Source organism: Pelagimonas sp. (assembly GCF_058892305.1).
In genome coordinates this window covers 1-56899 of the sequence record NZ_JBZXVN010000004.1, presented here as the reverse complement: position 1 = coordinate 56899, position 56899 = coordinate 1, and the positions used below count along the sequence as shown (strand labels likewise).

The following is a 56899-nucleotide window of genomic DNA, read 5'->3' as shown; positions in this document are numbered from 1 at the left end:
TCGACTGCAACAACAGGCGATAGTTGACCACGGGCCTTTTTGGCCACTGCAGCTTTGGCGGCGTCAAAATCAATTGCAGCGGGTACCGGCAGTTGGCTAACAGGGCGAGTTCCGGCCCCGGAGGCCATCAATTCGCGGGCATAGGCCAGTCCGAGCTCACATGGATCACCGTCTTGGATGCGATCAATCAAACCCATATCCAAGGCTTTGGAGGCTTCAATTGGGCGACCCGACGTGATCATCTCGATCGCGGCCTCATACCCGGTGACACGGGGCAAGCGTTGCGTCCCTCCCGCGCCGGGCAACAGACCCAAATGCACCTCCGGCAGGCCCATTTGGGCCGACGGTACCGCCACGCGGTAGTGACAGCCAAGCGCAATTTCCAAACCACCCCCAAGGGCCGTGCCATGCATCGCCGCAATCACCGGAATGGCGCAAGCTTCAATAGTGTTAATCACCCCTGGAAGACTCGGTTCGCGAAAAGGTTTGCCAAATTCCCGGATGTCAGCACCGGCAAACCACGTTCGACCGGTACCATAAATAACAACGGCCTTGGCTCCGTCGGATTGGGCTCGGGCGATACCGTCCTGCAAACCCTGGCGCACCGCTTGGCCAAGCGCATTTACCGGGGGGGCATCCGCCGCCAAAACAGCAATATCGTCATGCAATTCGTAGTTAATGGTCATATCGTTCTTTTCTATCGTCCAATTTGATCCAACGCCCTGCGGCCGCCGGTTTTCATTTCAAGATCGCGCATGCTGTCACGCAAGGCCGGACCGACTTCGCTTTGGATTCGTTCATCTGTAAGCTCTTCTGGCGTGGCCCCACAGCCAAACACCACCGGCTCACCTAGGTCCGACGCGAAGAAGGGACGCGACACGGCGTTTACGATTTTGGAAAACCGCGCCTCGCCTTGAACAAACACAAACCCCTGAGCCGCCAATTGCGTATGAGCATCGCGGCGTTGTTCGGCCAGATATTCGTCACATTCCATCGCAGCAAAACGTTCATCGCTTAGCCCAGCAAGGAAGGCCCGCCCGGTTGAGGACCCGGACATAGGCACCCGGTTGCCGGTTTCGAGCCAGATTGATCCGGCATTGCGCGGCCGCCAGGTGCGCACCAAAGTCATCGACCCACCGTCACGCACCGCCATCAACACCAAGGTTTGGGTTTGATTGGCCAGTTCCTGCATCGGGGCCGCCGCCAAATCCAGAAAGGAGGCCGAGGTTTGTGCGATGCTCGCCAAGGCCAAAGCGGACGGTCCAAGCCGTAGCAAATTCCCGTTTTGGCTCAGATATCCCAACTCTTTAAGAGTATAAGTCAGCCGCGTGATTGTCGCCGGCGACAATCCTGTCCGCTCAACAATCTGGCTATGACTTAGCCCGTCATCGCTCACCCGGAAGGCCCGCAACACAGAGAGGCCCCGCGCCAAGGTGTTGGCAAATTTTCGATCGGTCATAGCGGCCCCTTCACATGCTCGTTGGTATGAGAAGAGAGATAACCGGGAAGGCCATGATGAGCAAAAGCACGATCAGATCTACCGACAGAAACCGAGCAATCCCTGCAAAAATCCGATCAATCGGTGCGTCTTTGCCCACGACCCCGGCGATCACAAAGACATTGAGCCCCACCGGTGGCGTTATCAACCCGATTTCGAGCAGTTTGATAATCACGACTCCGAACCAGATGAGATCAAGCCCATAGCCTTCGACCAATGGAATGATCAACGGCAGGGTCAGCACCATGATACCAATCGGATCAAGGAACATCCCTAAAAGCAGGTAGATCACTGCAATCGCGGCCATCAAGGCAAAGACCGACAGCTCCGCCTCGGACACCAGGCCTACCAATTTCGGGGCCACACCCGTTAGGGCGATAAAGGCGACAAAAATCTTGGCGCTGGCGGCGATGATGAAAATCCCGGCGGTTTGAATGCAGGTTTCTTTCAACGACTCCCAGAGCGCCTGCCAGTTCAAGGTTTTTTGGGCAAATCCAATGGCAATTGCAAAGCTGACAGACACAGCGGCCGCTTCGGTTGCGGTGAACACTCCGCCATAGATGCCGCCAACAATGACAACGAACAACAGCAAGGCGGGCCATGCTTTGAGCGCGGCTTGAAACCTTTCCGCTTGCGAAAAGGTCAGCCCGGAGTCCGGTGCAATGCTTGGATCACGTCGTACCCAGACCGCAACAACCAACACAAACCCGGCCAAGGTGAGCAGCCCAGGCAAAACCCCCGCCAAGAAGAGCTTGGACACAGAGGTTTCGGTAAAAATGCCGTAGATGATGAACAAAACCGACGGCGGGATCAGCGAACCAAGTGTTCCCCCCGCCGCGACCGACGCCGTTGCAAGCCGATTGTCATAGCCCATACGAAGCATCTCGGGGGTGCAAATCCGCCCCATCGTTGACGCACAGGCAATTGAGCTTCCGGTGATGGCAGAGAAACCACCGCAGCCGACGATCGACGCCATGGCGACTCCGCCGCGCAGATTGGTCAGCCAAACCTTGGCCGCTTCGTAAATATTGGTCGTGATGCCGGCCCGATAGGCGATGTGGCCCAGTGCCACAAACAGGGGGATCATCGACAGATTATAGTTGTGGACCAGATCAAAGGCATTGGAAAACACCATTGAGGTGGTCGGGCGAACAGCGCGTTCGGGGGCAAAGACCCCGGTTCGGGTGGCAAAAATGACAAAGGTGCCGATGGTCGAGGCGCTTGCCAGTGCAAAGGCAATGGGCACGCGGATCGCCAACATCCCTAGAACTGCTGCAAAGGCGATCAGACCGATTGTTGCTCCGTCCATGATTTACGCCTTTTTGCCGCGCAGAAACATCCGCGCATCTTCGATAAAGACCAGCAACAAACGCAGCCAGCAAGCCGCCATGGCCAGGAAAAACACCAGCCGACCCGGCCATTTTGGCAAAGACAAATCGCCAAAAAAGAAACTGCCTTTGGCCCAGGTCGCGGCCAGTTCACGCCATCCGGCATAGACCATGGGGGCCAATGCGATCAGGCCTACCCCCCAACCGACAAGGATCAAACCTTGGGTCACGCGGTCGGGCAAACGATTGGTCAACACTTCGACACAGACATGCGCGCGTGCTGCGGTGACCGCCGCCAGCGGAAGCAAAATGCCCGCCACCATCAATTCCCGAACGATGACGACACTATCGGGGAGCGAGGTTCCAAAGAGGCGGAGGACCACGTTCAACGTGATCATCGCGCCCATTGTCAGAACCGCTAGGGCCGCAAGCCCCAGCAGGATGTTTTCAAAGTGTTTCAGCATTTAGCGGGCCCAAGGATAGCCTTTGGCATCACGTTCACTGGCATATTTTGCCAGCAACCCGCGATAGTCATCAAGAAGCGCCTTGCCATCCAAACCGGCTTTGCCAGCGGTTTCGATCCATGCATCCACATGTGCACCACCTTTTTCCAACAGCTTGGCGCGTTCGGCGTCGGGAAGTTCGATCACCTCAAGCCCCGCGGCTTTCATGTCTTCGATGGCCTTGGCGTTAGCTCCGGTTAGGATTTGACCGAAATAGTCCACCATGTCCGAACCCGCCGCCAATAGAAGCTCTTGCTGCTCGCTATTAAGCGCGTCAAAGGCATCCTTGTTCATGAAGGTGCCGACACCACCAACCTGGCCCCAGTTCAGCAAAGTGTAGCTATCCATCACTTCGGCCTGCTTCAACGCCGAGACCGCATAGGAATACCCTTGCGAACAATCAATCAACCCGCTGTCGAGCCCTTGATAGGCATCGTAAATGGACATGCGCACCATGTTCGCACCCATTTCACCAAAGACCTTGCCATAGGCCCCGACACCACGCACCTTGAGACCATCAATGTCCTCAGCTGTGCGAATGGCCGCGCCCTTGCAACCAATGTTGACCTGACTGGTGGTAAAGGTTCCGATGTACACAAGGTTCTTGTCATCCAAGACCTGTTTGATGGCGGCATTGTTGCGAAACAGCTCATCAGTTGCGCGCATCCCAACCCATGCATCCGGGTTGTCGAGCGGCAAATCAGCAATGCCATAGCTGGCGAATTCTTGGGGGTAATAGACTGAGATGATCGTCCCCATATCGGCCACACCATCATGGATCGACTGGAGAGCGGCGTTGGCTTTGAACAAGGCACCTCCCCATTGCACGTCGATCCGAATGTCCCCACCAGACCGCTCTGCAACTTGGTCTGCAAACCACTGAATCGCCTTTGCGCGGGCACCGCGATTAGGGCCAGCTTCGCCGTGGATAAGCACGGTTTCCGCGCTTACAGAGCCGGCACAGAGCGCCGCAATTGCGGCCACAGCCGCGGTTTTCCATCGTTTCATGAAATCCTCCCAGTTTCACTATGCGAAATTATATTTCACTTTTAGATCGTAATGAAAATCTGAGATGGAATACAAGCAAAACTTCGATGCCTTGGCATGCGGGAGAAGGCGGAGCGAGTTCAAAACCACATATAATTGTTTTATTTCTAGCGCTTACTTCGCATAGTTAAGAATCATATTTTAACAATCAATCCCGATCACAAGCCATGACCGGTATTGAGTTTTCAGAAATGTCAAACACCCCTCGCTGCCATCTGACTCTAGAAATGAACTTTACGCGATAACAGTATGAAAAAACGTCGAAAACCGTGGAGGCACTTAGCATGAATTGTCTGGTGGCCCGAGAAGACCCCACACTTGAACAAATCCAACCAAACTTGATAGAGAAACTTAGGGGTGTTCATGTGATAAGCGCTAAAAGTGAAATTATTACCCCAACTTATCAATACAAACGAAAGAATAAGTTGATTTTATGAAAGAGCATTTGCGCGACCTGTGACGTGTTGGAAAGTTTTCCCGACTTAATCCACAGCAATAGACACCCGCAGCGCCTTGCAAATATGCTCTTTTTGGTCGCGCTCACAAACCATCCACAATCCAAGCGCTGTGATCCATGTTTGTGGCAGACATTGCTCGGGCTTACTTCGATATCTAAAACTCGGCTCTTGTCATTTCTGCTCTACAGGGCCTAATCCCACTCATCTAATACAAACAGGATTACAGCTTGCTGCTTTATCGTTTTCTCCTCAGCCTGTTTGCCATCGCCGTCTTGACCAAAGGCAATGTCTCTGCGCGGTTGGGAAATGGCGCCACTGCGCCGGGACCGCATGTGTGGGTCCATGGGGCCTCAAATGGGGAGTTGAATTCGGCGCGTCCAGTTTTGGAAAAACTCATCGACGCGCGTGCCGATCTCAATTGGTTGATCACCTGTAATACTGACACCGCGCGCACCATGGTCGCGTCCTGGAACCTTCCTAGAACGTCAGTTCGTCTCGCGCCTGTTGATCTTGCGCGGGTGGCCAGGCGCATGTTGCGCGGCTGGGACGTGCGCGCTCACATCGCCTTGGAATCCGAAATCTGGCCACATCGCACGCTTGCCTGCAAAGGTCCGACCCTTCTTTTGGGGGCGCGAATGAGTGGCAGCACCGCCAGAAGCTGGGCCAAGCTTGGCGATCTCCCCCGTCGTGTTCTTGAGAAAGTCAGCTTTGCCTCCGCACAAGATGTCGACACGCGGGACAGACTGGTCAATCTGGGGCTACCGATCGCCTCGGTCGGCCCCGTCGCCGATCTCAAAGCGCTCTATGCCCCGCCGGGCTTGGCCCCGGACCCACCCCTAAGAAACGCCTTTCGACGCAATCAAACATGGCTTGCCGCGTCGACCCATGACGGCGAGGACGACGTTGTACTCGACGCCCATATTGCGGCATTGAAGCAAGAACCCGAATTGCGTCTGATCCTTGCGCCCCGCCACCCCAAACGCGCAGCAGACATCCTTCGGCTGGTTCGGGACCGAGGGTTGAGTGTGTCGCAACGAAGCGCTGACCAAGCGCCAGAGGCGCAGGTCTATTTGGCCGATACCATGGGCGAAATGCCAATGTGGTATCAGCTGGCTGGTCGGGTTTTTATTGGCGGAAGCCTAAGCGATCACGGTGGACATACCCCCTATGAGCCCGCGGCCTTTGGCGCGGCTTTGCTACATGGGGCCGATATGGCAAATTTCAGCGCTGCTCGTGATCGTTTGAAAACTGCCAAGGCTGCGCAGGAGATTTCGACGGCACAAGACCTGGCTCAAGCCCTTATCACCCTTCGTGACAGTCAAGCCGAAATGGGGCAAATAGCCCAGCGCGCTCTAAAGGTTGAAACCGACCTAGACGGTCTGTGCGAAACATTGCTGGAAATCTTGCCAAATGCTTAGCGTTGCTTGCACACGTAAACGTTTTGTTTATCTTTAACCGGCCCAATAGAGCAGACAATCAGACAGTGACATGATCCAGTATAGTCTCAAATGTGCCGATGGACATCAATTCGACAGTTGGTTCCAGTCGGCAAGTGCCTTTGACAAGCTACAGGCCGCCGGCCATGTGGCGTGTTTGGTATGTGGATCAGAAAAGGTTGAAAAGGCGTTAATGGCCCCACGGGTCAAAACCTCGGAGATTGCCACCGCACCTGAAACCGATGTAAGTGCCCCGCCAATCCAAGCCCCGGCCTTGTCAGCCCCCAGTTCCGAGGCCGAAACCGCCATTGCCAAACTTAAAGAGCATGTTGAAAAGAATTCCGATTATGTGGGAAAGGATTTCGCCAGCGAGGCGCGGGCCATGCATGACGGTGACGCACCTGAACGCGCGATTTGGGGTGAGGCCAAGCTGGAAGACGCCAAGGCGCTAGTGGATGATGGCATTCCCGTTGCCCCCCTCCCCTTTGTCCCAACGCGCAAAAGCAACTGATGTCGGTTTTCTTGATCACAGGGGCCAATCGCGGCATTGGTGCGGAACTTGATCGGCAACTGACGCAGCGGGGCGATACGGTTCTTGGCACGGCCCGAAACCACCCCGAGTATTTACAACTTGATGTTGCGGCCCCTTCGTCTCATCGCGATTTGGCGCTTGAACTCGAAGGCAAGCAAATCGACTGTTTGGTTTGCAATGCCGGTGTGTTTTTGGACAAAAACGAAAACCTAGCCGATGGCTTCCCCGCCCAAATGTGGGCCGAAAGCTTTGCCGTCAATGTCACCGGTGTCTTTCTGTCGGTGCAAGCCCTCCTTCCCAATCTTCAAATGTCGGCCCACCCAAAGATCGCAATTGTTTCGAGCCAGATGGGCTCTGACACCCGTGCGCCCGGTGGCAAATACATTTACCGTGCCTCCAAGGCTGCGGCCCTCAATCTCGGGCTCAATCTCGCATCCGATCTCAAGGCCCTTGGTGTCGCGGTTGGCGTGTACCATCCGGGCTGGGTCAAAACCGACATGGGCGGCCCCGATGGCGAAATCACCGTCGAACAAGCCGCAGATGGGCTTATTTCTCGTTTCGATGAGTTAGCCTTGCGCAATACCGGGTGCTTCCAAACCTGGGACGGGCGGGACCATCCGTATTGACCTTATCCCGGTCAAGCGACCATTGAGCGCTGGCGCAAGAAACTTGCGTCGGCTGGACCCGCCCTTGGCAAATTGCAAAATCTAAACCCAGAACACGCAATCGCGCGTTTTGCGCCCTTGCACAAACACCATTCAACGCGTACACCCCCGCCCGATCTGACAGGAAAGGCGCATCATGCCCGTTCTCGTAATGAAATTTGGCGGCACCTCTGTCGCCACGCTTGACCGTATCCGCCGCGCTGCAAAACGTGTCGGTGTTGAGGTTGCCAAGGGCTATGACGTGATCGTCATCGTCTCGGCCATGTCTGGCGAAACGAATAAACTTGTTGGCTATGTCAACGAAACATCCGAACTGTTTGACGCCCGCGAATACGACGCGATCGTCAGCTCGGGTGAAAATGTGACGGCTGGGCTGATGGCGTTGACGCTTCAGGAAATGGACGTGCCGGCGCGCAGCTGGCAGGGTTGGCAAGTTCCGGTGAAAACCACCGACGCCCATTCGGCCGCCCGGATCGAAGAGATTCCGCCCGCCAACATCATGCAGAAATTTGACGAAGGCATGAAAGTCGCCGTCGTCGCCGGTTTCCAAGGCATCAGCCCAGAGGGACGCATCACGACCCTCGGCCGGGGTGGTTCGGACACCACCGCCGTGGCCTTTGCCGCCGCCTTTGAGGCCGAGCGTTGCGACATTTATACGGATGTGGATGGGGTTTATACAACCGACCCGCGCATCTGTGACAAGGCACGCAAACTTGATAAGATTGCGTTTGAAGAAATGCTGGAACTGGCATCGCTTGGTGCCAAAGTATTGCAGACCCGCTCGGTCGAGCTGGCGATGCGCTACAAGGTTAAGCTGCGCGTATTGAGCAGTTTTGAGGAACAGTCGGACGAAGCCGGAACGCTCGTTTGCGACGAGGAGGACATCATGGAAAGCAATGTCGTGGCCGGTGTGGCCTATTCGCGGGACGAAGCCAAAATGACTCTGGTCTCGGTTGCTGATCGTCCGGGGATTGCCGCCGCCATCTTTGGCCCACTGGCCGAAGCGGGCATCAATGTCGATATGATCATCCAAAACATCTCTGAGGATGGTCGCACCGATATGACCTTCTCTTGCCCGACCGATCAAGTGGCGCGGGCGCAAAAGGCCATCGACGGGATCAAAGCCTCGGGCGAGCTGAACTTTTCAGGCGTTGACATCGACGAGAGCGTCGCCAAGATTTCCATCGTCGGGATCGGCATGCGCAGCCACGCGGGAGTTGCGTCGAAAATGTTCAAGGTCCTGTCGGACGAAGGCATCAACATCAAAGTAATCACAACCTCCGAGATCAAAGTCTCGGTTTTGATTGAACGCAAATACATGGAGTTGGCGGTTCAGGCGCTTCATGATGCGTTTGAGCTCGAAAAAGCTTAACATCTACGCATAATTTATGACACGCCGCGTTCTGAAATGAGCGCGGCGTTCTCATTTCCGGCCCCAGCAATTGATCTATCTGCCCAAGGCTTCAGCATCCTTGAAAACCTTGCATTTTTGCTGCGTTGCGGCGGGGCATTGTGCTTTCCCTTGCCCCGCGAACTCGCCTATAGCTGGTATTCGAAAAGGTGAGGAGCGAGGCCAAATGGCTGACAATCTTGAAAGCGAAAGCCGCAAGCTGCTTGGACGGCTGCGTGACACGATGGCCGAAGAGGCCGCCGGTCAGGAACGGCTGGACAAGATTACACACCTAACAGCGGATAGTATGCGCACCGAGGTGTGTTCGATCTATTTATTCAGGGATGCGGAAACCCTTGAACTTTGTGCGACGCAAGGCTTGAAGCAAGAGTCCGTGCACGAAACCCGTATGAAGATGGGTGAAGGTCTGGTGGGACGCGTGGCCAAATCCGGCGATGTGGTCAATACCGAAGACGCGCCGTCCGAACCCGGTTTCCGCTACATGCCGGAAACCGGAGAGGAAATATATTCCAGTTTCTTGGGTGTCCCTATCCAGCGCCTGGGCGAAAAGCTTGGCGTTTTGGTGGTGCAAAGCAAAGAGAAACGCGTTTTCACCGCCGATGATGTCTATGCCATAGAAGTCGTTGCTATGGTTCTGGCCGAAATGGCCGAGCTTGGGGCCTTTGTGGGGGAAGGGGCTGCGCTAAAAGCGCGTCACACACAAGCGGTATTGCTCCGCGGCGGGACGGGTCAAGAAGGCACCGCAATGGGGCATGTCTGGCTGCACGAACCCCGTGTTGTTGTGACAAATCTGGTAGCTGATGACCCTGCCTCGGAACGAGAGCGTCTTCACGAAGCCGTCGACACCTTGCGTGTCTCAGTAGACCAAATGCTTGCGGGGGCTTCGGCGGATACCGAGCAAATGCAAGTGCTGGAGGCCTATCGCATGTTCGCCAACTCCAAGGGATGGATGCGGCGAATGGAGGAGGATATTTCGCGCGGTTTATCGGCCGAAGCGGCAGTCGAAAAAGAGCAATCGCAGGCCCGTGCACGTATGCGTCAAATCACCGACGGTTACTTGCGCGAACGGCTCCACGACCTTGATGACCTGTCCAACCGCCTCTTACGTATTTTGACGGGTCAAGGGCGGGAAACCGGGTCTGAAATGCCGTCAGATCCCGTGCTGATTGCCCGCAATATCGGCCCTGCCGAATTGTTGGAGTATGGGCGTGGTCTCAAAGGTGTCGTGCTCGAAGAAGGGTCGGTTGGCTCACACGCAGCCATTGTTGCGCGTGCTTTGGCAATTCCTTTGATCATTCACGCCGACCGTATCACCAATGAAGCACTTAACGGTGACCAGATTTTGGTTGATGGCGACCAAGGCATTGTTCATCTACGCCCCGACGAACAAGTTGTCGGCGCGTTTCGCGATAAAATGGCTATGCAAGCCAAGGCCCAGGAACGCTACGCTTCGATCCGTGACACGCCCTGTATCACGGCCGATAACAAGCGCATTCACTTGCATATGAATGCTGGTTTGATGGCTGACCTGCCTTCTCTGAGCAGTTCTGGGGCCGAAGGCGTCGGCCTGTTCCGCACCGAATTACAGTTTCTTATTCGCAATCAAATGCCACGGCGGACTGAACTCGCCGCGCTTTATAAACGCGTTCTGGACGCCGCGCATGGCAAGCGCGTTGTCTTTCGCACGCTTGATATCGGGTCTGACAAAGTGCTGCCCTATATGAAACCTCAGGACGAGCCGAACCCGGCTTTGGGCTGGCGTGCTATTCGTGTCGCCTTGGACAAACCCGGTGTGATGCGCATGCAGCTACAAGCGCTGATCCGAGCCGCCGAGGGGCGGCCCTTGACGATCATGTTTCCGTTTATAGCCCAGTATAGCGAATATGAAATGGCGCGAAATGAAGTCGACACGGTTTTGGCGCGGGAAAAACGCCTTGGTCATGACGTTCCCGAAAGCCTCGAAATCGGGGCCATGTTGGAAACACCGTCGTTGGCCTATGCACCGCAGAAGTTCTTTGAAGAAGTCGAATTCCTCTCCATCGGGGGTAACGATCTCAAGCAATTTTTCTTTGCGGCTGATCGGGAAAACGAACGGGTACGGCGACGCTATGATACTCTGAGCGTTTCATTTTTGAGCTTTTTGGAGCGAGTCGTTGAGCGCTGTGAAGGATCGGGTACGCACCTTAGCTTTTGTGGAGAAGACGCTGGCCGACCGGTCGAGGCGCTCTGCCTCGCGGCGATGGGAATTCGAAATCTGTCAATGCGCCCCGCCTCGATTGGACCGGTCAAAAGCCTTTTGATGAGATATAGCTTAACGGAAATCCGCAATGTGATTGAAGAGGCTGGCGCGCGTGGCGAACAATCGGTACGCGCAGCGGTGATGGATTATCTACGCGAAAACGGCTGACCTCCACTTGAGGGTCGCGCCCAATTTCCGTGCACGGAAATTGCAAAACTCTTGCAAGAGTTTTGGTTGCGCGCGTGACATTTGTTGCTGAGAGTTTCTATGCCCCACAATGAAAACACCCGGCTGTGGAGTGCTTCCAACAGCCGGGTGTGAAGTCGATGACTTTCGTCTGCACCCTCTACCATTCTGGCCAAAGGCACTAAGTCGCGCTTTTCTACGCGGTTCAGGTCCGTTTTCACCTTGGGCGGTGCGCTTTTCCGTTCTGCCCCGGAGGCGCGATTTGGCCCAAGATCAGACCCCTTCAAAACAGAGGACTTGATTTCCTCTTTGCAAATACAAAGCTAGGTCAATTCCCCTAAAATTTGTTTAAGCGTCTTCGGTCTTTTTAGCCTTTTTTGTCTTACCTTCGAGTTCATCGCGCAGTTGACCGATAAGCGTGATCATCGGAACACCGGTATCGCGCGACAGGGCCAACAGGCCAAAATGCACATGCGCCATTTGTTGATAATAGCTGGTATAGGCAAAATTCACCGCAGCCCCGGCAGCGGCACCGATAACGGGAACGGCCTGTGTTGCCAATTTTTGCCCTAGAACAATGGACATACGTGGTGCGATAGCTGCGATCACGCGCTGTGCCGTAGACCCCGTTAGGGCCAAACGCGCTGACAGAAAGGCGATATCGGCTCCATCATCCATTTCTAAAGGGCCCGCCGAGGCAAAGACCGTCAAGCACTCGCTCGCAATCTCCGGGTCGTCCGGGTCAAAGCCGTGTTCAACCGCAATCCCTTGAATGGCCCGCATCAAAACCGTCGTAGTGACCGGTAATTCGCCCAATGATGTGACAACGCCACCTGCACCGCCCACGGCCCCCATGGCTGTTGCAAAGGCCGTGTTCAACCAACCCCGCTTGTCTCCCACCTTACTGCGCGAATAGCGCGCGGTGTGAAAGGCAACGTTCAGCGCCCCTCGGGTTGCTTCTTCCAAACCTGACTTTACTCCGTCGGGAAGACGATCAAGCAAGCTATCCGCTTGGCTGCCCAGAAGGTTCAAGACTTGGATGCCAGCGGAGTTCGCGGCCCTTTGGCGCTCTGCCAAAACGGCAATCTCAGCAGGCAACGAATGTGTCGGCAAGGTCGGGTCACTCATGAAAATCTCCTTTCGCGCTCTCACAAAGATGTGAGCACCAAAGGTCTATTTCAACCCTTGGGCGTCTCGGCCTTGGAAACAGCGCCTTTTGTCTTGTGCCAGGCAGCGGGAACCAATGCGACCCCAAGCACCCTATCCGGGTTGGTCGGCGGAGGCATCACAACCCCCTGCAACGGCTCAAACCCAAAGCGCGCATAATAGGGTGCGTCACCGACCAAAATCACCCGCTTGTGCCCGGCTTCCGCCGCACGGGCCAAAGTATCGCGGATCAAAGATGAGCCAAGTCCTTCGCCCTGCGCTGTTGGGTGGACCGCAATTGGCCCAAGCAACAAGGCCTCATCTGAGCCGACCAAAACCGGCCAATAGCGAATCGCCGCCCCTAAAATTCCGTCACTGTCTCGTGCAACCACACAGAGGCCATCAACCGGGGCCACATCGTCACGCAACCGGTACGACGACAAAGCCGACCGCCCCGGCGCAAAGCAGGTATCGTAGAGGTTCTCGACCTCCCACCAATCATCTGGTGTTTCGGGGCGCAGCGTAAACAAAGTCGTCTCTCAGGTATTCTGAAGTGCATTCCGGCGCAAAGCGGCGTATCACGGGAGAAATCCTCGCGCAAACAGGAAGAAGCCCGGATGTTCTACCGCCCCGAAAATGGCCATGGCCTCCCCCACAACCCATTCAACGCCATTGTAACCCCCCGCCCCATCGGGTGGATATCCACACGGGGGTCTGAGGGCGACAATATCGCGCCTTACTCGTTCTTTAACGCCGTTGCATATGTTCCGCCGCAGGTGATGTTTTCTTCGACAAGCTCCAAAGACAGCCTTGCCAACATCCGTGAAACCGGCGTGTTTTGCGTCAATGTCGTGTCCGACGCATTGAAAGAGCAAATGAACCAAAGCTCGGCGGCACTGCCCCGTGGCACCGATGAGTTCGCGCATGTTGGCATTGAAAAAGCCGAATGCGACACAATCGACGCGCCGCGTGTTGCCAATGCCCCCGCGTCATTGGAATGCAAACTGACGCAAATTCTTGAATTGCCCGGTGAGGCAAATTTCGCAATTTTTGGCGAAGTCAGCGGCATCCACATGCGCGACGACTGCCTGCGCGACGGCATCTTTGATGTGCTAAGCTTCAATCCGGTGTCTCGTCTTGGCTATCGTGATTTCGCCACAGTGCGCGAGGTGTTTAGCCTAAAACGGCCGGGCGAATAAGCTCTTTCGCTGCCAAATTGGATCGCCCCCGGTCAGGAATACACCGAACTGGACGCGCGTGTTGAAGCGCGCTAGGCTTGCTATGAAACCGATGGAGGCCACGATGGATCAGACCCTTTGAAACCCTGACACCCACAGATTTCAAAGGAGGCGACATGTCTTTGCCTGATCCTACACGCACCTACCCTATCACCTTACCTGATGGGTCCGCCCACAAGGGCACAGTGTTTCTAAACCGCGTCATAAACCATCCAAGGATGCATATTGGCGATTTCACCTATGCGTCGGATTTTGAGCCGCCCGATGATTGGGCCGCACGGCTGGCCCCCTATCTTTTTCCGTTTAGCCAAGAGCTTTTGAGCATCGGCAAGTTTTGCCAGATCGCCCATGGTGTTCGCTTTATTGGCAGCTCGGCCAACCATGAAATCAAAGGGCCAAGCACCTTTCCCTTTGCGGTATTTGATCCCGAAACTATGCTTGGCTATCAACCCGACACCCGCGACATGACCATTGGAAATGATGTCTGGCTGGGTTTTGAAGCCAAGGTCCTGCCGGGGGCAAACATTGGGAATGGCGTGATTGTCGGGGCTGGTGCCGTGGTGCGCGGAACAATTCCGGACTATGCAATTGTCACCGGAAATCCCGCTCGCATCGTTCGCATGCGCTATAGCGTAGACGAGATTTCTGACCTCTTGGCCTTGTCATGGTGGGATTGGCCGGCTGAGCGTATAGCCATGGCAAAATCCGCGCTAGAAACCGGATCAGTCAATGATTTGAAGGTGTTTGCCCCGCAATAGCCGAGGTCAAGTGATCCGGCGTGGCGCGCACGCCGGATCTATTTTGCGAGGGTCTAGTGACCGCCCAGAATGCCGGTTTTTACGCTATAATCTGCGGCAATCCGATAGTCAGGATCATCGTCGCTATCGACCATGAGATGCCCAGCCTTGTTCAAAAGCTGATGACAATCGCGGCTGAGGTGGCGCAGTTGGATTTTCTTACCCGCCATTTCATATTTTCCGGCTACGGCCTCAATTGCCTGCAAGGCCGATTGGTCCGCAACACGGCTATCGGCGAAATCAATGATCACAACCTCGGGGTCGATGGCCACGTCAAACAGTTCCGTGAACCCATCCGCCGAGCCAAAGAACAGCGGCCCATGGATTTCGTAAACCTGCGCGCCCTCTTCTGTTTTAGAGTCACGTTTGGTCGCGGTGATACGTGTCGCATTCTGCCACGCATAGGCAAGTGCCGACACAATCACACCAACAACAACCGCCACGGCCAAGTCTTCCATGACAGTGACAACAGTCACGAGCAAGATCACAAAGGCATCGGTCAACGGTACTTTGCGCAAGATGGTGAGAGAGTTCCAAGCAAAGGTGCCGATCACCACCATGAACATCACCCCAACCAACGCGGCCAAAGGAATGAGCTCGATCAAAGGTGATGCAAATAGGATAAAGATCAGCAGGAAGAGCGCAGCTGCGATCCCGGAGATGCGGGTACGCGCCCCGGATTTAACGTTGATCATCGACTGACCAATCATGGCGCAACCGCCCATACCGCCAAAGAAGCCGGTGAGGATGTTGGCCCCACCTTGGGCAATACATTCTTGCGACGCGCCACCGCGTTCACCGGTCATATCACCCACAAGGTTCAGCGTCAGAAGCGATTCGATCAGGCCAATCGCTGCGAGAATGACCGCGTAGGGCAAAATGATCTGAAGGGTTTCCCACGTCAGCGGAACCTGAGGAATGTGGAACGGAGGCAAGCCACCTTGGATTGAGGCCATGTCACCGACGCGCGGTACATCAAACCCAAAGCCGATAACCAATGCCGCCACGATGCCAATCCCGGCCAGCGGCGCGGGGACAACCCGGCTGATCTTGGGCATGACCCAAATAATCGCCATCGTCAAAACGGTCAGGCCAAGCATCAGATACATCGGCATGCCCGATAACCATTCACCGCTGGTCATACCATCAGCAGTCTTTTGGATCGATCCCGGCACTTTGAATTGGGCCATTTGCGCGAGGAAGATCACAATCGCCAAACCGTTGACAAAGCCCAACATAACCGGATGCGGAACCAATCGGATAAACTTGCCCCACTGCATCACTCCGGCGAAAACCTGCAAGAAACCCATCAAAACGACCGTTGCGAAGAGATATTCAACGCCGTGCTGAGCAACCAGCGCGACCATGACCACCGCCAAAGCGCCGGTCGCACCCGAAATCATCCCCGGCCGTCCGCCAAATAGGGCTGTGACAAGACCAACCATAAAGGCCGCATAAAGGCCAACCAACGGGTGAACCCCAGCTACAAAGGCAAAGGCCACAGCCTCGGGCACAAGGGCCAACGCCACGGTCAGGCCCGCCAAAAGTTCGATCCGCATTCGCGAAACGGTCAGCCCCTCTTTGGGCATTAGGCTTAGGTCAGGCATGGCAAAACGGTCCGACAAGGCCGCCATAAAAGAGCGTTTCATAGGGTTTCCTGTTCATGGTCGCGCAGGCCGCGTTACTGCACTGACGCGCGAAAGGCCAGTGTAATGCCAGTTTGGTTTCGAATTCGTAGCGAAACGCCGCTTATTGGGGCAATGGCACCTCACCTTTCTCGTATGATGGGCCGTTGACGTAGTTTATCTTGGTACCTAGGTGTAGAGATATGACCAAAATTGAACGAATCCAAACCGGCCTACGGCTGGAAAAACGCCTTGTGAAAGTTCTCAAAGCTCTGGCCGAGCATCTCGACATCTCAACCGCCGAGTTGATCGAATCCATGGCCTTGCATGCCTTTGAGGGAAAAGCGCCTTTTTCGCCGGCAACCCGCGCCAAAATCGAGATGCTGCGCGAGGTTTATGACCTCGACCTAACCGCAGGCGATAGTCATACAACGCAGGAAGTGGACTAGGCCTTGCCCCTACTAGACGCATTTCTCGATGATACGATCCTACCCGAAGAGTTTGATCATCGCGCCCATGTCATCGTTGGTTTTGAGATCCTCAAACGCCATCCGCTGACCGAGGCAAAAGCCATCTATACACGCCATCTCAAAGCACTGACATTGCGCGCCGGAGTCCCCGAAAAATTCAGCGCCCCGATAACAGTTCATGCCATGTCGCTGATCGCAAGTCGGATGTTTGGTGACGAAGATGCGGCTCAGTTTCTGGAACGAAATCCAGATTTGCTCGATAAGCGCAGCTTCAAACCGGTTGAAACTCAAGAAATTTCCTAATCCTATCCACGACTAAGACGGACAGAAAAAGCCCAGCGCCGAAACTGGCATGCGCGATGACACTGCGCCAACGTGCCAATGCAGGGTTTGGAGCTTTTCGGGCGCAAAACCCAAATCCAAAACACGGTAGCATCACCAGAAAAGGCATCAAAACCGTCGTCAGACCATATCCAAGTTGTATTGGCACAGAGGGGAGCAGAGCGAGCTTGGGGCCAACCAGCAGCCCAAGCCCAACTGCCAGCCCACCGCCAATCGCATAGTGGGCAAACCATCCAAGCGCGCGTTCGCCTATAACCGATGGCGAGGTGACTATCGTGCGATGACATACCTGCCCAGCCACCAGATGCCTTAGCCAACGTCCGACCAAGGCATAGTCGAGCGCGCCAATGCCCCAAATTCGCAAGCGCATCCACGCAACCACATCCATAATCATCGTCGCCATCACGCCGACGCCTGCCAACACAATCCAATCCATTTCGATACCCCTTGTCCTTTCGCGAAGAACAGGCAAACTGCCACTTGAACCATGATTGAGGTCAACGTGGAATTTCTCGATATTGCCGAAGTGGCCACGCATTCGGGCCTGACGCCGTCCGCTCTGCGCTACTACGAAAAACGTGGGTTGATTGAGGCCTTGGGGCGCAAAGGGTTACGTCGCCAATATGAGGCATCGGTGTTACCGCGGCTTGCTCTGATCCGACTGTGTCAAACGGCGGGATTCACGTTGGAACAAACCGCCGCTCTTTTGCCGTCAGAAGCCAATTTCACCTTGGATCGTCAAACGATTACGGACCGCGCAGACGACATTGATGCCCAAATCGCCGATCTGCAAAAGCTTAGCCAGATGCTCAAACACATTGCCAATTGCAGTGCACCTAGCCATGCCGAATGCCCGTCTTTTCGCGCCACTTTGGACACCTTATCAGCCAGCAATCGCTAAGGGGGCCTCCAATTCGCCCATCGCTTTGGCGAAAAACACAAAAGTGAACAGTGAAATCGCAGCCAAAACCATCAAAGCGCTCAGCGTACACTTTTCTTCCCCCCTCCCCTTATGCCACTTTAGCGTCAAATGCAGCCCGCTCAGACAAAGGCACAAACAGACATGACACAAACAATGATTGGCGTGATCGGCGGTTCCGGAATCTATGATATCGACGGTCTCGAAAATGCGCGCTGGGTGGATGTGCAAAGCCCATGGGGCACGCCGTCGGATCAAATTTTGACCGGATCATTGAACGGTGTCCAAATGGCGTTTCTGCCCCGTCATGGGCGCGGCCATGTCCATAGTCCGACCACCGTGCCCTATCGCGCCAATATTGATGCGCTCAAGCGCCTTGGCGTTACGGATGTGATATCAGTTTCCGCCTGTGGTTCTTTTCGCGAAGAATATGCGCCCGGGCATTTTGTCGTTGTTGATCAATTCATTGACCGGACATTCGCGCGCGAAAAGAGCTTCTTTGGGACGGGCTGTGTGGCACATGTCAGCGTCGCGCACCCGACCTGCCCACGATTGGGTGACGCCTGTTTCCAAGCCGGATTGGACGCGGGAATAACCATCCACAAGGGCGGCACATATCTTGCCATGGAAGGTCCGCAATTCTCAACTTTGGCTGAATCCAAGATGTATCGCGAACACTGGGGCGCGGATGTAATTGGCATGACCAATATGCCCGAAGCAAAACTGGCCCGGGAGGCTGAGCTTTGCTACGCCTCGATCGCTATGGTCACAGACTATGACAGCTGGCACCCGGATCACGGCGAAGTTGACGTCAACGACATCATCAAAACCCTTATGGGTAATTCCGAAAAGGGCCGCGATATGGTGCGTCGTCTCCCCTCCCTTTTGGGGGTGGAACGCGCGCCTTGCGACCATGGCTGTGACCGAGCTTTGGAATGCGCGGTGATGACAGCCCCCGAAAAACGTGACCCGGCTCTTGTGGCCAAATTGGATGCTGTGGCTGGCCGTGTGCTCGGAGTGGCGGGTTAAGCCCGCGTCGATCTATGTGGCGTTGGTTGTGCACGTTCCTATGTCTGCCGGTCTTAGCGGCCGCTCAGGAGTTTGTCGAAACCAGCGGCACCTTGAGCGACACAGAGTTCTACCGCCTGGTTTCCTGCGCCGCACCGCCCAATGGCATTTGCCAGAAAAAACAGTTGTACTGGCCCCAAGGCGCAACCCTGAGGGTTAGCCTTGAACCGCTTGCCCCTGTGTTTTTAGGCGGGAAACAAAAGCGAGCCCGAGCCGCCTTGGTCCGGGCGCTCCAACATTTGAACCGTGTCGACATGAACCTGTCGCTCGTTCAAGTCGCCCCGGAGCTAGACGCGGATATTCGCATCTATTTCATCAATACCGATGGCAGCACACCAATCACCGGCACAAACATCAATGGAGTGGATGGCCAAACCGTTCACGGTGCCCGCGTTTCCGTGTGGGCCCGAAACGGTGTCATCAACCGCAGCACGATCATCTTTGGCACCCGCTTGCATATTCGCAGCTACGAAAGCGCCATGCTCGAAGAACTGACCCAAGCGCTTGGCCTATTGACCGATATTCGCAACCCGGCCTACGATGCGATTTCTATTTTTTCACAAGATAGCAATGCCTCAAAAACCCTTGGCCCACAGGATATTATCGCCCTGCAACGCCACTATCCAACGGAGTAAGTCATGAGTTTAGACCTTTGGCTCGCCTTTTGTGCAGCAACCATTTTTCTCCTGATGATCCCCGGCCCTACGATCCTTTTGGTACTAAGCTATGCCTTAAGCAAAGGCCGCTCTGTTGCTGTGGCGTCGGCTGCCGGGGTTGCCGTTGGGGATTTCATCGCCATGAGCCTGTCATTGGCGGGTTTGGGGGCTTTGGTCGCGACATCAGCAACGCTTTTCACCGTGTTGAAATGGGTCGGAGCCCTCTACTTGGTCTATCTCGGTATCAAACTGATCCGCTCCGCCCCGACCCAAGGGCTTGAACTCCCCGAAGCCAACGTCTCGGCCAAAGGCATCTTTGCCCACAACGCCGCGGTCACGGCGCTTAACCCCAAAAGCATCGCGTTCTTCATCGCCTTTGTTCCACAATTTGTTGACGATGCCGCGCCGTTGCTGCCGCAATTCGCCATTCTGATCACGACCTTTGTCACATTGGCGACCGTCAACGCGCTGGTTTATGCACTGGCCGCAGACCGCTTGCGCAGCGTGATAAAACGCCCCTCTGTCATCACCTGGATCACCCGCGCCGGTGGATCTGTCTTGATCGCCATGGGCGTTCTCACCGCAACTTTGCGCCGTGCGACCTGACACTCCATAGCCACAACTCAAGACCGCGACCCCGCGCCCCCTTGAAATGCCACCCTCCCTAAGACATTGCAGAGCGGCCCAATTTACCGCGAGGAGGCTGCAATGCCCAAAAAGCCCGAGGTCCAAGATTACATCCGCACCATTGTGGATTTCCCCCACGAAGGCATTCTGTTCCGGGATGTTGCCACGCTTTTTGCCGACCCACGCGGTTTCCGCATGGCCATTGACCAATTGCTACACCCTTACGCTGGTGTGCGGTTTGACAAGGTGATCGGCCTTGAGGCGCGTGGCTTTATCCTTGGTGGTGCTGTGGCGCACCAACTCTCTGCCGGGTTTGTCCCTATCCGTAAAAAGGGTAAATTGCCCGGAGCCGTCATTTCCGAAGAATACACTCTCGAATACGGTGAGGCCGTAGTTGAAATCCACGACGACGCCATTCAACCCGGTGAAAAGGTGCTTGTGGTCGACGATTTGTTGGCAACTGGTGGCACTGCCGAAGCTGGTATCAAGCTTATCGAACGTTTGGGCGGCGAAATCATCGGCTGTGCCTTTATCGTGGATCTGCCCGAACTGGGCGGCCGCAAAAAGCTCCAAGACATGGGAATGGATGTCCATGTTCTCTGCGAATTCGACGGCCTGTAAGCCGCGCTTGCCTCAGGCTAGATGACAGCCTGAGGACGATGCCGAAGGCATGGGACGAAACAAAAAGAGCGCGCCATTGGCGCGCCCCTTGTAACAGCGTTGACCTTGAAGATTAGGCCGCGTCGGTTTTTACCGCTTTGAGCTTGGCCTTCTTCTTAGGCGCTGGTTTTTTGGGTCCCGCATTGGAATCAATGAAATCCAACACCAGCGGGCGGATATTGTTGCGCCAGCTTTTGCCCGCAAAGATACCGTAGTGCCCAGCACCCGGTTCCAAATGCGACGCCTTCATCTCATCTGGTAGGCCGGTACAAAGGTCCAGCGCCGCCACACATTGGCCAGGAGCCGAGATATCGTCATTGGATCCTTCAACGGTTTTCACAGCGACATTGGTGATTGCCCCGATATCGACTTTGTGACCATCCACCACAAATTCATTTGCGGCGATTTCCCCGTTCTTAAAGATCCGCTCAACCGTCGACAGGTAGAATTCGGCTGGCATGTCCATCACAGCCAGATACTCATCATAGAATCGGTTGTGGGCGTCATGATCCGACGCTTCGCCGCGGCACACCCGCATGATTTGGTCGCGGAAAGCTTGGCTATGACGATCGCCGTTCATGCTCATGAACGATGCCAACTGAAGCAACCCCGGATAGACCATGCGTCCGACGCCTTTGAACTTGAAACCAACCCGTTGGATCATCGTTTCCTCAAGCTGCCCCATGGTGACGCGGTGACCAAAATCGGTCACCTCGGTTGGGGTTGCATTCGGGTCAATCGGGCCACCGATCAAAGTCAAAGTCCGCGGCTGGGCATCTGGGTCCAGCTCTGCCAAATAGGCCGTCGCAGCCAAGGTCAAAGGGGCGGGCTGACAGATCGCAATCACATGCGTATCCGGCCCCAGCTCCTTCATGAACTCCATCAAATATAGCGTATAATCTTCGACATCGAACTTACCCGCCGACACCGGAATATCCCGCGCGTTATGCCAATCGGTGACGTAGACTTCACAGTTTACAATCAGTGACTTAACGGTCGATCGCAACAAGGTTGCATAGTGGCCAGACATCGGCGCAACAATCAGGATTTTACGAGGTTGCTCCTTGCGGCCAGACACATCAAAATGGATCAAGTCGCCAAAGGGTTTCTCAACCACAGTCTCAACGTTGACCAAATGGTCTTTGCCGTCTTCACAGGTGAACGTCCGGATGCCCCAATCGGGTTTGACTACCATCCGCTCAAAGGTGCGCTCTGTCACCTCACCCCAGGCAGCCGCCCATTCCAAAGCCGGGTTCGGAAACACCGAAAACATCGGATAAGACGCCATGGTCTTGGCCGTGGCACCTAGCCATTGGTTGGTGTTGCGGACCGTTTCCATTAGATCATAGGTCGCCATATAGCGCATGCATGCCACTCCTTACCGTGTCAAAGGTGGCGCATTTTTGTCGCGCCATTCGCCCCGAGCCAATTCGTCGCTTTGCCGCACAAGCATCACGACGCTATTCTGCGGATGCGAAGATAGGGGGAATTTGCATCAATGACAACGAACGACGTTGACGCAGGCGAGAGCCGCGCTCGAATGGAAGCAAATTTGTCGAAAATTGAGGGGCTACAACAGCGCCTTGTCTCGGCATTAACCAAGAAACAACAAATCCCCACATCCCTGAATGGGCCGGATTCTGATCTCTACGCCAAGGCCGGTCAGGCCTATTGGCAAGAAGCGCTCCAAAATCCAGCCAAGCTCATTGAGCAGCAGGTACAGTATTGGGGCCAAACCATGCAGCATTTCGCCGAGGCGCAAAAAGCGTTTTCTGCGGGTCGTATGGAAGCGCCTGAAGATAATGGCCCAAAAGATCGGCGGTTTTCAAATCCGCTCTGGAACACCAACCCCTACTTCAACTTCATCAAGCAGCAGTACCAGATCAACGGCGATGCCATCCGCAAAGCGGTCGAAAGCATCGAGGATCTTGATGCGACTGAAAAGCGTCGCTTACGCTACTTTGCCCAGCAAATCACCGACATGATGGCCCCAACTAACTTTTTTGCCACCAATCCTGATGCGCTTGAAAAGGCCATTCAAACGGATGGCGAAAGTCTTGTGAAGGGGCTGGAAAACTTGGTCGCCGATGTTGAGGCCAATCGGGGTGAATTGATTGTCCGCCTGGTGGATGAAAGCGCGTTTGAGGTTGGCGGGAATATCGCCACCGCCAAGGGTGACGTGGTCTTTCGGAACCGGATGATGGAGCTGATCCAGTATTCGCCGACGACCGAAAAGGTACATGAGCTACCTATCGTTTTGTTTCCACCTTGGATCAATAAATTCTACATTCTTGATCTCAAAGAGAAAAACAGCCTGATCCGCTGGATCGTCGATCAGGGTTACACACTATTTGTGGTTAGCTGGATCAATCCGGACGAGGCCTATAGTCAAGTTGGTCTCGAAGATTACATCGAGGAGGGGTACCTCACAGCGATGAATGTCGCGCGCGAGATTTGTGGTACCGAACAGGTCAACGCCGTCGGGTATTGTATTGCAGGCACGACCCTGTCCCTGACTTTGTCGCTTCTCAAAAAGCGCAAGCAAAAGCTTGTCAAATCCGCCACCTTCTTTACCACCTTGACTGATTTCAGCGATCAGGGCGAATTTACCCCCTTCTTGCAGAACGATTTCATCGACGGCATCGAAGAGGAAATCAACAACAAGGGTATGTTGTCCTCCTTTATCATGGCGCGGACTTTTTCGTTCCTCCGCTCCAATGACCTGATCTATGGTCCGGCAATCAAAAGCTACATGATGGGTGAAACCCCTCCTGCCTTTGACCTGCTCTATTGGAACGGCGATGGGGCCAATTTGCCCGGCAAGATGACCATGCAATATTTGCGCGGCTTGTGTCAGCGCAATGAATTTGCAGATGGAGCTTTTGAACTCTTTGGTGAAACCCTGTCTCTCAAGGATGTCGACATTCCTTTGATGTCGATTGCGACGGAAACAGATCACATTGCCGCCGCACGCGACGTCTATCGCGGCGTGCAGCAGATGGGATCGCGGTCGAAAACCTATGTCTTGGGCGAATCTGGCCATATTGCAGGCATTGTGAACCCACCGACCAAGGTCAAATACGGCCATTTTCTTCATGATGACCTCAGCTTGAGTTTCGATGACTGGAAGGATGCTGCAACGCGGCATGACGGATCGTGGTGGCCACAATGGGAAGCCTGGCTGAAGAAGCGTTCAGGCAAGAAAACAACGGCTCGCGTTCCGGGCGATTCGTCATACAAATCGCTCGCCCCTGCACCGGGAACCTATGTTCAAATAAAAGCTGTTAAACAAAAACAGTAACTTAGCCATTTTCATGCTGCGTCGCAGAAATTTCACTTGAAATGCTGCGTCGCAGCATGCATATTGTTTGCAGCTGCAGCAGACGGGGTGGGCCCGGAGGCAGCGGAAACAAGGATTTGTAAGATGGCACAAGCACAAGATTTCACCGCTGTACTCAAAGACGTTCTGGGTGCATTCCCCGTTGACACCAAAGCCATGGAAGATGCGTTCAAATCGCAAGCGACCATGAACGAAAAGCTGGCCGGCGTTGCGCTGGAAGCTGCCGAAAAGTCGACCGAACTGTCCGCAACTTGGACCAAAGACACCCTCGCCAAGCTGGCCGAGATGTCCACCGTCAAAGCAGAGCCTGCTGACTACGCCAAAGCCGCAACCGATTTCGCTTCGGCTCAGGCTGAAGTTGCTGCTGAAAACATGGCTGCTTTCGCTGAGATCGCGAAAAAAGTTCAGATGGACACAGTTGAGCTGCTGATGGCCGCTGGCAAAGACCTGCAGGAAGATGCAACTGCCGCCGTCAAAAAAGCAACTGACGACGTGACCAAAGCTGCCAAAAAAGCGGCTGCTTAAGAATACCAACCCGGATGGGTTGATCAGGATAATTGCGCCCCTCCTCCCAATTTGGCGCAATTTCCTAGAGGCAGGTTCCTAACGGAGCCTGCCTTTTCTTTTGCGCGATGGGTTTCGCGCAAAGGTAAGGAATGGCTGACCAACAATCATGCCATTTTGCGCCAACTGATTTGGGGTGTTCTAATCACGGTGATCTCCACAACACCGGAGGCAGCACATGCTTCGCCTGATAGCCCTCATGTCGATCCTTACCCTCACCACCCTCCCCGCTTCGGCGCAAGATCGGGTGTTGCGCTGGCAAAACCTTGATCCGACCACAACCGACGCCGTCCTGCACAAGCTTCAGGCCTCTGGGTTTGAGCTACAAGGAATGCGCGCTTTGAGTTTGATCGTATCACCTCAGGCCTGCCAAGCGGGCTGTACCGTACGAGAAGCGGGGTGCGCCTGCCCCAAAGCCGCTAAAACTTGCCCGGATGGAACCGAACCAAGCCCGGGCGGAGCGCTGTGCACCGGTCCACTGTCAGGGCTGCAGGTGATGCTCGAAGACGGACGGATCGGCGGGCCAATTGACCTGCCTTAACCAATGGAAAAGGCCGCCAGGTTTCCCGGGCGGCCCAATAACAATAAGTCAGATCGGTTTTAAACCAACGTCGCCTCGGTCGCGGCGCGGAACTCGTCTTCGCTGACACCGTCGGCCAGTTCAACGATTTTCAAACCACCTTCGACAACGTCCATCACGCCAAGATTGGTGATGATCCGGTCCACAACTTTTTGCCCGGTCAAAGGCAAGGTGCATTCCTTGAGAACCTTAGACACGCCGTGCTTGTTGGTGTGATCCATCACAACAACCACACGGCCAACACCCGCGACCAGATCCATGGCACCGCCCATGCCTTTGACAAGTTTGCCCGGGATCATCCAATTCGCCAGATCGCCATTCTCGGCCACTTCCATTGCTCCCAAAATCGCCATGGCGATCTTGCCGCCGCGGATCATCGCAAAGGATTGGGCGCTATCGAAATAAGCGGTCTGCGGCAATTCGGTGATGGTCTGCTTGCCGGCGTTGATCAGGTCCGGGTCTTCTTCGCCCTCGTAAGGGAAAGGACCCATGCCAAGCATGCCGTTCTCAGATTGCAGCGTCACCTCAACCCCTTCGGGGATGTAGTTCGACACCAATGTTGGAATGCCAATGCCGAGGTTCACGTACCAACCGTCTTGCAATTCCTGTGCGGCGCGCGCCGCCATTTGATTACGATCCCAAGGCATTATGCACCCTCCTTCTGACGTACAGTGCGCTGCTCAATGCGCTTTTCGTGATCACCTTTGATGATGCGATGCACATAGATGCCAGGCAGGTGAATGTTGTCGGGGTCAAGCGACCCGGTTGGAACGATTTCTTCGACCTCAACCACGCAGAGCTTGCCACATGTGGCCGCCGGAGCGTTGAAGTTGCGGGCGGTTTTGCGGAACACAAGGTTGCCGGTCTCATCAGCTTTCCAAGCCTTTACAATGGCCAGATCGGCAAAGATGCCCTCTTCCATGATAAAGGTTTCGCCGTTGAACTCTTTATGGTCTTTGCCCTCGGCAATGACTGTGCCAACGCCAGTTTTGGTATAAAAACCGGGGATACCCGCACCACCGGCACGCATACGTTCGGCCAAGGTGCCCTGTGGGTTGAACTCAAGCTCAAGCTCTCCACTCAGATACTGGCGCATGAACTCTGCGTTTTCACCTACATAGGATGAGATCATTTTGCTGACCTGTTTGGTCTGCAACAGGATACCGATGCCGAAATCGTCGACACCCGCATTGTTGGACGCAAATGTCAGATCCTTAACGCCGCTCTCTTTGATCGCGTCAAGAAGCAACTCTGGAATGCCGCAGAGGCCAAAACCGCCCGCTGCAATCAACATCCCGTCCTGAAGCACGCCGTCTAGCGCTTCTGCGGCCGAGCCGTAAACTTTTTTCATGATGTCCTCCCTTGGAACACTTGGATGACAGGGGTTGTGACCTGAGGTTACTTAACCTGTCAACTGTTTCGCCGCATTGCAGCACACGCGCTGTAATACTTTCGCTTAGGTTGTATTTTCTTCAGGGTATTTTAGCCACCAAAATGCATAGGCGCATTTTGATTATCCAACTCTCGCATAGGTGGCATTTGGATTCTTTTGGGAACAAAATGAACCTTTTGCAGTTCCGCGCGCACTCTTTAACATCACGTTAGGAGATAAAATGAGCGACGCGAGACGCGCATATGAAGAGTTCTTGGTCGCAAGCACCCGATCAGGCGATCAAAAAGCGGCCATTGCCTTGGTCGAGTTGCGTGGGCCACGGCTATTGCTCCATGCGACCCGACTTTTGGGGAATCATGAGGAGGCGCAAGACGCCGTTCAAGACGCCTGGGTCGATATCTTCAAAGGGTTGCGGTCGCTGCGCAGCGACGCTGCTTTTCCGGTCTGGGCGCTTAGGATTGTCACGCGAAAATGTGCAGCACTCATAAAAGGCAAACAACGCGACAGGTCGATCACCGCCAGTGTCGCCGAGGACCGCTCGCAAAGCACGGTTCCATCGCCGGCCGAGACGCGCGACCTCGCCCGCGCCATTGCCGCCTTGCCCCCTGCTCAGGCCGCAACAATCGCGCTGTTTTACATCGAAGGCTTGAGCCTAACCGAGGTGTCCATCGCCTTGGATGTTCCGATTGGGACCGTCAAATCGCGGCTATCAGAGGCCCGAAAAAACTTGAAATCCGCATTGGAAGGAGAAACCGATGTCTGACTCATTCGAAAAGGATCTGGATGCCCAGATCAAAGCCGCCCTTACTGGACAAGATCGCGAAATATTGGAAGCAACCCAAGAGCTTGGGTGGTTTCAGTTGGGGCTGAAGCAATTTCGCGGCAAATTGGGCTGGGTGACTTGGGTCTTGATGGTCGTTCAGACCCTGATGTTCGTCGCCGCACTCTGGTGCGCCATCAAATTCTTTGGCACCACGGATGTCATACCCGCCCTGAAATGGGGCTTTAGCGGGTCTGTGTTGATGCTTGGCGCGTTGCAAATAAAGCTGAGCCTCATGCCCCAAATTCAAGCTGATCGTGTCATCCGAGAGGTTAAGCGACTGCAACTGATGATCGCGGCCAAAGGCGAATAAGCTAACGAAAAGGCCCGACCTTATGGCCGGGCCTTTTGGCTTACTCGTCTGTTGCAGCCTTTTTCTTAGCGGCTGGCTTTTTCGCAGCTGGCTTTTTGGCCGTGGTCTTCTTCGCCGCTGGCTTTTTAGCCGGGGCCTTTTTGGCAGCCGCTTTCTTTTTGGGTGCCTTTTTGGTCTTAGCGGCAATCAACTCGATCGCCATTTCAACTGTCACATCCTTGGGCTCTGTGCCTTTGGGAATGGTCGCATTGACCTTTTCCCACTTCACATAAGGCCCATAGGACCCGTCCATGATGTTCATCGCGCCGCCGTCCGGGTGATCACCAAGCTCGCGCAGCGGTTTCTTGGCGGCTCCACGACCACGCCCCGGATTGGCCCGTTTATGCGCCAATAGCTCGACGGCGTGGTTCATGCCGACTTCAAGCATCTCCGGGTAGGTCTTGAAATTCACATAAACCGGGCGCTCATCACCGGGCATTTTGTGCATGATATAGGGGCCAAACCGTCCCAAGTTACCGCTGATCTTGCCACCCTCAGGGTGATCGCCAACATGGCGCGGCAGGCTCAGCAATTGAACCGCTTGTTCAAGCGTGGTTTCCTCTTTTGGCCAGCCGCCATTGCGGGCAAGCGGCAGTGATGTCCGCTTGGGCTTCTTGTTTTCCGGCGTGACTTCTCCGCGCTGAACATAGGGGCCATAGCGCCCATCCTTCAGCCAGATTTCATCGCCCTGATCCTCGCCCAAAAGCTTCTCTTCGCCCTCTGCCCCTTCGCCCGCAATCGGACGTGTATAGGTGCATTCGGGGTAATTCCCACAACCAACAAACCCGCCGGTGCGCGAGGTTTTTAGGTGCAACTGGCCGGTCCCGCATTTCTGACAAATCCGCGGGTCAGAGCCATCTTCGCGTGGTGGATACAACTGAGGGGCCAAGGCGTCGTCCAGAACATCCAGAACTTCGGAGACCCGAAGCTCGGTCGTTTCTTCGATGGCAACCTTGAAATCACGCCAAAACTTGCTGAGAACCTCAACAAATTCGGTATCCCCCGAGGACACATGATCAAGCTCGTCTTCTAGGGCCGCCGTGAAATCATATTCCACATAGCGTTTGAAGAAGTTGAGCAAGAAGATCGTGACGATGCGCCCGCGCTCTTCGGGGAAAAGGCGATTTTGTTCTTTGCGAACATAGGCATGGTCTTCGAGGCGTGTCAGGATCGAGGCATAGGTTGACGGGCGGCCAATGCCCAATTCTTCCATGCGTTTGACCAAGGTCGCCTCGGTGTAACGGGGTGGCGGTTGTGTAAAGCTTTGCAACGCCAAAACCGCCGCATCTTCGGACATGACAGCGGCATCGCACCGCTGCATTCCACCATCGTCGACCAAAGCGCCGCCGGTTCCAGATGCCTTTTCGTAGGCCGCCTGAAGGGCACCTGCACCAAAGCCAGCCGCCTCACCCATCATGATTTGTGGCAAGCGCTTGTCGTCGTCTTCAACAGGTTCGTCTCGGCCTTCTTCATAGACCTTGAGAAAGCCGTCAAACAGCACAACCTGACCGCTGGCTCGCAGTCCGACTTGGCCATCCGCACTCCCAACTTCGACCGTGGTACGCTCAAGTTTGGCACTGGCCATCTGACAGGCCAATGTCCGCTTCCAAATCAGATCATAAAGCTTGCGCTGATCATCTTCAGAGAGCTTCAGGCTCGACGCGTCACGCGTCATATCGGTTGGGCGAATACACTCGTGCGCCTCTTGGGCGTTCTTGGCTTTGTTTTTGTAGACACGCGGGCTGTCGGGAACGTATTCGGCACCGTAACGATCGGCAATTGCATCGCGTGCGGCGGTCACAGCCTCTGGGGCCATGTCGATGCCATCGGTCCTCATATAGGTGATGTGACCGGCTTCGTACAAACGCTGCGCCGCGTTCATCGTTTGGCGCGCGCCCATGCCAAATTTGCGGCTCGCCTCTTGTTGTAGGGTCGAGGTCATGAACGGAGCAGACGGATTTCGGCTCGCAGGTTTGGCTTCAACCTTGGTGACCGACAGGCCCCGAGACGTGATCGCCTGAACCGCCATTTCGGCCTGTGTGGCGTTGTCTATGTCAAATTTGTCGAGCTTGTTGCCCGCCAATGTTGTCAGACGTGCTTCATAGCTTTGACCACGTGGCGTGGTCAGCTGGGCCTTGATCGTCCAGTATTCGCGCGGCTTAAAGGCTTCGATCTCCATCTCTCGCTCAACAATCAAGCGAAGTGAAACCGATTGCACCCGACCTGCGGCTTTGGCGCCGGGAAGTTTGCGCCACAACACGGGCGACAGGCCAAACCCAACCAAACGGTCGAGAGCACGACGCGCCAGATAAGCCTCAACCAGCGGCATATCAATGTCGCGCGGTTCGGCCATGGCTTTGGTCACCGCCGCTTTGGTGATCGCGTTGAACGTCACGCGGCTAACATGGGTCGATTTTTTAATTGAGCGGCGTTTTGTTAGCGCCTCTTTCAGGTGCCAACTGATCGCTTCTCCCTCGCGATCAGGGTCAGTCGCGAGGATCAGTTCATCATCGGTTTTTAGCGCATTTGCGATCGCCGCAACGTGTTTTCGCGAATCGGTAGGTATTTCCCACGTCATCTCAAAGTCTTGCTCAGTGTCGACCGCAGTCCCCTTGCGAGGGAGATCCCGCACATGCCCATAAGAGGCCAGAACCGTATAGTCGGAGCCGAGATATTTGTTGATTGTCTTGGCCTTAGCCGGGGATTCCACAACAACGACTGGCATATTACTCTGAACCTCTTCGTAAAATTCGTTGGGCCTCTTTTCGGGCCGCATATGGCGGCGCAGAGTGAGGGGCGCAAGGGGGAATTGTCAATGTGGGCAACTAAGCCGCGTGGAAAGAATTGTAACAACGCGGTAGAATTGGGCGTCTATCAAGGAGGGTTTCCTATGCGTTTTCGGTCACTTGTCGCCACTGTAGCATTGATTGCAACACTGCCATTTCAAGCGCTCGCTTGGGAGGTACCGCAACGTGGCACGCAACTTCGCGCTGACTTGATGGATGCCATGCGGCCACATGCCGAAGCGGTGTTCGGTGCTCCGGTGGTATTTGTTGTCGATGATCTGCGTGTTCACGGCAATGTTGCCTTTGCAATGCTGCGCCCGGTGCGCCCCGGTGGCGGTGAGATCGGGTTCGATGATTTGTCTCCAGCCTATCAATCGTATGAAGATCGCGACTTTTGGGGCGGGGCTGACATGCAGGCGCTCTATGAACGTCAGGGCCGCACATGGGTGGCCACTCATCAAACCTTTGGTGCGACCGACGTTTGGTGGGCCGATCCGCAATTTTGCCCCAAATGGCACAGTGTAATTCCCGAAATTTGCGCCAATTGACCTTAATGCCGGGTGCCATCCCTATCCGGCACCAGAGTTAGGAACCCACCCGGTTTGCGTTCAACTTTGCCGTCAAGTTCGAGATCCGTCAAAACGGGGGAGACACGCCCAGACGTCGCCCCAAGGTCACGGATTAACTGATCTTCTGCCACGGGTGACGGCCCTAACCGTTCAAGGATTTGCAGATGCAGAGCAGCGGTTTCGCGCAAACTGCGTTGCGGCAGTGACGGCCCTTCAGGGACTTCAGGGGTAACGACCGTATCACTGGCCGGCTCCTCAAAACCAGGAAGGTCAGGCTGCACATCAGGGTCACGTGGTGGCAAAGCCTCGAGAATATCTTCGGCATTGCGAACCAAGCGCGCGCCATCTCGGATCAAAATGTTACAACCGCTGGCCCGTGCATCCATTGGGTGACCGGGCACGGCCAACACTTCGCGGCCCTGATCCAGCGCGTATCGTGCCGTGATAAGGGACCCTGACTTGGCCGCCGCCTCGACGACGACGACGGCACGCGACAGGCCCGAGACGATACGATTGCGCATTGGGAAATGCCGCGCCATGGGCTGCAACCCGATGGGTTGTTCACTCACCAAAGCGCCGCCTTTGTGCGCTATCTCCTCGGCCAACCGAGTATTTTCAGATGGATAGAGGACATCTACGCCCCCCGCCATGACGGCCACAGTGCCTGTTTCAACTGTTTCGACATGCGCAGCGGTATCAATCCCACGCGCCAAGCCCGACACGACTTGATAGCCAGCCTGTGCCAAGCCGCCAGCCAAAGACCGCGCCATCCGAAGACCCAAAGAAGAGGCATTGCGGGCACCAACCAGCGCAACCATCGGCCGTTTCAATGCGGCGGGTTCGCCGACAACCCAAAGCATGGGCGGCGCATCGGTTAGAGCCGCCAATTCAATCGGGTAAAAAGGATCACCATGGCAAACCAACTTAGCACCACGTGCGCGGGCGGCTTTGAGCTCGGCTAAAACCACGCCTTCAGGGCAGGCCTCATAGCGCTGCACGCCAGCGGACCGCGCCACATCGGGAAGGGCATCAAGCGCCGTCTGTGCATCACCATGTTCGGAAAGCAAACGCCAAAAGGTTGAAACCCCTACGCGGCGTGACCGCAAGAGACGGAGCCACGACACCCGATCATCTTCCGTGGTGGGTGGGAGTGGGGGGTGAGTGGAAGAGTAGCTGTGGTCGCGCATCTTAGCCCCGTCGTCTTGCACCATTAGAGGTAGCGCGAAGAGGGTTAACCGCAGGTAAACCTAAGCAAGTTTCCGCAGTTTTAGTTACAAAGCTTTGAATTACCGATGTTTTTGAAGGCCCGTCAAAAACTTACCCGACGACATCTTGCCCATTACAACCCAAATCCATCGAATCGCCCCCTATCACAGCATCATGATCCGGCTCCGCCCACGGTCAAACCGCCAATACGCACTGTTGGCTGGCCCACACCAACCGGAACCCACTGCCCCGCTTTGCCGCAATTCCCCATGCCCGGATCAAGCGCCATATCGTTGCCAAGCGCCTGGATCCGCTTCAACGCATTGGCCCCGTCTCCGATCAATGTCGCCCCCTTCACCGGCGCGCCAACCTTACCGTTTTTAACCCGGTAGGCTTCGGTACAGGAAAACACGAATTTGCCGTTGGTGATATCAACCTGACCGCCACCAAAACCCACCGCCCAAATGCCATCTTCGAGATCGGCGACAATATCCGACGGATTGGCATCGCCGCCCAACATATAGGTGTTGGTCATGCGCGGCATCGGCACATGGGCATAGCTTTCGCGCCGACCATTGCCCGTTGGTGTGTCGCCCATCAAACGGGCGTTTTGGCGATCTTGCATATAGCCGACCAAAACCCCGTCTTCGATCAACACGTTTTTGCCCGATGGGGTGCCTTCGTCATCAACCGAGATCGAGCCGCGGCGATCCGGGATGGTTCCGTCATCCAGAACGGTGACGCCTTTGGCCGCCACTTGTTGGCCCATAAGGCCCGCAAAAACAGACGAACCCTTGCGGTTGGCATCGCCTTCCAACCCATGTCCAATGGCTTCGTGAAGCAAAATACCCGGCCAACCCGGGCCAAGCACGATGTCCATCACACCGGCCGGGGCCGGTTCGGCTTCGAGGTTGACCAGAGCAATGCGCAAGGCTTCGCGGGCTTTTGATTGCCAATCTTGTGGATCCAGCAACCCATCCAAAGACACACGGCCGCCGCCCCCGGCGGTTCCGGATTCGCGCCGCCCATCTTTTTCAACGATGACCGACACGTTGACCCGTGTCATCGGGCGCACATCGGTGACCAACCCGCCTTCGGGTCGCAGAATCGCCACCTCCTGCAAGGACGCAGCGATGGTGGCCGTGACTTGGACCACACGCGAATCGAGATCACGAGCAAAGGCATCAATTTCACGCAAGGTTGCGATTTTCACTGGGAAATCCGCCCCGGCGATCGGGTCATTGTCCGAATAAAGGCGCCGATTTGTGCCCGCAGGGGGCGGGGCAAGAACACCGCCGCCCTGCCCGACGGCAAGCCGCGCGGTTTCTGAGGCACGTTTCAGCGCGGATTCGCTAATCTCGGTCGCATGGGCGTAGCCCGCGACCTCGCCATTTACGGCCCGTAAACCGAACCCTTCTGAGGCGTCATAGCTGGCGGTTTTGACCCGACCGTCATCAAACACCAATGATTCCGAGCGTTTACGCTCTAGGAAGAGCTCGCCATCCTCGGCCCCAGCCAAGGCATCGCGCAACAATGCGGTGCTCTTGTCGAGGTCGAGATGGGTTTCAAATGGGCGGAAAGGTGCGTCACTCATGGGGGCCTCAATTTGATCTGGATCAAAAAAAGCGGCGCTTTGCCGCAAGGGGGGTACTTTATAGGTGCATCAGAATATGATTTTAAACAGAGCAGAACGCAATGGGAGGTGAGGGAGTCGGTTTTACCGAGGCCCTCCTTTTTCCGTAAGTAATAGAATTCGCAACCGATCAGGGTGAGATATGCAACTGAAGACGACGCTGACGGGCCTGGCGGCCACTTTCCTGGCCGCACCCGCGCTGGCACAAGAGCTCGAAGTCGTGGGGAAACCCGTTGATGGCGCAATGGGTTGGCAGCCTGCGGCAACTAGCCTAGCTGAGCAGCTGCAAGGCCTCGACAATCTGCTGTTGGTGATCATCACCATCATCACATTGTTTGTGACCGGCCTGCTGGCTTATGTGATTGTCCGTCACAACCGCCGCGCCAACCCAACCCCCGCCAACTTTACCCACAACACGCCACTCGAAATCGCATGGACCATCGTTCCAATCGCGATTCTCGTTGTGATTGGGGCCTACTCACTTCCCGTGCTGTTCGCTCAGCAGGAAATTCCCGAGGGTGACATCACTATCAAAGTTACCGGTTACCAGTGGTACTGGGGTTACGAGTATGTTGATCAAGACGAGCTGGCCTTTGAAAGCTACATGATTGGCGCAGGTGACAACCGCATGTCGCCCGAAGTCGAAGCCGAGCTTGTCGAAGCTGGTTACAGCAAGGAAGACTTCCTTTTGGCCACCGACACCGCCGTTGTTGTGCCGATCGGCAAAACAGTTGTGATGCAGGTTACAGGTGCGGACGTGATCCACTCTTGGACCATCCCGGCCTTTGGTGTGAAACAGGATGCTGTTCCTGGCCGTCTGGCCGAGCTGTGGTTCACACCTGAGCGCGAAGGCATCTACTACGGTCAGTGTTCCGAACTCTGCGGCATCGCCCATGCCTACATGCCGATCACGGTCAAAGTTGTGTCCGAAGCGGCCTACGAACAGTGGGTTGAGGCCAACAAGGGTGGCGCTGACTATGTCGACGTCAACACCTTCCTGACCAACTGATCTTGGCCGGGGCCCTGCCCCACCGATACCAAACGAGCGGCGCGGATTTCGCGCCCTCTTCCTTCTCTGACCTAAGCGGACACACCACATGAGCGACGCCAGCTTTGAAAGCAAGCCCATCGAAAACGAGGCACAGTTCGGCGATTTCTTTGCCCTGCTCAAGCCACGTGTGATGACGCTTGTGGTCTTTACCGCTTTTGTTGGCCTGCTTGCCGCACCGACCCCGATCCACCCCTTTGTTGGCTTTTGCGCGATCCTGTTCATCGCCATTGGCGGCGGCGCGTCTGGTGCGCTGAACATGTGGTACGATTCGGATATCGACGCGGTGATGAAACGCACCAAGGGTCGCCCGATCCCATCAGGCCGGGTTACCCGCCAAGAGGCTTTTGCCTTTGGCCTGACCCTGTCGGTCTTTGCCTGCGTCTTCCTTGGTCTTGCCACCAACTGGCTCGCCGGTGGTTTGCTGGCCTTTACTATCTTCTTCTATGTCGTGATCTACACCATGTGGCTCAAGCGTTTGACACCGCAGAACATCGTGATTGGCGGGGCCGCCGGGGCCTTCCCTCCGATGATCGGCTGGGCCGCTGCCACGGGTGAGATTTCGATGGCCTCCACCTTGATGTTCTGCCTGACATTCATGTGGACCCCCCCTCATTTCTGGGCGCTGTGCCTCTTTATGCGCAGCGATTATGACGATGCTGGCGTGCCAATGCTGACCGTCACTCATGGCCGCCCGGCCACCCGTCGCCACATCCTTGGCTACACTGTTATGCTTGCCACTTTGGCGATTGCGCTTGGATTTACCCAAGTTGGCGGCTGGGTCTATCTCAGCGTTGCGCTTGTGCTCAACGCGCTGTTCCTCAAAGGGGCCTATGACATCTATCGCCGCGACGAAGCCATGTCCGAAGCGGACAATTTTGCCGTTGAGCGTAAATTCTTTAAGCTTTCGCTGCTCTATCTCTTTGCGCATTTCGGTGCCATTCTGATCGAAGCTGGGCTGGACAAATTCGGAGCATCGCTGTGAGCCTGACCAAACAACACGAGCTACATGCGCGCCGCAAAGGCCGCAATGTTGGCCTCGGCCTGACACTGGCCGCCTTTGTGGCGATCATCATGGGCCTGACGGTTGTCAAAGTAACCAGCCCGGAATTCCGGATGCCCGCCGCGGAGGGTGCAAATGGCAACTGATCCGAAAACCAAAACGGTGCTGCAGTTGGTTGGCGTTGTCGCCACCATGGGTGCGCTTGCTTGGGCCTCGGTGCCATTTTACGACTGGTTCTGCCGGGTTACGGGTTTTGGCGGCACGACAAACGTGGCCGAAGGGCCCGCCGGTGAGATTCTAGAGCAAACCATCAAGGTCCGTTTTGATGCGTCTCTGGAACGTGACATGCCATGGGAATTCAAACCCATGCAGCGTGAAATGACCCTACGCATTGGCGAAGAAGGCATGGCCTTTTACGAAGCCTACAACCCAACCGACAAACCCGTTGCCGGTCAGGCGTCTTACAACGTCGCCCCCTATTCGGCGGGCGGTTACTTTTCCAAAATCGATTGCTTCTGCTTTACCGAGCAGGTGCTGTTGCCCGGTGAGCGGGTGCAAATGCCGGTCGTGTTCTTTGTTGATCCTGACATCATCAATGACAGCGATGCCAAACATACCGGTCACATCACGCTCTCCTACACCTTTTACCAGATCGACCTGCCCGATAATGCGCAAGCCGCTCTGACACCTAAAACAGACGTCAAAACGTCTTTGAACTAACGCGAAACGAGGACAGAATATGGCCCACGCCAAGAACCACGATTATCACATTCTGAACCCCTCCATCTGGCCCCTTCTGGGTTCGGTTGCAGGTTTCATCATGCTTTTCGGCGCCGTCATGTGGATGAGCAAAGATAGCCCATGGATGTTCCTGATCGGCTTTGTTGGCGTTTTATACGTCATGTTTGGCTGGTGGTCGGAAACCGTGGCGGAAAACCAAGTTGGCGATCACACACCGGTTGTCCTGATTGGCCTGCGTTACGGCTTTATCCTGTTCATCATGTCGGAAATCATGTTCTTCTTTGCGTGGTTCTGGAGCTTCTTCAAGCACGCGATGTACCCGATGCACCCCGACGGGCTGAGCCCGGCGATTGATGGGGTTTGGCCCCCAGTCGGTATCGAAACCTTTGATCCATGGCACCTGCCGCTGATCAACACCTTGATCCTGCTGTGCTCTGGTGCGGCTGCGACTTGGGCTCACCACGCCTTGGTTCACGAAGACAACCGCAAAGACGTCAAATCCGGCTTGATCCTTGCGATCGGCCTTGGCCTGATCTTCACCGTATTCCAGGCTTATGAGTACGGCCACGCGGCCTTTGGCTTTGGCGGCAACATTTATGGGGCGAACTTCTTCATGGCGACCGGCTTCCACGGTTTCCACGTTATCGTCGGCACCATCTTCTTGTTCATCTGCCTGCTGCGCGTCTATCGCGGCCACTTCACGCCGACCAACCACCTCGGTTTCGAAGCGGCGGCTTGGTACTGGCACTTTGTGGACGTTGTTTGGCTGTTCCTGTTTGTCGCAGTCTACGTCTGGGGCGGCTAAGCTGACGTTTGAGGTTGCACCCCAACCCATGGAATGAAAAAACAAGGCGCGCCCGCAACGGCGCGTCTTTTGTTTAGGACCTGCTGTGAAACGTCTCATCGCCCCCATTTTGATTGGTCTGATCGGAGCCGCCATTTTGGTGGCTCTGGGTACCTGGCAGATCCAGAGGCTAAGCTGGAAGTCAGACATCCTTGCCGAGATCGATCAAAAGATTGCCGGTGAACCACAGGCCCTCCCCCGCGTCATCTCGCCTTCGGAACAACGCTATATGCCAGTTTCGATTAACGGCAATATCAATGATGGCGCACTGTTTGTGTTGGTTTCTGTCAAACGGCGCGGTCCGGGTTGGCGGGTGATTTCCCCTTTCACAACGGATGACGGCCGCCGGGTTTTGCTCGACCGGGGCTTTGTTCCAACCGATGCCAAGGACGCGCCTTTGGCGACCGGTCCGGCGACGGTTCTTGGCAACATGCATTGGCCGGATGACCGCAACAGCTCGACCCCAGACAACGACATAACAAACAACACGTGGTTCGCCCGCGATATTCAGCAAATGGCTGAAACCCTCGATACCGAACCACTCCTGGTCATAACCCGCGAATTGTCGCCCCTAGACAAGGGTATGACGCCCCTGCCCGTCGACAGTTCCGGCGTGGCCAACGATCACTTGCAATATGCCGTAACCTGGTTCTCTCTGGCCGGGATATGGATTTTGATGACTGGCGTCTGGATACGGCGCCTGATGCACAAAGGCTGAATTGATGAAATACGTCTCGACCCGTGGCAATGCGCCGGAACTCACTTTTGCCGATGCCATGTTGACCGGGCTGGCCCGCGACGGCGGTCTCTATGTTCCCGCTGAAATCCCACAGATGAGCGCCGATGACATTCGCGCCCTACAAGGGCTAAGCTATGAGGAAACCGCCTTTCGCGTGATCCAGCCCTTTGTCGGAGAAAGCTTTAGCGACGACGAATTGCGCGGGTGCATTGAACGCGCTTATGCCGGGTTTGGCCACAATGCCCGCGCGCCGATGGTGCAACTGGCTCCCAATCATTTCCTGTTGGAGCTGTTCCACGGTCCGACGCTGGCTTTCAAAGACTTTGCCATGCAAATGATCGGCCAACTGTTTCAGGTCGAACTCTCGAAACGAGGCGAGCGCGTGACCATCGTTGGCGCGACCTCTGGCGACACTGGCTCTGCGGCAATTGAGGCGTTCAAAGGTCTAGACGCGGTGGATGTGTTTATCCTTTACCCCCATGGTCGCGTGTCCGAAGTGCAGCGCCGTCAAATGACCACTCCACCGGAATCAAACGTCCATGCGCTGGCGATGGACGGGCATTTTGACGATTGTCAGGCCCGCCTCAAAGACATGTTCAACCATTTCGAATTCCGCGACGGTGTGAAACTGGCCGGGGTCAACTCGATCAACTGGGCGCGGGTGTTGGTTCAGGTCGTCTATTACTTTACCGCCGCCGCCAGCCTCGGCGCACCAGATCGCAAGATCAGCTTTACGGTCCCCACCGGCAACTTTGGCGATATCTTTGCCGGATATATCGCCAAACAGATGGGCCTGCCGATTGATCGTTTGGTGGTCGCCACCAACCAAAACGACATTCTGGACCGCTGCTTGAAGACCGGAGCCTATGAAAAAGGCGATGTCGCGCCGTCGATCAGCCCGTCGATGGACATTCAGGTCAGCTCCAATTTCGAACGCGCTCTGTATTTTGCCTATGGCAAAGACGGTGCCGCCGTGGCGCAATTGATGGATGAACTGGCCAATGGGGGCTTCTCTGTCTCCCAAGGGGCACTGCAAGCCCTGCGCGAAGATTTCGATTCGGGCCGTGTCTCTGAGGACGAAACCCTAGCCTTTATCAAAGAAGCCAACACCACAATGGGCGAGTTGCTCTGCCCGCATTCTGCGATTGCCGCCAAAATCGGCGAAGACAACCGCGATCCGGCGACACCTATGGTCTCTTTGGCCACTGCCCATCCGGCGAAATTCCCCGACGCGGTGGAAAACGCCTCAGGCATTCGCCCGCCTCTTCCCAATCGCATGGCAGACCTTTATGAGCGGTCCGAACGGGTGACCCGGGTTCCCAATGACCTGACAGCCCTCGAAACCCTCATTCAGGAGCGTATTGCCAAGTGACCGTCCAACTCGCCACGCTATCCAATGGCTTTCGTATCGTGACCGAACACATGCCGGGGCTGCAATCCGCTGCCCTTGGCATCTGGGTCACCGCTGGCGGGCGCCATGAACGCCCTGAACAAAACGGCGTGGCGCATTTTCTTGAACATATGGCGTTCAAGGGAACGGACACCCGCAGCGCGCTGCAAATTGCCGAAGCGATCGAAGATGTGGGCGGCTATATCAACGCCTATACATCGCGCGAAGTCACTGCCTATTACGCCCGCGTGCTGCGCGCCGATACGGCTCTGGCGATGGATGTGATTGCTGATATCCTGCTCAATCCAGTTTTTGATCAAAGCGAAATTGAAACAGAACGGCACGTGATCCTTCAGGAAATCGGTCAGGCCCGCGACACACCGGACGATGTGATTTTCGATTGGTTGCAAGAAAAGGCGTACCCCAATCAACCCATTGGCCGCACAATTTTGGGCGAAGCAGATCGGGTGCGTCGCTTTGGGCGCGAAGATCTCTCGACCTTTGTTTCCGAGCATTATGGCCCCGGCCAGATGATCTTGTCCGCCGCCGGTGCCGTCGATCACGACACTCTGGTTGCGCAGGCCGAGACACTGTTTGGCCATATCCCGGCCCGCACCGCCCCCGCCTATGATCAAGCGCGTTACCATGGTGGTGAAAGCCGCGAACTCAAAGATCTGGAACAGGCGCATATGGCCTTGGCCTTTGAAGGTCCGGGCTATCGAGACGATGATTTTTATGCCGCTCAGATTTATTCAAGCGCTTTGGGCGGCGGTATGTCTTCGCGGCTCTTTCAGGAAATTCGTGAAAAGCGCGGATTGTGCTATACCATTTTTGCCCAAAGCGGGGCCTATGCCGACACCGGCATGACCACGATCTACGCCGGAACAAGCGGTGAGGAGCTTGGCGATTTGGCGATGTTGACCATCGACGAGATGAAGCGCGCCGCCGACGATATGAGCCAAGCCGAGATCGACCGCGCCCGCGCTCAGATGAAGGCCGGTCTGCTTATGGGGCTGGAAAGCCCGGCAAGCCGTGCTGAACGCATGGCCCGGATGGTTCAAATTTGGGATCGTGTTCCACCGATCGAAGATACCGTCGCCCGCATCGACGCGGTCACCTTGGACGATGTTCTGCGCTTTGCACAGGCTCAGGCGGCAAGCGCATCCCCATCTCTGGCACTTTACGGTCCGGTGTCCAACGCCCCAACCTTGGCAGATTTACAGGCTCGTAGGGTCGCCTAATGCTAGGACTGCGGCGCAAGTTAAAGCTCGAAACCGAGCGCTTGACCCTACGCCTGCCGGTGCACGGCGACTATGCGGCGTGGTCTGCCCTACGCTCTCAAAGCCGCGATTTCCTTGCCCCATGGGAACCCAGCTGGTCCGCTGACCACCTAAGCCGACGCGCCTTTACCAACCGTGTGTATTGGGCCTCGCGGTCGGTTTCCGGTGGCACCGCCGTTCCGCTGTTCCTGACCCGCCGTGACGATGGCGCGCTATTGGGTGCCATCACCCTCGACAATATCCGACGCGGCCCCGCGCAGGCCGGAACCTTGGGCTATTGGATCGGCGAACCCTATGCGCGCCACGGCTATATGCGCGAAGCCATCTCAGCCGTTGTCCATCACAGTTTCGAAAAACTCGGGCTAAGCCGGATCGAAGCGGCCTGCCTGCCCGAAAACGCCGCCTCACGCGGGTTACTCGAAGCATCGCAATTCAAATACGAAGGCGTCGCGCAGAGCTATTTGCAAATCAACGGCCGCTGGCGCACCCATGTTCTTTACGCCGCCCTGCGTATGGATCGCCGCGGCAAAAGCAACGCCGGTCTCTAACCAAAACTGTTCGTTCCGGGGTCGGGCTCGCCACGCTCCCTTCCCCCCAAGGGGGAAGGACAGGCTGGGGGGCCAACACCAAGCACGCCGAAACGGCGTTCCTTTTGGGCACCAGCCCTTGGGTTCTGCGACAGGCAGGGCTATCAGTTTGTTAAACACTCCTAGCGCTCTCAGGATGCCCAATGCCCTTATCCGCCGCAGATGACCCGTTCGCCGAACGCCTTTCGGCTGATCTTCCACCTGACACGTTGCGCCGCACCGAACCACGTTACCTCGAAGAACCACGTGGCCGCTGGCATGGCTGTTCCAATTGGGTGGCTTTGCCACGCAACACCCAAGAGGTGGCGACACTTGTCAAAACCTGTGCCCAAAATCGGGTTGGCGTGCTTCCTTATGGCGGCGGCACTGGTTTGGTGGGCGGGCAAGTTGCCCCGAATGGCCCAGCTCCGCTGCTGCTTTCCCTCGAACGTATGACCGCCATCCGCAACATTTACCCTTTGGAAAATGTCGCATCGGTTGAGGCCGGAGCAATCTTGTCTGATGTCCACACCGCCGCCGAACGCCAAAATCGGCTCTTCCCCCTGTCGCTTGCCTCCGAAGGCTCGGCCCGCATTGGCGGGTTGCTGGCCACCAATGCCGGGGGCACAAATGTTCTGCGCTATGGCAATGCCCGCGATCTCGTGCTTGGGCTTGAGGCTGTTTTGCCCGATGGATCAATCTGGAATGGTCTGAAACGCCTGCGCAAAGACAATACGGGCTATGACCTCCGCCACCTTTTGCTTGGCTCCGAAGGGACATTGGGTGTCATCACGGCCGCCAGTCTCAAACTGTTCCCCCGTCCTGCCGCCGTTGGAACAGCGCTTTTGACGGTCGCCTCGCCCAAGGCGGCGCTTTCGCTGCTTGCCATAGCTAGGGACAGGCTCGGTGACACGGTTACCGGGTTCGAACTCATGCATCGCACCGGCTTTGACTTTTTGTCAGACTGCCTGCCAGACGTCCGCCAACCCTGGGCGCAGGCCCCGGAATGGTCCGTCTTGATGGAAATAAGCCTGCCCTCGGGCTTATCTCCTCAAACCGTACTAGAAGACATTCTGACCCAAGTTTTTGAGGCCGATTTGGTAAGCGATGGGCTTATCGCGCAATCTTTGGCCCAAGCGCAAAGCTTTTGGGACATGCGGGAACACATCCCCGAAGCCAATCGGGTGATTGGGTCAATCTCAAGTCACGACATCTCTGTCCCACTCTCGGCCCTTCCGACCTTTATTGACCAAGCCGGAGCGGCGCTGGACCAAATTGGCACCTTCCGCGTCAATTGCTTTGGTCATTTGGGGGACGGCAATCTGCATTATAATGTCTTCCCCGCGAAAGGCCGAGATCGCACTCTATATAATGAGCAGCGTGACACGATCAAAACCTGCATTCACGATCTCGTCCATGCGTTAGACGGATCGGTAAGCGCCGAACATGGCATTGGACGTTTTAAGGTTGATGATCTGGAACGTTATGGCGACCCGGCCAAGCTGTCGGCCATGCGCGCCATCAAAGCCGCGCTTGACCCGCTCGGCATTATGAACCCCGGCGCTGTTTTACGCTGATCACTGCGAGATGCGAAAGACGCAGCCATCCGATGCCAATTGCGGTGGTGTAAGGCATAGGCCGCTCGCGACCTGAAACGCGGCCAAAACTTTGGGCACATAGTCTCGGGTTTCTGAAAAGGGCGGCACGCCACCATGTTTGCCGATCGAATTCTCCCCGGCATTATATCCGGCCAGAACCAATATCGGATCGCCTTCAAACTTCTCCATCAAAAAGTCGAGGAACTTCACCCCGCCTTTGATGTTTTGAGTGGCATCAAGGCTATCAGTCACGCCAAACCGTTCGGCTGTGGCTGGCATCAACTGCATCAGCCCCTGTGCCCCGGCTCCGCTCACTGCGTCCGCCTTGCCAGATGATTCAACGGAAATGACGGCCAGCGCCAGCGCCGGTGATACACGCGTTCCAACGGTTGATTGCAAAATCGCCCGACCATGTTTTGCGGCAATTTCCTGAAGCGCTTGCAAACGAGGGGCGGCCACAGATTGGCCAGAGGGCCCTTTGGTCAGGCTCACCAAAGCCGGTTCAAGACGCCCTGCCCCTGCCGAGGCAAGATTTGGTGACACTTGATCCCAATACCATGAATAGCGCGATTTTGGTTTCGCGACCGCCGCTGCTCCATCCGCACTTGGCGCTTTTGGAGCCGCAACAACAGGCGTCTCTTTGGATTTTGGCGGCGGCGGGACCGCTGGATTCGCCCGAGGGGCGACCTGAACAGTGATCCGGCGCGCTCCGGGCTTTGGCGGTTTAACGCGTTTGGCCGAAAACCCCGTTGCTTCAGCCTGTACCGCACCCGGATTCGTCATACAAACCGCCGTCGCAATCAATGCGACAGAAAAATATTTGAAAAACATGGTTCTGCTCGTCCCCTTTTTAGGGTGTGTTTTTTCCATATATGGCACAATCCGGGTTCAAAATCCATCTGTGTCTCTGAACTGTGAACATTCCGCCATAGTCTTATACCCAAATGGATAGGTGAATGCTAAAAATTTAACTATCGTTAACTTTTTAATCCTTTTTATTCAGTTAGTTACCGTGAATTCCTTCAATTTTCTTGGAAAGCCAAAAATCACTGCATTCGGGTCAAATTCTCGCCCCAATGCAAGTCGATAACGTGTTCATACCGCAGCGGACGGGGCAAGTGAGAGAGGCCCACAACGTTCAAGGCGGTGAGTGAAACAAGACAAATTCTGGAGAGAGACCATGATCAAGTTCATCAAAAACTTCCGCAAAGACGAAGCTGGCGCCGTAACCGTTGACTGGGTTGTTCTGACAGCCGCTGTTGTTGGCCTGGCCATCGCTGCCTACTCGACCATCGAAACCAACGCCACAACCCTGATCACCGCCGCTGGTGGCGCAGTTGCGGCTGAAAACGACTTCTAAGTCATCAGGCTGATACACGCCTCGTGAAAGCAGGTCACCTGCTTTCACGGACCCTCATTTAAGAGCAGGAAAGGGCTAATAATGCTTAAATTTCTCAAAGCATTCCGTGACGACGAGACCGGTGCCGTTACTGTAGACTGGATTGTAATCACGTCTGCCGTAGTTGGTATGTCAGCGGTCGCATTTTTCACCGTGGAAGATGCGTCCTTTGCGCTGATGGACGCCGCAGGCACCGCAGTCGCCGCAGAAAACGACTTCTAATCCCCTGTTCCCTACGCACCAAGGGCTGTTTCCTGCACGGGAAGCAGCCCTTTTCTCTGGCACCGCTTCACCGCGTGATTATCACGGAAGTACCGCCATCCCGGCCTCATTTGGCCACAATTGACGATCAAATTGGCAGTCGGGCAACATTCCTTTCGCTGCCCTGAGGTTAAAAACGAGGTGAAACATGCGACTTGTATTCGGATTGGTACTGATTGCAGGGCTAGGCCTGGCCGGCTTTGCCGTCTACATGGCGCAAAACTATATCGGTGCCTATGAAAACGCACTGCAACAGGAACGCGCCAAAGTGGTGGCTTCAATTCCCACACAGCAGATTTATGTGACCAATCGCGCGATTGCCTATGGCGAAGTCATTTTGCCCGAGGACATCCAATTAGCCCCTTGGCCAAACGAAATCTTACCCGAAGGGTATTTTGACGAAGCCAATCCCGCCGCGGCCGAAGGTCAAAAACCGCGTGTCGCGATGCGCCAGATGGAAAAATTCGAAGCCTTGGTTGCCGTCAAACTGTCGGAACCAGGTGGAGATGCGGGTCTGACCTCACGTTTAAAGAAAGGTCAACGCGCCTATGCCATCAAAGTTGATGTGGCATCAGGAGTATCCGGTTTCTTGCGTCCCGGTGACCGTGTGGACGTCTATTGGACTGGCCGCATTCCCGGCAACAACCCCAACCTCCCCTCAGGTGATGTGACCAAGCTCATCGAAACAGGTGTTGGCCTGATCGCCATTGACCAAATGTCCGAAGCGGAATCCAACGCAGCCACAATTGCGCGCACCGTTACCGTTGCAGCCAGCCCTCAACAAGTTGCTGCGCTGGCTCAGGCTCAGAAAACCGGTCAGCTGTCTCTGTCCCTGATGGCGAGCAATGATGATACCGTTGCCGAAGCGATTGAGGTCGATCAGATGTCGCTCTTGGGTCTCGAACAGGCCGCTCCCGAAGCTGCCCCGCAGCGTGCTTTACAGACATGTACCCGAATTGAACGTCGTGGCGTCGAGCGAACAGAAATTCCTATCCCCTGCACGAACTAAGGGCAAATCAACAACTTGTCACAGACGGGCACCCTCAAGGGTGCCCGTTTTTCATTGGGTGTTTTTTCGATCTGTTGCGAGTTATCCACATATATTTCCCTTCCGAAGTCATTGATTCTTGCAAAAAAATCAAAACTAGCGCAGGTTTGGACAAAATGCAGGCAATAAGACCTGCGAGTGAGGCGTGATCGAAAGGCAGGTCACATGAAATTTGATAGATTCATGAAAGCAGCCCTCTTTGGGCTGACATTGGCGGTGGCTCCGGCTGCAACCGTGCTCCCAACGGTGCTCGAGGCCGAAACCTTGCGCGTCGTGCGTAGCGGGACGGAACAGGTGCTAAAGGTTCCGATGAACCGAGCCGTGGTGGTGGAAAGCGATCAGCCCTTTGCAGAGCTGTCGATTGCCAACCCCTCGATTGCGGATATCTCATCGCTCTCTGATCGATCGATCTACGTGTTGGGCAAATCGCCCGGCACCACGACACTGACCATTCTCGATGGGCAGGGGCAACTCATCACCAATGTCGACGTGCGGGTCGCGGCGGACGTGACCGAATTCAAAGAACGCCTGCGCCAAATCTTGCCTGACGAAAAAATCGAAGTGCGCACCGCCAATGACGGGATCGTCTTGTCGGGAACCGCCTCTTCGACGGCGCGGATGCAACGCGCATTGGATCTCGCTGAACGTTATGCGCCTGAACGCGTGTCCAACCTGATGACGGTTGGCGGCGTTCAACAGGTGATGTTGAAAGTTCGTTTTGCAGAAATGCAACGGACCGTTGGCAAACAGCTCCGCGCCTCTCTGGCGACTGGTGGGTCTGTTCTTGGTGGGGATTTGGGCCTCGAAATTGGCACCGGAAACGCAGCCCCAGGTGCCCATGTGGATCAGGTTGCAAACAAGCTTTTCCCCGAAGGCATCGACACCGAAGGTGCCGCATTGCTTGGTTTCAACATGGGGGGACTCGAAGTTGGGATCCTTCTAGAAGCGTTGGAATCCAAAGGTGTCGTTCGCACATTAGCCGAACCAAATTTGACGGCTCTCTCCGGACAAGAAGCGAAATTTTTGGCCGGTGGCGAATACCCTGTGCCCGTGTCCCAGCAAAACAATACGATCACCATCGAGTTTAAGCCCTTTGGTGTCGAGTTGAACTTCATTCCTCGCGTGATTGACGGCGATCTGATCAATCTGGAATTGGAAGCTGCGGTGTCGTCGATCGACAACACCAACGGCATTAGCCTGTCAGATATCACGGTTGCCGCCTTCAAACGCCGCGAAACACAGACAACCGTAGAACTTCGTGATGGCGAAAGCTTTGCCATTGCTGGTCTTTTGATGGATGACTTTACCGATTTGAACGGTCAGGTGCCTTGGCTCGGCGATGTGCCGGTTCTTGGCGCTTTGTTCCGAAGTGCCGAATACCAGCGCGAGCAATCTGAGCTGGTGATTATTGTGACGGCCCATTTGGTGACCCCTACTCGTGGCGAAGCACTTGCATTGCCAACGGATCGCGTGACCCCCCCCACCGAGCGTGACTTGTTCCTACGCGGACGCGTGACGGGGGCCCCAAAAACTGGCGCAGCCGGAGAGGTGGCGAAACAAGATTTCACCGGCTCTTACGGCTATGTGATGGATTAAGCGGAGGCTTGGACAGATGATCAGGACCACCATAACCGGCCTCGCCATCAGTTTCGCACTGGCAGGATGCTCTGGTAACGACCCGGTCGCCGGGGCATTTCACCGCGAAGCGGGTGCCTTGATCGATACAGGCCATTTTGGCAATGCCACAATGCACAACACCCAGATCATGAATGGGGAAAAGCAATACGTCTTCGATCTGTCGCAGCGTTTTGCCTCCGAAGTCATGACCACGGTTAATTTCGCCTTCAACAGCGCGACGCTCGATGCTGGAGCCATTGATACGCTGCGCGAACAAGCACGTTGGATTCGCCAATTCCCCGAGGTCCGCTTTAAGGTCTATGGCCACACCGACAAGGTTGGCGGCAATGGATTTAACAAGAGCCTGGGGATGAACCGCGCACGGACTGTCGTAAATTACCTTGTTTCTCAAGGAATTGACCGCAACAGGCTAGAAGCAGTGGTCAGCTATGGTGAAAGCCAACCGTTGATCGTAACAGAAGGCCGCGAACGTCGTAACCGCCGAACAGTCACCGAGGTTTCTGGCTTTGTCGGGCGTCATCCTACTGTGATGGATGGTAAATATGCCGAAGTTGTTTACCGTGAATATATACGCAGCGCCGAACCAAAAACCGGGTTGACCGGATTGGCGGGCAGCGACCTGAGCGTCGATCAGGGTGCCGACGGCGCCGATGGATAAGCCAGACCGATTTCTCTGAAAAAGGGCGCCCTTTGGGGCGCCTTTTTGTTTTGACCGTCCAGAAATACCGTACAATTTCGGCTTTTTGGCCCAAATGTTGCCGCCTTTCCCCGTCAATTTCCTTTCCAAAGGATCAAAGCGCCGCAGTGAGTCGGCGCATCGGGTCCGGACATCGGGTGGCAAACGAGCAGTATCGCGCCCCATTCCGAACCGGCCCGTAGGAAAGGACGTGAGGCTATGACGAGTTCGACACCAAATCAGGCGGATCCATCGCCCATCGTGGCATGCACCATTAGCCGCGATGTGCAAAACTTCGATCTATTGATCGAAGATATGGAAACCATTTTAGGTGAAAGCTGGGGTGACCTCGGCTTTGACGAAGCTCTGGCCTTTCTCAACCAAAAAGAAGCCGAAGGGCTTGAATTTGTCGCCATGGCAATTGACGCCATAGACGAGCCCGACCTTTCCCTATTGGGAGGCATCATTTCCGGGGCCAAGGACCGCGGTATCAAAGTGGTCTTGATTGCAGAAGACGTGACGCCCGCCTCGCTTCACCAATTGCTGCGTCAAGGTGCCGATGAATTTGTCCCCTATCCTTTGCCCGAAGGTGAACTTGCGGCTGCGGTTGAACGTATGCGCAATCCGCCCGCCCCAGTAGCCCACGCAAACGCAGGTGCCGGATCGGATGGCGTCAAGTTGAGTGGTGGCGGCGACGGGGTTTTGATTGCTGTTCAAGGGCTGGCCGGTGGTGTTGGCACAACAACCATGGCCGTCAATCTCGCCTATGAATTAGCGACCTGCCGCCAAGACAACCCGCCCAAGGTCTGCCTCATTGACTTTGGTCTGCAATTTGGCACCGTTGCAACCTACCTTGATCTTCCGCGCCGCGAGGCGGTTTTGGAAATGTTGTCCGACATTGATACAATGGATGGGGACAGCTTTGGCCAAGCCCTAGTCAGCTACGAAGACAAGCTTCAGGTTTTCACCTCGCCGTCAGACATTCTGCCGCTCGACATGATTGGCCCAAGCGAGGTGCAGGCCATTCTGGACGTTGCCCGCGACCACTTTGACTATGTCATTATCGACATGCCCTCGACGATCGTGCAATGGACCGAAACCGTTTTGACCGAGGCTCAGGTTTACTTTGCCATGGTCAGTCTCGATATGCGCTCGGCCCAAAACACCATGCGCCTAAAACGGGCGCTACAGGCTGAAGATCTGCCTTATGACAAGCTGCGCTACGTCCTCAACCACGCCCCCAAATTCACCGATTTGCAAGGCAAGGGGCGGGTCAAACGCATGGCGGATGGCCTTGGCATTACGCTTGATCTCCAGCTCCCGGATGGTGGCAAACCTGTGGCACAGGCCTGTGACCATGGTCTGCCTTTGGCAAATCACGTCCCCAAGAATCCGCTTCGCAAAGAATTTGTAAAACTGGCAGCTCAGCTTGATGCGATCGGCAATTCCGACGCCGAAGCCGCTTGAGAACGAGGAAAATAGATGTTTTCGCGCTATAAAAAGACCCAAGTTGCCGAGGCGGCCCCGGTAGAAGCCAAAGCCCCTCAACCTGTTGCCGCCCCAGCTGCTGAAACAGAAAAGCCAAGCGCACGCCGCGTGGCTCAACCTAGTGCCCCGGCCCGCGCGGCCCCGGCGGACAAGGAAAAGAAACGCAAAGAGCGCCTTGCCGACATCAAGTTGGAAATGCACCGTGCGCTTTTGGAAAACTTGAACCTTGCCGCCCTAGATGGCGCAAGCGAAGCCGAATTGCGTGAGGAAATCAACGACATCACCACCGAAGTCTTGCAGGAAAAAGGCATCGTTCTAAACCGTGACGAACGGCGCGCAATGATCAATGACCTGTATGACGAAGTGAAAGGCCTTGGCCCGCTAGAGCCGTTGCTCAAAGATGAGAGCATTTCAGATATTCTGGTTAACGGCCCGCAGCAAATCTTTATCGAACAGAACGGCAAATTAAGCCTGTCTGATGTGACGTTCAAAGATGAAAAGCACCTAATGCGGATCATCGACAAGATCGTCTCGGCGGTGGGTCGTCGTGTTGATGAATCCAACCCCTATGTTGACGCCCGTTTGCAAGATGGCTCGCGTTTCAACGCGATGGTCCCACCGGTCGCGATTGATGGTTCGCTCGTTTCCATTCGTAAGTTCAAAAAGGACAAGCTGGGCATTGATGACCTGGTGAACTTTGGGGCCTTTACCGAAGAGATGGCCGTCTACCTTCAGGCCGCCGTTGCGACGCGACTGAACATCATCGTCTCGGGTGGTACCGGTTCTGGTAAAACCACCACACTCAACGCGCTTTCGTCCTTTATCGACAATGCCGAACGTATCCTGACGATCGAGGATACGGCGGAACTTCAGCTCCAGCAGACCCACGTTGGCCGGATGGAAAGCCGCCCGCCGAACGTTGAGGGCAAAGGGGCCGTTACGCCGCGCGACTGTTTGAAAAACGCCCTTCGTATGCGTCCTGACCGCATCATCGTTGGGGAAACCCGTGGCGAAGAAGTTATCGACATGTTGCAGGCCATGAACACCGGCCACGATGGATCAATGACCACAATTCACGCCAACTCGGCCCGTGACGGCGTGGCCCGTTTGGAAAACATGATCGCCATGGCCGGGATCGAGATGCCGCTCAAAGCCATGCGGGCTCAGATTTCGTCGGCTGTGAACCTGATCGTGCAAGCCTCGCGCCTACAAGACGGCTCGCGCCGGATGACCTCGATCACCGAGATCACCGGGATGGAAGGCGATGTGATTTCCATGCAGGAAATCTTTCGGTTCCAACGTGTTGGCCTAACACCCGATAACAAGATCCTCGGTCACTTCACCGCCACCGGCGTTCGGTCTGCGTTCTCTGAACGCTTCCGGATGTGGGGCTATGACGTGCCGTCCTCGATCTATGAACCTTTCCGAGCGGAGTAAGACCTATGCTCAGTGCAGCCCCTATCATCTATGGCATGATCTTCCTTGGCGTGCTGGTCATGGTCAACGGCATCTATCTGGTGGCGTTTGGCAAATCGATCAGCCTGTCCAACAAGGTTAACCGCCGCCTCGAAATGCTCGACAAGGGCGAACGGCGCGAAGACGTTTTGGCAAAACTCCGCAAGGAGATGGACCAACACATGAAATCGCGCTCTTTGCCGCTTTATTCGCTTTTGGCGGACAAAGCGCAAAAGGCCTCCATCGCCTTTACCCCGCAGCAACTTATCATGGTCATGGCCGTTGCATCGGTTGGGGCCTTTCTTGGCCTGACTATCGGTACCGAGGCGTCTTTGCCCGTCCGTGTTGTCATGGGGCTTATGATGGGTGTTGGCGGGGTCTATATGTGGGTCAATCACAAGGCCAACAAGCGCCTTAGTATGATTGAAGAACAGCTCCCCGATGCAGTTGAGCTAATGGTACGATCCTTGCGTGTTGGTCACCCGTTCAGCTCGGCAATCACGATCGTTTCCAAAGAGATCAAAGACCCGCTGGCCACCGAATTTGGCGTCATCGCAGACGAGGCGACCTATGGCCGCGACGTTGGCGAAGCCCTAAAACACATGGCTGAACGCCTCGATATGCAGGATTTGCGCTTTCTCGCCGTGGCCGTTGCCATTCAACAGCAAGCCGGTGGTAACTTGGCCGAAATTCTCGAAGGTCTGGCCAAGGTGATCCGGGCGCGCTTCCGCCTCTTCCGCCGTGTCAAAGCGATCACCGCCGAGGCGCAATGGTCGGGTAAGTTCCTGTCTGGTTTTCCGGTTGGTGCGTTGATCTTTATCCAGGTGGCCAAGCCCGATTACTACGACGACGTGCTCGACCACCCATGGTTTATCCCCGCCTGTTTTATTGTGGGTATCATGCTGACGCTGAACGTTTTTGTGATGCGCGCACTTGTGAACATCAAGGTTTAAGGGAGCCGCGACATGTTTGAACAGATCAATACAATGATCACCGATCTGCTTGGCCCTGCTGGCCCGTTGATGGTGGTTGCTGGCCTCGCCTTTATCCTGATCCTTGCCACCATTCCGATGATGCTAAATGCAAAACCGGATCCGATGGACAAGCTCAAAAAGTCCGGTCAGGAACGCATGAACGCGGAATCCCGTGCCGTACTGCGCGAGAAGAGCAAAAACGACAAGCTGAACAAATACTCGCAGTTCCTTGAACCGCAGGATGAAAAAGAACTGTCCGACATTCGGATGAAGCTCTTGCAGGCCGGGTATCGCTCTAAAGACGCCGTGCAGATGTATTTCTTTGCACAGATGGCCCTTGGTGTTTTGCTTTTGGGTGTCGGGATCGTTTATTTCTTGATGTTTGTGAATGGCCCAGACGCCACGTTGCAGCAAAAGATGATGTACATCCTTGGCCCCGGTGCCATGGGGTATCTCGGGCCCAAATACTGGATCAACAAACGCGTCGAAAAACGCAAAGAAGAGATCCAGAGCGGTTTCCCAGATGCGCTTGATATGATGCTCGTTTGTGTGGATGCCGGTCAATCCATGGACCAATCCATCGTTCGCATCTCTAAAGAACTGCGCGCCTCTTACCCTGCCTTGGCCGATGAATTCGAAATCATCAGTCACGAAATGAAAGCCGGTAAGGACAAAACGCAAGTTCTGAACGACATGTCCGAACGCTGTGGCGTTCAGGATGTCAGCTCCTTTGTGACGGTTTTGAACCAAGCCCAAACCTTTGGTACCTCAATTTCCGACGCGCTTCGGGTCTATGCGGGGGAAATGCGTGACAAAAGGGTCATGCGTGCCGAAGAAAAAGCAAACCAGTTGCCGACAAAGATGACGCTAACAACTATGATGCTGACAGTGCCTCCGCTGCTGATCATTCTGGTTGGTCCATCTGCGGTTGGCATCACGGAAATGGGTAATATCGGACAATAATCATGCACTTGGCCCCATTTGGCGCCGCCCTATCAATCCTCGTTCTTTTGGCCGCCTGTGATCCGGGCGGCCAAACCGCATCCAAGGACACCCCCTTTGCCCCGGCCCTTGACCCGCGCGGCGAAGCCGTTGACGGTTTGGTCGTTGGACACCGGTTGATGGAAGCCAAGCAGTATGAGCTTGCCCTTGATGCCTATACCCGGGCCGCCGGTCAAAAAGGGTTGACCGGAGAGGTTCTTGTGGCTTTGGGGTCGGCTAACCTTGAGTTGGGCCGCTTGAACCAAGCGGAAAAACAGCTCCGTAGCGCCATCAAGAAAGAACCGGATTGGCCCGAGGCTTGGAATAACCTTGGTGTTTTGCTCCTCGAAACCGGTGAAACCGCCGAGGCGATCGGAGTCTTGCGACGCGCTTTTGCGATGGACAATGGCGAAAGTGACGCAATCCGTGACAATTTGCGCTTGGCGATAGCAAAACAAGAAAATACCCTCTATGGTGACGACTTAGAACAAGACTACACGCTGGTGCGACGAGGCCGCGGACAATACACGATCCGCAGCGCAACAGCAGATGAGGCAGAGCAGTAAAAGGACGCAGGCACAATGCGCCACTTGACATTTGTATCTATCGCCGCGGCAGGCATTGTCGCGCTATCGGGCTGTGAAAAAGGCATCGATACCGAAGAAATGGATCGTAAATTTCAGGGCGTGAACGTCGTGGATGAAACGAACCTGAACGAGGTCATGCTCTCGGTGAGCGACCCGAATGAGGCGGTGAATTACTTTCAACGCGCTGCAGCATCCGATCCAGACCGGATTGACCTGACGCGTGGCCTTGCTGTGTCATTGGTACGTGCAAAACGCATCAACGAAGGAACAATTGCCTGGGCCAAAGTGGTTGATCACAAAGACGCCACCAATGAGGACCGTGTCAATCTGGCCGATGCTCTGATCCGAGGCAATGACTGGGACAAGGCTGAAAAGGTTCTAACCGCCATTCCGCCAACCCATGAAACGTTTAAGCGCTATCGCCTTGAGGCGATGATCGCCGACAGCAACAAGGATTGGAAAAAGGCCGACAGTTTCTATGAAATTGCCGTGGGCCTGACGACAAAACCGGCTTCTGTTCTCAATAACTGGGGCTATTCCAAGCTGAGCCGTGGCGACTATCCGGCGGCTGAACGGTTATTCACCGATGCAATCCGCCAAGACACCACGCTCTTTACCGCCAAGAACAACCTTGTTCTGGCCCGTGGTGCACAGGGCAAATACGTCCTTCCCGTCGTTCCTATGACCCAGATTGAACGCGCCGAATTGTTGCATTCGATGGGTCTGGCGGCGATCAAACGCGGCGATGTCGAAACCGGCAAGGGCCTTTTGCGCAACGCCGTAGAAACCCATCCACGCCATTTTGAAGCGGCCAAAACGGCGCTTGATGCGCTGGAAAACACCTAAGGCACCCCGAGGCTGACGATGCATATACCGGCATTTCAAGCGGCTTTGTTCGCTGCTCTTGTGATCCCGATCTGGCTCTACACATTCTATGTGGACATGAAGCTCAAAAAGATCAGCAACTTGACCGTCTGGGCCTTGTTTGCGGTGTTTGTTGTTACCGGCTTTCTGACCATGCCGCTAAACGAATACCTTTGGCGCTTTGCCCACTACGGCGTTGTTTTCGCAGTGGGGTTTGCGTTTTGGATGCTGCGTCAGGTCGGTGCTGGTGATGTTAAATTCGCCGCTGTGGCCGCTTTGTTCATCCATCAAGGCGACTTGCGTTTGATGATGTTCATCGCCATCGCGGCGATGTTGGCGGCAACTGTGACAACTCTGCTTGTGACCTTTTCGCCACTGAAAAAGCTCGCCCCAAATTGGGCAACATGGAAAATGCGTGACCCAGATAACCCGGACTCAGTTGGGGGGGGCAAACAGTTCACCCTTCCCATGGGAACTGGCCTTGGGCTGATGCTCTGCGCCTATCTGGTCCTTGGGATTTTCTACGGGCAATAGGCGTCTAAGGGGGGCATAGCGGCCCCTACTCTATCGCACCTTGCCAATCATCTTCCCCTAACCGGCCCATATCCTGACACAAACCTCGGGCATTCTGTTGCAAAGACCCCAAGTGGCAGGAATCGAGCGATGAATATGCAGACCGGCGCAGTGATGGCGCCCCCCTCCCCCAAGTCATTGGATGACGTCGGGCTGACCGTTGTAATGATGCGGGACATTCTGCTGAAAACGCAGTTCCGCAAAAACATCAACAAGGTGACCGACCTGGCCCGCGCCATTGCGCTCCCGGTGCCAATCACCCAAGAACTGATTGACATGGCCCGTGGTCAAGGGCTGCTGGAGGCGATGGGGACTTTGGGTGCCGCTGGTGAAGTCAGCAGCGAAATGCCCTATCAGCTTACCGATCAGGGCAAGGCACGGGCGCTGGATGCTTTGTCACAATCGGAATATTTTGGCCCGATGCCGATCCCGCTCGAAAGCTATCGAGAACAGATGAAGCGCCAGTCAATCCGCAACATTCAGATCACCCGTGATCAGCTTCTTGGCGCTATGGGCCACCTGATCCTTCCCGACGATTTGATCGGAAACCTTGGCCCCGCTGTTGGATCTGGCCGCTCAATCCTAATGTACGGCCCCCCCGGCAACGGCAAATCCTCGATCTCGAACGGTATTCGCGATGCGATGGGCGACAAGATTTATGTCCCCCGCGCCATTGAATATTCGGGTCAGGTGATCACCGTTTATGACCCGATTGTTCACTCCGAGGCCACCGACGAAGAAGAGAACCCCAATGCCCTGCGTCGCCGGTCGCAATATGACCGCCGCTATGTCTATTGCCAGCGTCCCACGGTCATCACCGGGGGGGAACTGTCGCTCGACATGCTTGATCTGGTCTACAATCCGACTGCGCGCACCTATCAAGCCCCGCTTCAGCTCAAATCCTCCGGCGGCATCTTTATCGTCGACGACCTTGGACGTCAGGCAGAACCGCCGCAAAAGCTCGTGAACCGATGGATCGTTCCGCTCGAGGAAAGCAAGGACATCTTGGCCCTGCAATCGGGAGAAAAGTTCGAGGTGCCTTTTGACACGCTCGTCATTTTCTCAACCAACTTCCATCCAAACGAGATATTTGACCAAGCGGCCCTGCGACGGATCTTCTTCAAGATTAAAATTGATGGCCCGAGCCAGGAAAACTTTTTAAAAATCTTTGCCCTGGTGGCGCGCAAGAAAAAGATGCAACTGGACGAAGCCAGCCTCGTGCACCTTCTCAAAAACAAATATCCGACGATCAACAACACCTTTGCGAACTACCAGCCAGTGTTCTTGATCGACCAAATGATCTCGGTCTGTGATTTCGAGGGCATCCCTTACAAGATGACACCCGAACTTGTTGATCGGGCTTGGGCGAACATGTTCGTCAAGGATGAAAAGATCGTCAAATAATTCCTATCCTCGCGCTTTTGAAACCCTCGGTCGCAGCGTCCTGCAACCGGGGGTTTTGTCGTTTTGACAATGCGCTTCTCTGACATCGGGAGGCGTGACAAAAACCGTGAATTTTTCGTCGAAATTGGCTTGACGGCACCCCTGCCCTGCCTTAATCACCGCGCACGGTCCGGCGCGGTAGCTCAGTTGGTTAGAGCGATCGACTCATAATCGATAGGTCGGGAGTTCAAGTCTCCCCCACGCCACCA

At 55.4% G+C, this 56899-nt stretch carries 59 protein-coding genes and 1 tRNA gene (1 of these 60 cut by a window edge); 44 read left to right on the top strand and 16 right to left on the bottom strand.

Annotated elements, in window-relative coordinates; all coding sequences use genetic code 11:
• The 5 genes in view from AC5EFR_RS01570 to AC5EFR_RS01550 are tightly spaced (at most 11 nt apart) and all read right to left on the bottom strand, a layout consistent with a single transcriptional unit that may run on beyond the window.
• A protein-coding gene (locus tag AC5EFR_RS01570) for a 3-hydroxyacyl-CoA dehydrogenase NAD-binding domain-containing protein (RefSeq protein WP_493574217.1) crosses the window boundary here: on the bottom strand, window positions 1-686 show its 5' end (the start). The gene continues 1396 nt to the left of window position 1, outside the view; only the first 686 of its 2082 coding nucleotides appear in the window; the start codon lies at window positions 684-686; the stop codon falls past the left edge of the window.
• Between the two features lie 11 nt (window positions 687-697).
• Window positions 698-1459: an IclR family transcriptional regulator gene (locus AC5EFR_RS01565; RefSeq protein WP_493574216.1), complete on the bottom strand. Its 762-nt coding sequence runs from the start codon at window positions 1457-1459 to the stop codon at window positions 698-700.
• 10 nt (window positions 1460-1469) lie between these two features.
• The gene (locus tag AC5EFR_RS01560) at window positions 1470-2807 is read right to left on the bottom strand and encodes a TRAP transporter large permease (protein ID WP_493574215.1); all 1338 of its coding nucleotides are present in this window, start codon (window positions 2805-2807) and stop codon (window positions 1470-1472) included.
• Window positions 2808-2810: 3 nt separating this feature from the next.
• The gene (locus AC5EFR_RS01555) at window positions 2811-3290 is read right to left on the bottom strand and encodes a TRAP transporter small permease (RefSeq protein WP_493574214.1); all 480 of its coding nucleotides are present in this window, start codon (window positions 3288-3290) and stop codon (window positions 2811-2813) included.
• The gene (locus tag AC5EFR_RS01550) at window positions 3291-4337 is read right to left on the bottom strand and encodes a C4-dicarboxylate TRAP transporter substrate-binding protein (protein ID WP_493574213.1); all 1047 of its coding nucleotides are present in this window, start codon (window positions 4335-4337) and stop codon (window positions 3291-3293) included. It lies immediately after the preceding gene.
• 724 nt (window positions 4338-5061) lie between these two features.
• Here AC5EFR_RS01550 and AC5EFR_RS01545 point away from each other — a divergent pair.
• From AC5EFR_RS01545 to ptsP, 5 genes are all read left to right on the top strand, one after another.
• Window positions 5062-6252, top strand: coding sequence for a 3-deoxy-D-manno-octulosonic acid transferase (locus AC5EFR_RS01545; RefSeq protein ID WP_493574212.1), 1191 nt, complete (start codon window positions 5062-5064; stop codon window positions 6250-6252).
• Between the two features lie 70 nt (window positions 6253-6322).
• The gene (locus tag AC5EFR_RS01540; RefSeq protein ID WP_493574211.1) at window positions 6323-6781 is read left to right on the top strand and encodes a DUF1178 family protein; all 459 of its coding nucleotides are present in this window, start codon (window positions 6323-6325) and stop codon (window positions 6779-6781) included.
• The gene (locus AC5EFR_RS01535) at window positions 6781-7428 is read left to right on the top strand and encodes an SDR family oxidoreductase (RefSeq protein ID WP_493574210.1); all 648 of its coding nucleotides are present in this window, start codon (window positions 6781-6783) and stop codon (window positions 7426-7428) included. The genes AC5EFR_RS01540 and AC5EFR_RS01535 overlap by 1 nt, the downstream gene beginning before the upstream one ends.
• Window positions 7429-7603: 175 nt before the next feature.
• Window positions 7604-8839: an aspartate kinase gene (locus AC5EFR_RS01530; RefSeq protein ID WP_493574209.1), complete on the top strand. Its 1236-nt coding sequence runs from the start codon at window positions 7604-7606 to the stop codon at window positions 8837-8839.
• A 205-nt stretch (window positions 8840-9044) separates the two neighbouring features.
• On the top strand, window positions 9045-11285 hold the full coding sequence (gene ptsP, locus AC5EFR_RS01525) for a phosphoenolpyruvate--protein phosphotransferase (RefSeq protein WP_493574208.1): 2241 nt from the start codon (window positions 9045-9047) through the stop codon (window positions 11283-11285).
• Between the two features lie 366 nt (window positions 11286-11651).
• Here ptsP and AC5EFR_RS01520 read toward each other — a convergent pair whose 3' ends face one another.
• Complete coding sequence (locus AC5EFR_RS01520; RefSeq protein WP_493574207.1) at window positions 11652-12431, bottom strand: EcsC family protein; 780 nt, start codon at window positions 12429-12431, stop codon at window positions 11652-11654.
• A 50-nt stretch (window positions 12432-12481) separates the two neighbouring features.
• Complete coding sequence (locus AC5EFR_RS01515) at window positions 12482-12979, bottom strand: GNAT family N-acetyltransferase (RefSeq protein WP_493574206.1); 498 nt, start codon at window positions 12977-12979, stop codon at window positions 12482-12484.
• Window positions 12980-13066: 87 nt separating this feature from the next.
• Here AC5EFR_RS01515 and AC5EFR_RS01510 point away from each other — a divergent pair, with 87 nt between their 5' ends.
• Window positions 13067-13648: a flavin reductase family protein gene (locus tag AC5EFR_RS01510; protein ID WP_493574205.1), complete on the top strand. Its 582-nt coding sequence runs from the start codon at window positions 13067-13069 to the stop codon at window positions 13646-13648.
• 155 nt (window positions 13649-13803) lie between these two features.
• Window positions 13804-14445, top strand: a complete 642-nt coding sequence (locus tag AC5EFR_RS01505) for a CatB-related O-acetyltransferase (protein ID WP_493574204.1) — start codon at window positions 13804-13806, stop codon at window positions 14443-14445.
• 53 nt (window positions 14446-14498) lie between these two features.
• Here AC5EFR_RS01505 and AC5EFR_RS01500 read toward each other — a convergent pair whose 3' ends face one another.
• Window positions 14499-16133 (bottom strand): SulP family inorganic anion transporter, encoded by a 1635-nt coding sequence (locus AC5EFR_RS01500; RefSeq protein ID WP_493574203.1) that lies wholly within the window; start codon window positions 16131-16133, stop codon window positions 14499-14501.
• Between the two features lie 179 nt (window positions 16134-16312).
• On the opposite strand from AC5EFR_RS01500, the gene AC5EFR_RS01495 reads away from it, so the two are divergent.
• Window positions 16313-16558, top strand: coding sequence for a hypothetical protein (locus AC5EFR_RS01495; RefSeq protein ID WP_493574202.1), 246 nt, complete (start codon window positions 16313-16315; stop codon window positions 16556-16558).
• A gap of 3 nt (window positions 16559-16561) precedes the next feature.
• A complete protein-coding gene (locus tag AC5EFR_RS01490; RefSeq protein ID WP_493574201.1) occupies window positions 16562-16882 on the top strand; it encodes a hypothetical protein in 321 nt (106 codons plus the stop codon).
• On the opposite strand, the gene AC5EFR_RS01485 is transcribed toward AC5EFR_RS01490, so the two are convergent.
• On the bottom strand, window positions 16851-17357 hold the full coding sequence (locus AC5EFR_RS01485; protein ID WP_493574200.1) for a DUF2938 family protein: 507 nt from the start codon (window positions 17355-17357) through the stop codon (window positions 16851-16853). The genes AC5EFR_RS01490 and AC5EFR_RS01485 overlap by 32 nt on opposite strands.
• Before the next feature lie 51 nt (window positions 17358-17408).
• Here AC5EFR_RS01485 and AC5EFR_RS01480 point away from each other — a divergent pair, with 51 nt between their 5' ends.
• From AC5EFR_RS01480 to AC5EFR_RS01460, 5 genes are all read left to right on the top strand, one after another.
• Window positions 17409-17822 (top strand): helix-turn-helix domain-containing protein, encoded by a 414-nt coding sequence (locus tag AC5EFR_RS01480; RefSeq protein WP_493574199.1) that lies wholly within the window; start codon window positions 17409-17411, stop codon window positions 17820-17822.
• 162 nt (window positions 17823-17984) lie between these two features.
• A complete protein-coding gene (locus tag AC5EFR_RS01475; RefSeq protein ID WP_493574198.1) occupies window positions 17985-18869 on the top strand; it encodes an S-methyl-5'-thioadenosine phosphorylase in 885 nt (294 codons plus the stop codon).
• Between the two features lie 92 nt (window positions 18870-18961).
• On the top strand, window positions 18962-19543 hold the full coding sequence (locus AC5EFR_RS01470; RefSeq protein ID WP_493574197.1) for a DUF2927 domain-containing protein: 582 nt from the start codon (window positions 18962-18964) through the stop codon (window positions 19541-19543).
• A 3-nt stretch (window positions 19544-19546) separates the two neighbouring features.
• On the top strand, window positions 19547-20170 hold the full coding sequence (locus tag AC5EFR_RS01465; protein WP_493574196.1) for a LysE family translocator: 624 nt from the start codon (window positions 19547-19549) through the stop codon (window positions 20168-20170).
• Window positions 20171-20272: 102 nt separating this feature from the next.
• Window positions 20273-20812 (top strand): adenine phosphoribosyltransferase, encoded by a 540-nt coding sequence (locus AC5EFR_RS01460; RefSeq protein ID WP_493574195.1) that lies wholly within the window; start codon window positions 20273-20275, stop codon window positions 20810-20812.
• Between the two features lie 112 nt (window positions 20813-20924).
• Here AC5EFR_RS01460 and phaZ read toward each other — a convergent pair whose 3' ends face one another.
• Entirely contained in the window at window positions 20925-22217 is a 1293-nt protein-coding gene (gene phaZ, locus AC5EFR_RS01455) for a polyhydroxyalkanoate depolymerase (protein WP_493574194.1), read from the bottom strand.
• Window positions 22218-22349: 132 nt separating this feature from the next.
• Here phaZ and AC5EFR_RS01450 point away from each other — a divergent pair, with 132 nt between their 5' ends.
• The 3 genes from AC5EFR_RS01450 (at window position 22350) to AC5EFR_RS01440 (ending at window position 25296) form a co-directional block, all read left to right on the top strand.
• A complete protein-coding gene (locus AC5EFR_RS01450; RefSeq protein WP_493574193.1) occupies window positions 22350-24152 on the top strand; it encodes a PHA/PHB synthase family protein in 1803 nt (600 codons plus the stop codon).
• Window positions 24153-24275: 123 nt separating this feature from the next.
• Entirely contained in the window at window positions 24276-24716 is a 441-nt protein-coding gene (locus AC5EFR_RS01445) for a phasin, PhaP (RefSeq protein WP_299930231.1), read from the top strand.
• Between the two features lie 217 nt (window positions 24717-24933).
• A complete protein-coding gene (locus AC5EFR_RS01440) occupies window positions 24934-25296 on the top strand; it encodes a hypothetical protein (RefSeq protein ID WP_493574192.1) in 363 nt (120 codons plus the stop codon).
• A gap of 59 nt (window positions 25297-25355) precedes the next feature.
• Here AC5EFR_RS01440 and AC5EFR_RS01435 read toward each other — a convergent pair whose 3' ends face one another.
• Window positions 25356-25982 (bottom strand): CoA transferase subunit B, encoded by a 627-nt coding sequence (locus AC5EFR_RS01435; RefSeq protein WP_299930161.1) that lies wholly within the window; start codon window positions 25980-25982, stop codon window positions 25356-25358.
• On the bottom strand, window positions 25982-26686 hold the full coding sequence (locus AC5EFR_RS01430; RefSeq protein ID WP_493574191.1) for a CoA transferase subunit A: 705 nt from the start codon (window positions 26684-26686) through the stop codon (window positions 25982-25984). The genes AC5EFR_RS01435 and AC5EFR_RS01430 overlap by 1 nt, the downstream gene beginning before the upstream one ends.
• A 262-nt stretch (window positions 26687-26948) precedes the next feature.
• On the opposite strand from AC5EFR_RS01430, the gene AC5EFR_RS01425 reads away from it, so the two are divergent.
• Both AC5EFR_RS01425 and AC5EFR_RS01420 read left to right on the top strand, forming a co-directional pair.
• Window positions 26949-27491, top strand: a complete 543-nt coding sequence (locus tag AC5EFR_RS01425; RefSeq protein ID WP_493574190.1) for an RNA polymerase sigma factor — start codon at window positions 26949-26951, stop codon at window positions 27489-27491.
• Window positions 27484-27861 carry a DUF6768 family protein gene (locus AC5EFR_RS01420; RefSeq protein WP_493574189.1) on the top strand — a complete coding sequence of 126 codons (378 nt, stop codon included), beginning with the start codon at window positions 27484-27486 and terminating at the stop codon, window positions 27859-27861. The genes AC5EFR_RS01425 and AC5EFR_RS01420 overlap by 8 nt, the downstream gene beginning before the upstream one ends.
• A gap of 40 nt (window positions 27862-27901) precedes the next feature.
• On the opposite strand, the gene topA is transcribed toward AC5EFR_RS01420, so the two are convergent.
• Window positions 27902-30625 carry a type I DNA topoisomerase gene (gene topA / locus AC5EFR_RS01415; protein ID WP_493574188.1) on the bottom strand — a complete coding sequence of 908 codons (2724 nt, stop codon included), beginning with the start codon at window positions 30623-30625 and terminating at the stop codon, window positions 27902-27904.
• Window positions 30626-30790: 165 nt separating this feature from the next.
• Between topA and AC5EFR_RS01410 the strand changes: the two genes are divergently transcribed.
• Window positions 30791-31234: a hypothetical protein gene (locus tag AC5EFR_RS01410; protein ID WP_493574187.1), complete on the top strand. Its 444-nt coding sequence runs from the start codon at window positions 30791-30793 to the stop codon at window positions 31232-31234.
• Window positions 31235-31236: 2 nt separating this feature from the next.
• On the opposite strand, the gene dprA is transcribed toward AC5EFR_RS01410, so the two are convergent.
• Entirely contained in the window at window positions 31237-32442 is a 1206-nt protein-coding gene (dprA, locus tag AC5EFR_RS01405; RefSeq protein ID WP_493574186.1) for a DNA-processing protein DprA, read from the bottom strand.
• A 191-nt stretch (window positions 32443-32633) separates the two neighbouring features.
• The gene (tldD, locus tag AC5EFR_RS01400; RefSeq protein ID WP_493574185.1) at window positions 32634-34055 is read right to left on the bottom strand and encodes a metalloprotease TldD; all 1422 of its coding nucleotides are present in this window, start codon (window positions 34053-34055) and stop codon (window positions 32634-32636) included.
• 181 nt (window positions 34056-34236) lie between these two features.
• Between tldD and coxB the strand changes: the two genes are divergently transcribed.
• The 10 genes from coxB to AC5EFR_RS01350 all read left to right on the top strand — a co-directional run bounded on the left by coxB (window position 34237) and on the right by AC5EFR_RS01350 (window position 43282).
• Window positions 34237-35103, top strand: coding sequence for a cytochrome c oxidase subunit II (gene coxB, locus AC5EFR_RS01395; protein WP_493574184.1), 867 nt, complete (start codon window positions 34237-34239; stop codon window positions 35101-35103).
• A gap of 88 nt (window positions 35104-35191) precedes the next feature.
• Window positions 35192-36127 (top strand): heme o synthase, encoded by a 936-nt coding sequence (gene cyoE / locus AC5EFR_RS01390; protein ID WP_299930134.1) that lies wholly within the window; start codon window positions 35192-35194, stop codon window positions 36125-36127.
• On the top strand, window positions 36124-36291 hold the full coding sequence (locus AC5EFR_RS01385; protein WP_299930131.1) for a cytochrome c oxidase system small membrane protein: 168 nt from the start codon (window positions 36124-36126) through the stop codon (window positions 36289-36291). Before cyoE ends, AC5EFR_RS01385 begins: the two co-directional genes overlap by 4 nt.
• Entirely contained in the window at window positions 36281-36865 is a 585-nt protein-coding gene (locus AC5EFR_RS01380; protein ID WP_299934806.1) for a cytochrome c oxidase assembly protein, read from the top strand. The genes AC5EFR_RS01385 and AC5EFR_RS01380 overlap by 11 nt, the downstream gene beginning before the upstream one ends.
• Window positions 36866-36884: 19 nt before the next feature.
• The gene (locus tag AC5EFR_RS01375) at window positions 36885-37691 is read left to right on the top strand and encodes a cytochrome c oxidase subunit 3 (RefSeq protein WP_493574183.1); all 807 of its coding nucleotides are present in this window, start codon (window positions 36885-36887) and stop codon (window positions 37689-37691) included.
• 85 nt (window positions 37692-37776) lie between these two features.
• Complete coding sequence (locus AC5EFR_RS01370; protein WP_493574182.1) at window positions 37777-38448, top strand: SURF1 family protein; 672 nt, start codon at window positions 37777-37779, stop codon at window positions 38446-38448.
• A gap of 4 nt (window positions 38449-38452) precedes the next feature.
• On the top strand, window positions 38453-39841 hold the full coding sequence (thrC, locus tag AC5EFR_RS01365) for a threonine synthase (RefSeq protein ID WP_493574181.1): 1389 nt from the start codon (window positions 38453-38455) through the stop codon (window positions 39839-39841).
• Window positions 39838-41100 carry a M16 family metallopeptidase gene (locus tag AC5EFR_RS01360; RefSeq protein ID WP_493574180.1) on the top strand — a complete coding sequence of 421 codons (1263 nt, stop codon included), beginning with the start codon at window positions 39838-39840 and terminating at the stop codon, window positions 41098-41100. The genes thrC and AC5EFR_RS01360 overlap by 4 nt, the downstream gene beginning before the upstream one ends.
• Window positions 41100-41687: a GNAT family N-acetyltransferase gene (locus AC5EFR_RS01355; RefSeq protein WP_493574179.1), complete on the top strand. Its 588-nt coding sequence runs from the start codon at window positions 41100-41102 to the stop codon at window positions 41685-41687. Before AC5EFR_RS01360 ends, AC5EFR_RS01355 begins: the two co-directional genes overlap by 1 nt.
• A 182-nt stretch (window positions 41688-41869) precedes the next feature.
• A complete protein-coding gene (locus AC5EFR_RS01350) occupies window positions 41870-43282 on the top strand; it encodes an FAD-binding oxidoreductase (protein ID WP_493574178.1) in 1413 nt (470 codons plus the stop codon).
• Here the strand turns inward: AC5EFR_RS01350 and AC5EFR_RS01345 are convergent, their stop codons facing one another.
• Window positions 43283-44086: a lytic transglycosylase domain-containing protein gene (locus AC5EFR_RS01345; protein ID WP_493574177.1), complete on the bottom strand. Its 804-nt coding sequence runs from the start codon at window positions 44084-44086 to the stop codon at window positions 43283-43285.
• 397 nt (window positions 44087-44483) lie between these two features.
• On the opposite strand from AC5EFR_RS01345, the gene AC5EFR_RS01340 reads away from it, so the two are divergent.
• From AC5EFR_RS01340 to AC5EFR_RS01275, 14 genes are all read left to right on the top strand, one after another.
• Window positions 44484-44663, top strand: coding sequence for a Flp family type IVb pilin (locus tag AC5EFR_RS01340; RefSeq protein WP_299930108.1), 180 nt, complete (start codon window positions 44484-44486; stop codon window positions 44661-44663).
• Window positions 44664-44744: 81 nt separating this feature from the next.
• Window positions 44745-44924: a hypothetical protein gene (locus AC5EFR_RS01335; RefSeq protein ID WP_493574176.1), complete on the top strand. Its 180-nt coding sequence runs from the start codon at window positions 44745-44747 to the stop codon at window positions 44922-44924.
• 187 nt (window positions 44925-45111) lie between these two features.
• Entirely contained in the window at window positions 45112-45972 is an 861-nt protein-coding gene (gene cpaB / locus AC5EFR_RS01330) for a Flp pilus assembly protein CpaB (RefSeq protein ID WP_493574175.1), read from the top strand.
• Between the two features lie 204 nt (window positions 45973-46176).
• Entirely contained in the window at window positions 46177-47607 is a 1431-nt protein-coding gene (locus tag AC5EFR_RS01325; protein WP_493574174.1) for a type II and III secretion system protein family protein, read from the top strand.
• 16 nt (window positions 47608-47623) lie between these two features.
• Window positions 47624-48307, top strand: coding sequence for an OmpA family protein (locus AC5EFR_RS01320; RefSeq protein WP_493574173.1), 684 nt, complete (start codon window positions 47624-47626; stop codon window positions 48305-48307).
• A gap of 237 nt (window positions 48308-48544) precedes the next feature.
• A complete protein-coding gene (locus AC5EFR_RS01315; RefSeq protein ID WP_493574172.1) occupies window positions 48545-49792 on the top strand; it encodes a CpaE/TadZ family protein in 1248 nt (415 codons plus the stop codon).
• A 15-nt stretch (window positions 49793-49807) separates the two neighbouring features.
• Window positions 49808-51250: a TadA family conjugal transfer-associated ATPase gene (locus AC5EFR_RS01310; RefSeq protein WP_493574171.1), complete on the top strand. Its 1443-nt coding sequence runs from the start codon at window positions 49808-49810 to the stop codon at window positions 51248-51250.
• A 5-nt stretch (window positions 51251-51255) separates the two neighbouring features.
• Complete coding sequence (locus AC5EFR_RS01305; RefSeq protein WP_493574170.1) at window positions 51256-52221, top strand: type II secretion system F family protein; 966 nt, start codon at window positions 51256-51258, stop codon at window positions 52219-52221.
• A 12-nt stretch (window positions 52222-52233) separates the two neighbouring features.
• Entirely contained in the window at window positions 52234-53205 is a 972-nt protein-coding gene (locus tag AC5EFR_RS01300) for a type II secretion system F family protein (protein WP_493574169.1), read from the top strand.
• Between the two features lie 2 nt (window positions 53206-53207).
• Window positions 53208-53789 carry a tetratricopeptide repeat protein gene (locus AC5EFR_RS01295; protein WP_493574168.1) on the top strand — a complete coding sequence of 194 codons (582 nt, stop codon included), beginning with the start codon at window positions 53208-53210 and terminating at the stop codon, window positions 53787-53789.
• A gap of 15 nt (window positions 53790-53804) precedes the next feature.
• The gene (locus tag AC5EFR_RS01290; protein WP_493574167.1) at window positions 53805-54656 is read left to right on the top strand and encodes a tetratricopeptide repeat protein; all 852 of its coding nucleotides are present in this window, start codon (window positions 53805-53807) and stop codon (window positions 54654-54656) included.
• Window positions 54657-54674: 18 nt separating this feature from the next.
• A complete protein-coding gene (locus AC5EFR_RS01285) occupies window positions 54675-55208 on the top strand; it encodes a prepilin peptidase (protein ID WP_493574166.1) in 534 nt (177 codons plus the stop codon).
• Window positions 55209-55337: 129 nt separating this feature from the next.
• Window positions 55338-56651: a DUF8689 domain-containing protein gene (locus AC5EFR_RS01280; RefSeq protein ID WP_493574165.1), complete on the top strand. Its 1314-nt coding sequence runs from the start codon at window positions 55338-55340 to the stop codon at window positions 56649-56651.
• Between the two features lie 171 nt (window positions 56652-56822).
• Window positions 56823-56899: transfer RNA gene (locus AC5EFR_RS01275), tRNA-Met, on the top strand.

Coding starts and splice junctions, on each gene's coding strand:
- AC5EFR_RS01420 (WP_493574189.1), top strand. CDS start 27,484: ATGTCTGACTCATTCGAAAAGGATCTGGATGCCCAGATCAAAGCCGCC.
- AC5EFR_RS01530 (WP_493574209.1), top strand. CDS start 7,604: ATGCCCGTTCTCGTAATGAAATTTGGCGGCACCTCTGTCGCCACGCTT.
- topA (WP_493574188.1), bottom strand. CDS start 30,625: ATGCCAGTCGTTGTTGTGGAATCCCCGGCTAAGGCCAAGACAATCAAC.
- AC5EFR_RS01300 (WP_493574169.1), top strand. CDS start 52,234: ATGTTTGAACAGATCAATACAATGATCACCGATCTGCTTGGCCCTGCT.
- AC5EFR_RS01485 (WP_493574200.1), bottom strand. CDS start 17,357: ATGGATTGGATTGTGTTGGCAGGCGTCGGCGTGATGGCGACGATGATT.
- AC5EFR_RS01350 (WP_493574178.1), top strand. CDS start 41,870: ATGCCCTTATCCGCCGCAGATGACCCGTTCGCCGAACGCCTTTCGGCT.
- AC5EFR_RS01340 (WP_299930108.1), top strand. CDS start 44,484: ATGATCAAGTTCATCAAAAACTTCCGCAAAGACGAAGCTGGCGCCGTA.
- AC5EFR_RS01440 (WP_493574192.1), top strand. CDS start 24,934: ATGCTTCGCCTGATAGCCCTCATGTCGATCCTTACCCTCACCACCCTC.
- cpaB (WP_493574175.1), top strand. CDS start 45,112: ATGCGACTTGTATTCGGATTGGTACTGATTGCAGGGCTAGGCCTGGCC.
- AC5EFR_RS01355 (WP_493574179.1), top strand. CDS start 41,100: ATGCTAGGACTGCGGCGCAAGTTAAAGCTCGAAACCGAGCGCTTGACC.
- coxB (WP_493574184.1), top strand. CDS start 34,237: ATGCAACTGAAGACGACGCTGACGGGCCTGGCGGCCACTTTCCTGGCC.
- AC5EFR_RS01475 (WP_493574198.1), top strand. CDS start 17,985: ATGACACAAACAATGATTGGCGTGATCGGCGGTTCCGGAATCTATGAT.
- AC5EFR_RS01410 (WP_493574187.1), top strand. CDS start 30,791: ATGCGTTTTCGGTCACTTGTCGCCACTGTAGCATTGATTGCAACACTG.
- tldD (WP_493574185.1), bottom strand. CDS start 34,055: ATGAGTGACGCACCTTTCCGCCCATTTGAAACCCATCTCGACCTCGAC.
- AC5EFR_RS01375 (WP_493574183.1), top strand. CDS start 36,885: ATGGCCCACGCCAAGAACCACGATTATCACATTCTGAACCCCTCCATC.
- AC5EFR_RS01435 (WP_299930161.1), bottom strand. CDS start 25,982: ATGCCTTGGGATCGTAATCAAATGGCGGCGCGCGCCGCACAGGAATTG.
- AC5EFR_RS01445 (WP_299930231.1), top strand. CDS start 24,276: ATGGCACAAGCACAAGATTTCACCGCTGTACTCAAAGACGTTCTGGGT.
- AC5EFR_RS01555 (WP_493574214.1), bottom strand. CDS start 3,290: ATGCTGAAACACTTTGAAAACATCCTGCTGGGGCTTGCGGCCCTAGCG.
- AC5EFR_RS01560 (WP_493574215.1), bottom strand. CDS start 2,807: ATGGACGGAGCAACAATCGGTCTGATCGCCTTTGCAGCAGTTCTAGGG.
- AC5EFR_RS01500 (WP_493574203.1), bottom strand. CDS start 16,133: ATGAAACGCTCTTTTATGGCGGCCTTGTCGGACCGTTTTGCCATGCCT.
- thrC (WP_493574181.1), top strand. CDS start 38,453: ATGAAATACGTCTCGACCCGTGGCAATGCGCCGGAACTCACTTTTGCC.
- AC5EFR_RS01280 (WP_493574165.1), top strand. CDS start 55,338: ATGAATATGCAGACCGGCGCAGTGATGGCGCCCCCCTCCCCCAAGTCA.
- ptsP (WP_493574208.1), top strand. CDS start 9,045: ATGGCTGACAATCTTGAAAGCGAAAGCCGCAAGCTGCTTGGACGGCTG.
- AC5EFR_RS01520 (WP_493574207.1), bottom strand. CDS start 12,431: ATGAGTGACCCGACCTTGCCGACACATTCGTTGCCTGCTGAGATTGCC.
- AC5EFR_RS01305 (WP_493574170.1), top strand. CDS start 51,256: ATGCTCAGTGCAGCCCCTATCATCTATGGCATGATCTTCCTTGGCGTG.
- AC5EFR_RS01325 (WP_493574174.1), top strand. CDS start 46,177: ATGAAATTTGATAGATTCATGAAAGCAGCCCTCTTTGGGCTGACATTG.
- AC5EFR_RS01345 (WP_493574177.1), bottom strand. CDS start 44,086: ATGACGAATCCGGGTGCGGTACAGGCTGAAGCAACGGGGTTTTCGGCC.
- AC5EFR_RS01465 (WP_493574196.1), top strand. CDS start 19,547: ATGAGTTTAGACCTTTGGCTCGCCTTTTGTGCAGCAACCATTTTTCTC.
- AC5EFR_RS01310 (WP_493574171.1), top strand. CDS start 49,808: ATGTTTTCGCGCTATAAAAAGACCCAAGTTGCCGAGGCGGCCCCGGTA.
- AC5EFR_RS01295 (WP_493574168.1), top strand. CDS start 53,208: ATGCACTTGGCCCCATTTGGCGCCGCCCTATCAATCCTCGTTCTTTTG.
- AC5EFR_RS01550 (WP_493574213.1), bottom strand. CDS start 4,337: ATGAAACGATGGAAAACCGCGGCTGTGGCCGCAATTGCGGCGCTCTGT.
- AC5EFR_RS01320 (WP_493574173.1), top strand. CDS start 47,624: ATGATCAGGACCACCATAACCGGCCTCGCCATCAGTTTCGCACTGGCA.
- AC5EFR_RS01480 (WP_493574199.1), top strand. CDS start 17,409: ATGATTGAGGTCAACGTGGAATTTCTCGATATTGCCGAAGTGGCCACG.
- AC5EFR_RS01540 (WP_493574211.1), top strand. CDS start 6,323: ATGATCCAGTATAGTCTCAAATGTGCCGATGGACATCAATTCGACAGT.
- AC5EFR_RS01380 (WP_299934806.1), top strand. CDS start 36,281: ATGGCAACTGATCCGAAAACCAAAACGGTGCTGCAGTTGGTTGGCGTT.
- AC5EFR_RS01430 (WP_493574191.1), bottom strand. CDS start 26,686: ATGAAAAAAGTTTACGGCTCGGCCGCAGAAGCGCTAGACGGCGTGCTT.
- AC5EFR_RS01425 (WP_493574190.1), top strand. CDS start 26,949: ATGAGCGACGCGAGACGCGCATATGAAGAGTTCTTGGTCGCAAGCACC.
- AC5EFR_RS01565 (WP_493574216.1), bottom strand. CDS start 1,459: ATGACCGATCGAAAATTTGCCAACACCTTGGCGCGGGGCCTCTCTGTG.
- dprA (WP_493574186.1), bottom strand. CDS start 32,442: ATGCGCGACCACAGCTACTCTTCCACTCACCCCCCACTCCCACCCACC.
- phaZ (WP_493574194.1), bottom strand. CDS start 22,217: ATGCGCTATATGGCGACCTATGATCTAATGGAAACGGTCCGCAACACC.
- AC5EFR_RS01315 (WP_493574172.1), top strand. CDS start 48,545: ATGACGAGTTCGACACCAAATCAGGCGGATCCATCGCCCATCGTGGCA.
- AC5EFR_RS01495 (WP_493574202.1), top strand. CDS start 16,313: ATGACCAAAATTGAACGAATCCAAACCGGCCTACGGCTGGAAAAACGC.
- AC5EFR_RS01510 (WP_493574205.1), top strand. CDS start 13,067: ATGTTCTACCGCCCCGAAAATGGCCATGGCCTCCCCCACAACCCATTC.
- AC5EFR_RS01285 (WP_493574166.1), top strand. CDS start 54,675: ATGCATATACCGGCATTTCAAGCGGCTTTGTTCGCTGCTCTTGTGATC.
- AC5EFR_RS01505 (WP_493574204.1), top strand. CDS start 13,804: ATGTCTTTGCCTGATCCTACACGCACCTACCCTATCACCTTACCTGAT.
- AC5EFR_RS01450 (WP_493574193.1), top strand. CDS start 22,350: ATGACAACGAACGACGTTGACGCAGGCGAGAGCCGCGCTCGAATGGAA.
- AC5EFR_RS01535 (WP_493574210.1), top strand. CDS start 6,781: ATGTCGGTTTTCTTGATCACAGGGGCCAATCGCGGCATTGGTGCGGAA.
- AC5EFR_RS01290 (WP_493574167.1), top strand. CDS start 53,805: ATGCGCCACTTGACATTTGTATCTATCGCCGCGGCAGGCATTGTCGCG.
- AC5EFR_RS01335 (WP_493574176.1), top strand. CDS start 44,745: ATGCTTAAATTTCTCAAAGCATTCCGTGACGACGAGACCGGTGCCGTT.
- cyoE (WP_299930134.1), top strand. CDS start 35,192: ATGAGCGACGCCAGCTTTGAAAGCAAGCCCATCGAAAACGAGGCACAG.
- AC5EFR_RS01460 (WP_493574195.1), top strand. CDS start 20,273: ATGCCCAAAAAGCCCGAGGTCCAAGATTACATCCGCACCATTGTGGAT.